This is a genomic window from Ramlibacter sp. (genome assembly GCF_035554825.1).
Lineage (GTDB): Bacteria > Pseudomonadota > Gammaproteobacteria > Burkholderiales > Burkholderiaceae_C > Ramlibacter.
The window spans coordinates 1-55,783 of sequence record NZ_DATMHS010000011.1 but is presented as its reverse complement, the minus strand read 5'-3'; the positions used below and the strand labels follow the sequence as shown (position 1 = coordinate 55,783).

The following is a 55,783-nucleotide window of genomic DNA, read 5'->3' as shown; positions in this document are numbered from 1 at the left end:
CCGGCGACGGCCTGATCAGCGCGCTGCAGGTGCTGATGGCCACCGTGCGCAGCGGGCGCAGCCTGGCGCAGTTGCTCGAAGGGGTGCAGCTGTTCCCGCAGACGCTGATCAACGTGCGGCTGAAGGCCGGGCAGGACTGGAAGAAGAGCCGGTCGCTGGCCAGCGAAACCGAACGCGCGCAGGCGCAGCTCGACGGCCACGGCCGGGTCCTGATCCGCGCCAGCGGCACCGAGCCCGTGTTGCGGGTGATGGTGGAGGCGCGCGACGAGGCGGTGGCGCGCAGCACCGCGGAGCGGCTCGCGCAGGCGGTGCAGGCCGGGTGAGCCGCGTTCTCGCGGTGCACCGCAGTGCCAGCCACAGCTTCAGCAAGTTCGCCGAAGAGGCGATCGTGCTGGTGGCCGGGCTTGGAGTGGAGGGCGACGCCCATGCCGGCACGACGGTGCGGCACCGGTCCCGCGTCGCCCGCGATCCGTCGCAACCCAACCTGCGGCAAGTGCATCTGCTGCACTCGGAGCTGTTCGCCGAGCTGATGGCGTTGGACTTTCCGGTCTGGCCGGGCGAACTCGGCGAGAACGTCACCACGGCCGGCATCGACCTGCTCGCGCTGCCGGCCGGCACGCGCCTGCACCTGGGCGCCAGCGCGGTGGTCGAGCTCACCGGGCTGCGCAATCCCTGTTCGCAGATCGACCGCTTCCAGCGCGGGCTGATGGCCGCGGTGCTGGACCGCGACGCGGGCGGCAACCTGGTGCGCAAGGCCGGCGTGATGGCGGCCGTGATCGCCGGCGGCGCGGTGCGCCCGCAGGACACGATCGGGGTCGAGCGGCCGGCGCCGCCGCATGTGCCGCTGGCGCCGGTCTGAGGTTTCAGGCGCGTTCGTACCAGCCGCGGCTGTTGTTGACGACGCGCACGACCAGCAGCATCACCGGCACTTCGATCAGCACGCCGACCACCGTCGCCAGGGCCGCGCCGGATTCGAAGCCGAACAGGCTGATCGCCGCGGCCACCGCCAGTTCGAAGAAGTTGCTGGCGCCGATCAAGGCGGAGGGGCAGGCAACGTCGTGCGCCTCGCCGAGCCGGCGGTTGAGCCAGTACGCCAGCCCCGCGTTGAAGAACACCTGGATCAGGATCGGCACGGCCAGCATCGCGATCACCAGCGGCTGCTGCAGGATGGCCCGGCCCTGGAACGCGAACAGCAGCACCAGCGTCGTCAGCAGCGCCGCGATCGACCATGGCCCGATGCGCGCCAGGGTCTCGTCGAAGGCGCGCCGCCCGCGCGCCAGCAGCGCGCGGCGCCACCACTGCGCGAGCACCACCGGGATCACGATGTAGAGCACGACCGACGTGATCAAGGTCGCCCAGGGCACCACGATCGAAGACAGGCCGAGCAGCAACGCCACGATCGGGGCGAAGGCGAACACCATGATGGTGTCGTTGAGCGCCACCTGCGAGAGCGTGAACAGCGGGTGGCCCCCGGTCAGGCGGCTCCAGACGAACACCATCGCCGTGCAGGGCGCGGCCGCCAGCAGGATCAGGCCCGCGATGTAGCTGTCGGTCTGGCCGGCCGGCAGCAAGGGCGCGAAGACATGGCGCACGAAGATCCAGGCCAGCAGCGCCATCGAGAACGGCTTGACCGCCCAGTTCACGAACAACGTCACGCCGATGCCGCGCCAGTGCTCGCGCACCTGGTGCAGCGCGCCGAAGTCAACCTTCAGCAGCATCGGAACGATCATCACCCAGATCAGCAGGCCGACCGGCAGATTCACCTGCGCCACCTCCATCCGGCCGATCGCCTGGAAGACGCCGGGGGCCGCCTGTCCCAGGGCGATGCCGGCCACGATGCAGAGGAAGACCCACACCGTGAGGTAGCGTTCGAACACGCTCATCGGAGCGGGCAGGCTGCTCGGCGCGGCGACTGCGGTGGTCATGCGGTGGCCTCCTCGCGCGCCGGCTCGGGCGCGCAGCAATGGCGGTCGGGCCGCGGCGGCGCGGGCAACACCACGACGGGCGAGAACCCGCCGCCGGCGGTGCGGAAATTGGTGGTCTGGCCGATCCAGGTGCGCGCCGCCAGCAACTGCACCTGGCCGCGATAGGCATAGGCGCGGATGTCCACTTTCAGTCGCACGGCCTGGCCGCCGACATCGACCGCCCGTTCGCTGGGGGGCACCAGCGCCTGCGCCACGTAGCCGCCGGCCACGATGTCGCTCCAGACGCGGCGGGTGAGCTTGTCGCCGCGGTAGGCGCCGCGCGAACCGAAGCCGGCGGCCGGCTTGAAGAACAGCTGGCGCCGCTGGGCCCACAGGCGCTCGGCGCCGGCGGCCGTCACGGCCTCGGTGCGCGGCACGACCGCCCGCACCACCGCGCGGTCCTGCGGCGCGGCGCCCCAGGCGGCGAGTCGGGCGTCATCGCTCAAGATGACGAGGTTGCGCTTGTCGGCGTGCAAGGCGTGGGCGCGCGGATGCGGCGTGACCACGGCGGCGCCGGCCTGGTACGCGGCCCGCAGGCCCGCGTGGGCCGGCTGCTCGAAATAGAAATCCGTGAGCCGGTTGTAGACGAGATCCACCGGCATGCCGGCCGGCAGTCGCGGGTGCCACAAGCGGCCGTCGCGCCACGCCAGCTCGCCCGGATCGGCAACGACGGCGTCGATGCCGTGGGCGACGAACAGCCGCTGCGCCATCTCGAACTCGGGCGCCAGGTACTGGCCGGCCGGATCGTCGTCGACGATCGCCACCGTGCGCAGCGGCCGGTCGCCGCGCTGCGCCCGCCATTCGTCCTGGAACATCGCCAGCACCGTGCGCTCGAAGGCCGCCGGGTCGGGCGGCACGCCGAACCAGTCCGGCGGCGAGCAGCAGGCGCGGTGCGCGCTGGCGGCGGCCGCGTGGATCAGCGCGCCGCCGGCATTGGTGTTGATCTCGATGAGCCGCGGTCCGTCGGCGGACAGGTGGAAGTCGTAGCCCATGAAGGCGCCTTGCGGCCCGAACACCAGCGACGCGATCTCCGGCGTCTGTGCCAGGGCGAGGTCGCGATAACCGGGCAGAGCCGTGATGCGATGCAGCGCGGCGACGGCGGCGCGGATGGCCGCCGCATCGCGCGCGCCGACGAAGACCGGCGTCGCCGATAGCAGGTGCGGGCGGCTGCTCGCGAGGTGCCCGGCGCCTTGCTCGGTGCGATCGCTGAGGTGCTGGTGCAGGACATCCGCCTGCAGCGTGCTGCACAGGCAGGCGAGGTTCAGCGATTCGGCCATGTTCATCGTGACGGTCTCCTTCAGCAGCTGCACGCGGCGCTGGGCGCCGTTTCGCACATCGGGCCCTGGCAGCAGTGCCGGGTCAGGTAGGCGAGCAGCTGGTCCATGCGGGCGTAGTCGGCGCGATAGATGAGGTAGCGGCCGCGCGGCTCGCTCGCCACCAGGCCGGCGCCGGCCAGCTCCTTCAGATGGAATGACAGCCCGCTCGGCGAGAGCCCCAGCTCCTCGGCCAGCGCGCCGGCGCTCAGGCCATCCCGGCCGGCGACCACCAGCGCCCGGAAGGCGCGCAGGCGCTGCACCTGGCCAAGCGCAGCCAGCGCCCGCAGCGTGGCTTCTTCGGTGCGATCGTCGAGCAGAGCCGTTTCCATGGTTCAATATTACAAGAAATATTGAAATGATGAAAGGCCGGCCCGCTTCCCCTGGGGCTCAGGCTCGATAGCTTCTCGCCGCGCGCCAGAGGATCGCCGGCAGGACCAGCGCCAGCAAGGCCAGGGCCACCGTGCCGCCGGCCCAGAAGGCCGCCGGTGTGTGCTGGGCGGCAATGGGACCGATGCCGTGGTAGGCCAGCGCGTAGCCGCCGAACAGGCCCACGCCCCACAGCAGGATGCAGTAGGCCACCATCGGCGCCAGCGCCACGCGGTAGCAGCGCAGCACGAACACGCACAGTCCCTGGGTCGCATCTCCGAGGTGGAACAGCGCCACCCAGCCGAGCAAACCGGCCGCGAGCGCCGCCACTTGCGGATTGCCGGTGTAGAGGCCGGCGATGCGCCAGCGGCCGAGCGCGACCAGGGCGCTCAACCCGAGCGCCATCAGCAGCCCCAGCTTGAAACCGGTCCGGATCGCGAGCCGAGCCCGTTTCGGGTCGTGCGCGCCCAGCCAGAAGCTCACCCGCGCGCTGGTGGCGATGCCGATCGACAAGGGCGTCATGTACAGCACCGCCGCGACGTTGGCGGCCACCTGGTGCGCCGCCGTGGCGACGACGCCCTGCCGGGCGATGAACAGCGCCATCAGGGTGAAGGACGTGACTTCCACCAGCACGGAGAAGCCGCCGGGAATGCCCAGGCGCGCGAACTGGCCGATGGTGGGCCAGTGCGGCCGCTCCATCGGGCGCCAGATCGCGTACGGCTGGTACAGCGGCTGGGTCCGCAGGAGCCACACGGCGCTGGCGAGCAGCACGTAGTTCACCGTGACGGTGGCCCAGGCGCAGCCCACGGCCCCCATCGCCGGCACGCCGAGGCCACCGAAAGCGAACCAGATCGACAGCGGCACCTTCAGCACCAGCGAGAAAGCCTGCAGCCAGGTGACCAGCACCGGCCGCCCCAGGCTCTGGTTCAGCGTGCTGAACATGCGAAAGAGCAGGGCGGCCGGCAGCGCCAGCGTCAGCACCGACAGGTAGCCGCGCACCTCCCGCTGCAATGCCGGCGGCACGTCGGTCCAGCGCAGGATCGCCTCGGGAAATAGCAGCACCCATCCGCCCACCACCAGCGCCATGCCGGCCAGATAGAGCGCCTGCCGTACCGAGCGGCCGAGGTCCTCATGGCGGCTGCCGCCATGCAAGTGGGCCCACGTGGGCAGCAGGGCCTGCAGCACCCCCATCAGCGCCACGAACACGCTGGCGTAGACGGCCGAGCCGACCGACAGCGCCGCCAGGGCCTGCTCGGAATAGCGGCCCGCCACGACGGTGTCGGCGACGCCGAATGCCATGACGGCAAGCTGGCCGACCAGCACCGTTCCGGCATGCTGGGTGATCGTGCGCAGCTCGCTCACCGGGACCCGGCTTTCCGGTAGAGCAGGACGTCCTCGGTCGGGTCGACCGGACGCCGCACGCGGGCGACCAGTTGCCAGCCGTGCATGTCCATGGCCACCGGCGCCGCTGCCGCGGCCTGCAGCGCCACCAGTCGCCAGGGGCAGTCGCCGTTGCGATTGGCCAGCCGCACGTCCAGGTTGCCGTGGTAGCGCAGCGCGGCGATCTGGCCGCGGCCCAGGCCGAACACGTCGATGCAGCCCGGCTGGTCCAGCTGGCGCACGACGCCGCGCACCACCGTGGCGTAGCTGCGCGCGTAATCGAGGACGGGCAGCCAGAGCGTCATCAGCAGCAGCCAGCAGAGCGCGGCGCCACCGGCCGGCAGCACCAGCGACTTCCAGATCACCAGCCGATGCCGCCCGGTGCGCCAGCGCACCAGCCAGGCCCAGGCCAGCGTCGCCAGCAGCGCGGCCGCGAAGGCCGTGATCGAAAAGGAAGGCTCGAAGCCGGGTGCCAGGCGCGCCACGTTGGCGGCCGGCTTGGGCGGCACGCCGGTCTGGATCGCGAACCACACGACCCAGATCACCAGCGCGCAGCCGGTGAAGAAGAGCAGGGTGAACCAGTCGATCAGCGCCGCGGCGTTGCGGCTGAACGTTGGCAAGGCGAATGCCGCCAGCGCCGCCAGCGCCGGCAGCGACAACAACAGCGAGCGGTCGGACGAAGGGGTGGCCAGGGTGGTGCCGACCGCGACGAGCGCGAACCACAGCGGCAGGGCCACGTGCCGGCTGCCCAGCTGGCGGCGCCAGCGCCACAGCGTCCACATGGCCAGCGGCCAGGCAGGCCAGGTGAACCACAGCAGCAGTCGCCCGTGGGAGCGCCAGTCCCGGGTCAGCGCGTCGGGCGTGATCCGCCAGCGCCACAGGTCCATCGCCGTGGCAAGCCCGATGGTGATCAACAGCGCCGCGGCCACGATCGTTGCCTGCGCAGCGCGGCTCGTCGGCGCCGCCTCTGCCGGGGGCGGCCGTTCGATCCAGACCAGCACCAGGGCGCCCGCGCCAAACAGGACGGCCATGCTCACCGCGCCGCTGAGCGCCAGGGCGGGCAGGCCCAGCAGCAGGCACGCGGCAGCCACCGGGGCGCGCCAGGGCAGGGCCGCCAGGCCCAGGAAGCTCAAGGTGGTGAAGGCCAGCTGGGCCAGGGCCGGCGTGGTCTCGTGGGAGAGCTGGGCCAGCCCCAGCGACGCGATCAGCGCCAGCAGCCCGCCGTCGGCGATGGCGCGGGCGTAGTCCCTCGGCTGGGCTTCGCCGCCGAAGGCGAACGGCACCGGCTGGGCCTGCGGACTGCGGGCCAGCGAGTAGACCGCGTACCAGGTGGCGGCCAGCGCCAGCGCCAGCAGCAGGGCAAACGGGATGCGTACGGCAAAGTCGGCCGGGATCCAGGCCGGCGCGATTTGGATCGCCCAGGCGCCGATCCAGTACGGCAGCAGCGCGTCGAATTCCGGCGGTTGGCCGGCCAGCGTGGGCGCGAGCCACGAGGCGGCGCCACGGGCGAGTTCGAACATGTGGCCGAAGGCCGCGATGTCGGCGTTCTTCCAGGGTTCGCGGCCGATGAAGCCGGGCACCACATAGGCGATGCAAAAAAGCAGCAGCGCCGCGCGCGGCAGCCGCCGGACCGCATCCTGGGCAACGATGGCGGGGGTGGTCTGGTTCAAGCGGTCGAGTTTGTCACAGTCGCGTGCCCCGGCCGCAGCCGTGGCCGCCTGCCGCCGCCGGCGTGCCCGCGCCGCTCATGGGATCCGGCAGCGCTCCACCTTCTCGGCGTCCCAGGCGAGTCCCACCCCGGGGCCCGGCGGGATCGGCCAGCAGCCGTCGACGATTTTCACCGGCTCGGCGGCGATGGCATCGGTCCAGTCGACGTATTCCAGCCAGTCGGCGGTCGGCGTGGCGGCCAGCAGATGCGCGCTGACTTCGGGCATGAGATGCGAGCTGATGGGGATGCCGTGCGCCTGGGCGATCCCGGCGGCGTGCAGCCACCCGCTGACGCCGCCGATGCGCGCGACGTCGGGCATCGCCAGGTCGCAGGCGCCTGCCTGCAGTGCCCGCAACAGGTCCTTGGGGCCGTCGAAGTTCTCCCCCAACTGCAGCGGCAGGTCGAGCGTGCGGGCGATCTCGGCGTTGCCGTCCAGGTCGTCGTGGCGGATCGGCTCCTCGAGCCAGGCAACGCCTTCCGACTGCAAGGCGCGGCCGCGGGCCAGCGCGTCGGCACGCGACAACGCCTGGTTGTAGTCGACCAGCAGCGCCACCTGGTCGGGCAGCCGCGAGCGCACCGCGCGCGTGACGGCGAGGTCTTCGGCCAGCGTCGGATGGCCGAGCCGCAGCTTCACCGCCTGCAGACCGCCCTCGAGCAGCGCCTGCGCCTCATCGGATGCGGCCGGCGGGCTCATGAGCCCGAGGCCGCAGGAGTTGTAGGCGCGAACCGGGCGAGGCCGGCCGCCCAGCAGGCAGCACAGCGGCGAGCCGGCGGCGAGCGCCAGCGCGTCCCACAGCGCCATGTCGAGCGCCGACAGCGCCATGCGCGCGGCGCCAGTGACGCCCAGCAGGGCGAACCGGCGCTGCAGCTTGGCGGCGATCTCGAGCGGCGCCACCGCATCGCCGGCGACCAGCTCCACCGCGTCCTGCAGCAGCAGGGCGATCGCCTTGGCTGCGCTGCGGCGGTACGCGAAGACGTAGGACCGGCCGGTGATGCCTTCCTCGGTGAGCAGGTCGACCAGCAACAGCGGAGCGGCGCGCACGGTGGCCGCGCTGGTGCCCAGCACGTAGCGCAGCGGCACTTCGACCGGGGTGCAGGTGACGCCGCGCACCCGCAGCGGCGCGGCCGGCGGCGGCCGCATCACGAGCCGCTCCCGTCCGCGTACAGCGCCAGGATGTCGGCGATGGCGCGATTCAGGGGGGTCGGAACGCCCCGCGCCGCGCCGAGCTCGACCACGCCGCCGGACAGCCACCGTACCTCGAGGCGGTTGCCGCGCTGCAGGTCGTGGTGCATCGACGAGGTCATCTCGGGCGACACGTCGTCGGCAAGCTGCAGCCGCACCTGGGCATAGTCTTCCGGCAGGTTCACGCCGTGGGCCCGGCCGACCGCCACCACCTCGCGCATGACGTCCAGCAGGAAGGCGCGGGTCTGCGGGTTCGAGCGGATCGGGCCGATGGTCTGGCGGATGGTGGTGGTCGTGCCCGACAGGCCGACCAGGAAGACGTACTTCTGCCAGATCTCGCGCACGATCTCGGTGGAGAGTTCCGCCTTGATGCCGCCGGCCAGGCAGGCCGCCAACAGGGCCTGGCCGCGGGCCGAGCGCGAGCCGTCGAACTCGCCGAACAGCAAACGCTGCATCGGGCCGGTCTGGCGGATCACGCCGGGCGCCGCGATCGTGGTCGCGACATAGCCGACGCCGCCCATCAGCTGGCGCTCGTCGAAGGCGGCGCGCAGGGACCGGTCCTTCAGCACGCCGTTCTGGAAGGAGATGACGGCGGTCTGCGGGCCGACCATGGGCCGGATCTGTTCGATCGCGCTGTCCGTATCCCAGAGCTTGACGCACAGCATCACGACATCGGCGACGCCGACCTGCCGGGGATCGTCGGTGACGCTGGGGGAGCGCACGTGGAGCGGCTCGGGGCCTTCGATGCGCAGTCCGTCGCGGCGCATCGCCTCGAGGTGCTGCCCGCGGGCGATGAAGTGGACGTCGGCGCTGCCGCCTTGCACCAGCCGGGCGCCGAAGTAGCCGCCGAGTCCGCCGGAACCCATGATCGCGATCCGCATGCCTGTCTCCCTGGTTGGAGGGCGGGAGTGTGGCACAGGCCGGCTTGCAGGGCCCTGAAACGAAAAACGCGCCCGAGGGCGCGTTGCTGTGCGAGAAGGGCGCGGGGGCTTACTTGGCGCCCGGCTTGCCGAACTTCTTGAAGAACTTGTCGACGCGGCCGCCCATGTCGTTCACCGACTTCTGGGTGCCCGTGTAGAACGGGTGCGATTCGCTCGACGTGTCGAGCTTGTACAGGGGCAGCTCGCGGCCGTCGTCGGTCTTGCCCGTCTCCTTGGTGGCCACGCAGGAGCGCGTGACGAACTTGAAGCCGTTGGACAGGTCGACGAAGAGGACTTCGCGATAGCCGGGGTGGATGCCTTCTTTCATGGTGTACCTCAGGTGCGGGAGCCGCGCCGAACCATTCGGCGTACTTTCCGGAAAGCTTTCGATTATATCGGAACCGGGGCCCGCGGCGCCGCTGCGCGGGGAAGACTCAGCCGCCGCGCCGCATCATGTCGAAGAACTCGACGTTGGTCTTGGTGGCCTTCATCGACTTGAGCACCATCTCCATCGCCTCGATCTCGTCCATGTTGTACATGAACTGGCGCAGGATGCGGGTCTTCTGCAGGATCTCCGGGGCCAGCAGCAGTTCCTCGCGGCGGGTGCCCGAGCGATTGAGCTGGATCGACGGGAAGACGCGCTTTTCGTACAGGCGGCGGTCCAGGTGGATTTCGCTGTTGCCGGTGCCCTTGAACTCCTCGAAGATCACTTCGTCCATCCGGCTGCCGGTGTCGATCAGCGCGGTGCCGATGATGGTCAGCGAGCCGCCTTCCTCGACGTTGCGGGCCGCGCCAAGGAAGCGCTTCGGGCGCTGCAGCGCGTTGGCGTCGACGCCGCCGGTCAGCACCTTGCCCGACGAGGGCACCACGTTGTTGTAGGCGCGGGCCAGGCGGGTGATCGAATCCAGCAGGATCACCACGTCCTTCTTCAGTTCCACCAGGCGCTTGGCGCGCTCGATCACCATCTCGGCCACGTGCACGTGGCGGGCGGCCGGTTCGTCGAAGGTCGACGCGATCACCTCGCCCTTGACCGAACGCTGCATCTCGGTCACTTCCTCTGGCCGCTCGTCGACGAGCAGGACCATCAGGTAGCTGTCCGGGTAGTTGGCAGCGATGGCGTGCGCCATGTGCTGCATCATCACGGTCTTGCCGCTCTTGGGCGGCGCCACCAGCAGCGCGCGCTGGCCCTTGCCGATCGGGGCGATGATGTCGATGACGCGGCCGGTGATGTTCTCCTCGCCCTTGAAGTTCTCGCGCTCGAGTTTCATCTGCTCCTTGGGGAACAGCGGCGTGAGGTTCTCGAACATCACCTTGTGCTTGTTGTTCTCCGGCGGGCCGCCGTTGACCTTGTCGAGCTTGGTCAGCGCGAAGTAGCGCTCGCCGTCCTTGGGCGTCCTGACCTCGCCCTCGATCATGTCGCCGGTGTGCAGGTTGAAGCGGCGCACCTGGCTGGGCGAGATGTAGATGTCGTCGGTGCTCGCCGTGTAGCTGGTGTCGGGGCTGCGCAGGAAACCGAAGCCGTCCGGCAGGATTTCGAGCACGCCGTCGGCAAAGACCTGTTCGCCGGCGCGGGCGCGCTTCTTGATGATGGCGAACATCAGCTCCTGCTTGCGCATCCGGCCGGTGTTCTCGATTTCAAGCTCCTCGGCTTGCCTGAGGACTTCCGACACGTGCAGTGCCTTGAGTTCGTTGAGGTGCATGGCTGAAACCCTGCGGAGGTAGACCCCTTGCGGAGTTCTTGTGGATTGTCTGGGGGAGGTGTGCTGCGGGGCGAGGGCCCCGCACCGTGAATTCGAACTGGGCCGCCGGGAGGCCGGCGGTCAGCGAACAGGAGGGATTATGACAGGAAAAAAAGCCGCGCTGTCGCCCGGCGGCCGGGGCTCGGGCGAACCGGTCAGCCCAGCTGCTGGTCGATGAAGGCGGTGAGCTGGGCCTTGCTCATGGCGCCGACCTTGGTGGCGGCGAGCTGGCCGTCCTTGAACAGCATGAGCGTCGGGATGCCGCGGATGCCGAACTTGGCCGGGATCTGCTGGTTCTCGTCGACGTTCATCTTGGCGATCTGCAGCTTGTCCTGGTAGGCCGAAGACACTTCGTCCAGGATCGGGGCGATCATCTTGCACGGGCCGCACCATTCGGCCCAGTAGTCGACCAGCACCGGCTTGTCGGCCTTGAGGACGTCGGCTTCGAAGGAGGCGTCGGTGATGTGCTTGATCAGGTCGCTGGCCATGGGATGTTCCTTTGCTTGTGTGTCGAACCCGGTGGGGGCGTGGGAAAATTGTGACAGAAACCGAGCCCCCACGTCCGCCGTGGCCGAAGGGCGGCGCCATGGCCGCGATAGCGCGCCAACAGCACCCCGAGCATCCGTGTGGGTGCTGCCGCCAGACACAATACAAGGTCCAATGTCTTCCTCCGTGCCTGCGGTGCGAACCGCCCTCGAATCCTGCGTCCGCAAGGAGTGCGGATGACGTTCGCCGTGATCGGAGCCGGTCCGGCGGGGCTCATGGCCGCCGAGGTGCTGGCCGAGGCGGGCCTGCCGGTGGACGTGTTCGACGGCATGCCGTCGGCTGGCCGCAAGTTCCTGCTGGCCGGACGCGGCGGCCTGAACCTGACGCACTCGGAACCCCTGGTCGACTTCGTCACGCGCTACGGCGCACGGCGCCCGCAGGTCGAACGCTGGCTGCGCGCGTTCGGCCCCGACGCGGTGCGCGCGTGGGCCCAGGGGCTGGGCACCGAGACCTTCGTCGGCAGCTCCGGCCGCGTCTTTCCGGTCGGGATGAAAGCCGCGCCGTTGCTGCGCGCCTGGCTCCATCGGCTGCGCGGGCTCGGCGTGCAGTTCCACATGCGGCATCGTTTTCTCGGCTGGACCGGGGACGGCGCGCTGCGGCTGCACACGCCCGCCGGCGAGCGGCCGGTGCGCGCCGACGCCGTGGTGCTGGCCTTGGGCGGCGCCAGCTGGAGCCGGCTCGGCTCCGACGGCGCCTGGGTCCCGCTGCTGCGCGCGCGCGGGGTCGAGATCGCCGACCTGCGGCCGGCCAACAGCGGTTTCGACGTGCGCGGCGGCTGGAGCGAATACTTCGCCTCGCGCTTCGCGGGGCAGCCGTTCAAGTCGGTGGCGATCCGCTTCGGCGGGTTCCAGCGCCAGGGCGAGTTCGTCGCGACGGCCACCGGTGTCGAAGGCAGCCTGGTCTACGCCGTCTCGGCGGCGCTGCGCGACGAGATCGCCGCGCGCGGCGAGGCCCGCCTCGAGATCGACCTGCTGCCCGGCCGGTCGCCGGAGCAGGTGCTGCGCGAAGCGGCGTACCCGCGCGGTTCGCGCTCGCTGGCCTCGCACCTGAAGAGCCGGCTTGGGCTCGACGGCATCAAGCTGGCGTTGCTGCATGAAGTGCTCTCGCGCGAGCAGCTGCACGACCCGGTGCGGCTCGCCGCAGCGATCAAGGGCGCGCCTTTGGTGCTCGCCGCGCCGCGGCCGATCGACGAGGCGATCAGCACCGCCGGGGGCGTGCGCATCGAGGCGCTGGACGAGCGGCTGATGGTCAAGGCGCTGCCGGGCGTGTTCTGCGCCGGCGAGATGCTGGACTGGGAAGCTCCGACCGGTGGCTACCTGCTGACGGCCTGCCTGGCCAGCGGGCGGGTCGCGGGCGAGGGCGCCCGCACGTTCGTGGGCGCCGCTCAGAACTTGGTGCGGTAGTAGAACATCGGCCGGCCGCCGCTGCGGCGCACCGTGATGCGCGCGCCGCTTTCCAGTTGCAGGCCGAGAAAGCCGCGCTCGGCCACCAGGCCGCGGCTCGGCAGCGACTTCATCTGCATCTCCAGCCGCGCGCCGTACCCGGGCTGCTGCGTCTGAGCCAGCGTCGCCGCATCGCCGGGCGTCATCCGGCGCCAGCCGGTGACGTCGATGCGGTACTGGCCGTCCAGGGTGTAGCGCCAGTGAAAGCCCAGGTCCACGGCGGTGCCGGCGGCACCGGGCACCCGCATCATGCCGCCGCCTTGCATGTTGGTGAGGCCGAGCGCGAGGCCGAGGCTCGGCTGGCGCGGCGGCAGCAAGATCATGTTCAGGCGCGTCGCGCCATCGCTGGGTTCGAAGCGCGGCAGGGACGTGGTGGAAAGCTCGAGCCGGGGCGGCGCCTTGCCGCCGGGAACGTTGGCGTCGAGCGCCAGCAGGGCCAGCTCCGGCGCGGCGCCGGGCAGCGGCGCGCCGCCGGTGAGCTCCTGGGCCGCCGCGACGGTGGCGAACGCGGCCAGCAGCGCAAGCATGGAGCAACGGGATCGCCATCGCGTAACGCGTGAGAACCGCTGCACGCCCCGCGCTGCAATGAACTCCATGGCAACCTCCCGACGATGACGCCCAGTGTCATCGCGGGCAGGCGGGAAGTTTGTCGGACGCGGCCGAGCCCGAAGGTCAGCCACTGGCATGTCGCGCCGCCGGACGGCGGGCGTTGCGAGAAAGAGGGTTGACGAGCCTTACCCCCGGCACTGACTCCGCAGTTAGGGCTGCTTGGTTCCCCACCTGACCCGGTTGGCTGCTTTGCCATGCGGGGAGGCCCGCCAGCCGCCATTGTAGTGGCGACTGGCGCAGCCGTGCCGGGCGCAGGGCCGAAACGGGCCACCTCGTAGAATCGAGCGCATGTCCTACCTCGTGCTCGCCCGCAAGTACCGGCCGAAGACCTTCGGCGAAATGGTCGGCCAGGAGCACGTGGTGCGGGCGCTCGGCAATGCGCTGACGCAGCAACGGCTGCACCACGCCTACCTGTTCACCGGCACGCGCGGCGTGGGCAAGACCACCGTGTCGCGGATCCTGGCGAAGTCGCTGAACTGCCAGGGGCCCGACGGCCAGGGGGGCATCACGGCCACGCCCTGCGGCGTGTGCGACGCCTGCCGCGACATCGACGGTGGCCGGTTTCCGGATTACGTGGAACTCGACGCGGCATCGAACCGCGGCGTCGACGAGGTGCAGTCGCTGTTGGAGCAAGCGGTCTACAAGCCGGTGCAGGGGCGCTTCAAGGTCTTCATGATCGACGAGGTGCACATGCTCACCGGGCATGCGTTCAACGCCATGCTCAAGACGCTGGAAGAGCCGCCCGATTACCTCAAGTTCGTGCTGGCCACCACCGATCCGCAGAAGGTGCCGGTGACGGTGCTCTCGCGCTGCCTGCAGTTCAACCTGCGGCCGATGGCGCCGGAGACGGTGCAGGAGCATCTGGCGCACGTGCTGCAGGCGGAGGGCGTGGCGGCGAACGAAGGCGCGCTGCGCCTGCTCGCGCGCGCGGCCCGCGGCTCGATGCGCGACGCGCTGTCGCTCACCGACCAGGCCATCGCCTTCGGCAACGGCGCGCTGGAGGAAGCGGCCGTGCGCCAGATGCTCGGCAGCGCCGACATGGGCCACGTGCTGCGCCTGATCGAGGCCCTGGCGAGCGGCGACGGCAAGAGCGTGGTCGAGATCTCCGACACGCTGCGCGCCAATGCGCTGAACGCCGCGGCGACGCTGGAGGAAATGTGTTCGGTGCTGCAGCGCATGGCGGTGATGCAGGCGGTCCCGGGCGCCGCCGCGGCAGCCGATCCCGACGCCGCCGCCATCGCGCGGCTGGCCACGCTGATGCCGGCCGACGAGACCCAGCTGCTGTACAGCCTGTGCCTGCACGGGCGGGCCGAGCTGGGCCTGGCCCCGGACGAGTACGCCGCGCTCACGATGGTGCTGCTGCGGCTGCTGGCGTTCCAGGCGCCGCGCGAGACCGCCGAAGCATCCGCGGAAAAAAAAACTCTGATTGAAGCGCCGGCCGCGCCACCGGCGGTCGCCCCGACGGCGAGCGCGCCGCTGCGCCAGCCGGCGCCGCCGGTCGCCGCCGTCCCCGTGGTGCGGCCGGCGGACCCGGGCCCGACGCCGGCCGGAACGGCGCCCCCGGGACGCGTGCTGCCGGTGGTCGAGCCGCAGCCGGATCGCATCGCCCAGCGCACCTCAGCCAACGGTCAGCCGGCCGGCGAAGTGGTGGGGGTGCCGCTGCATGTGCCGCCGGAATCGGCTCGCGATGCGGCGGTCGCCGCCGGGCGCGTCGTGCCCACCGAGGACGGCGATTTCTGGCAGGCCACCGTGGCCGATCTCGTGGCGCGCGAGGCCGTGACGGCGCTGGTGCGCGAACTCGCGCTGCAGTCGCAGCTGGTCGCCCGCGACGAGGGCCACTGGATGCTGCGGGTCGAGCGCGAGTCGCTCAACCAGCCGGGCGCGCGGGAGCGCCTCAAGCAGGCGTTGCATGGCGCGGGCCATGCGGTGACGCTGAGCGTCGAGGTGGGGCCGGTGACCGACAGCCCGGCGCGCCGGCTGGCGGCGGCCCAGGCCGAGCGCCAGCGCGCGGCCGAGGAAATCATCCACGGCGACCCGTTCGTGCAGGCGATGATGCGGGACTTCGGCGCGAGAATCGTGCCTGGAAGCATCAAGCCAGCGGCCAATTCGTAAATCTGGGGGCGCGCCACGCGCCGCCCCCGCCAGACAAGGAATCAACATGTTCAACAAGGGACAACTCGCCGGCCTCATGAAGCAGGCCCAGGCCATGCAGGACAACCTGAAGAAAGCGCAGGAGGAACTCGCCCACATCGAGGTCGAGGGCGAGTCCGGCGCCGGCCTGGTGAAGGTCCTCATGACCTGCAAGCACGACGTGAAGCGGGTCACCATCGACCCGAGCCTGCTGGCCGACGACAAGGACATGCTGGAGGATCTCGTGGCCGCCGCGTTCAACGCCGCGGTGCGCAAGGCCGAGGAAACCTCGCAGGAAAAGATGGGCAAGCTCACCGCCGGCATGCCGGGCCTGCCCGGCGGCATGAAATTTCCCTTTTGAGCGCCAACGCCCTCAACGCATTGATCGAGGCGCTGCGCCGGCTGCCAGGCGTGGGCGTCAAGTCGGCCTCGCGCATGGCGTTCCACCTGCTGCAGCACGACCGCGCCGGCGCGCAAGTGCTGGCGCAGGCCCTGCAGAGCGCGGCGACCCAGGTGCGCCACTGCAGCCTCTGCCATACGTTCACCGAGGACGAGATCTGCGCCACCTGCCTGGACGCGCACCGTGACCGCACCAAGCTGTGCGTGGTCGAGACGCCGGCGGACCAGGCGGCCGTGGAGCGGACGGCGGCGTTCAAGGGCTTGTACTTCGTGCTGATGGGAAAGCTCAGTCCGCTCGACGGCATCGGCCCCAAGGACATCGGCCTGTCCAAGCTGTTCGAGCGCGCCACCGACGGCGTGGTGCAGGAAGTGATCCTGGCCACCAACTTCACGGCCGAGGGCGAGGCCACCGCGCACGTGATCGCGGAGGCGCTCAAGGCGCGCGGGCTGAAGGTGACGCGGCTGGCGCGCGGGGTGCCCGCCGGCAGCGAGCTCGAGTACGTGGACCTGGGCACGATCGCGCACGCGCTGGTCGACCGGCGCTGACGGTCAACGACGGGAGGGGAGCGGGAATGACGATGCAGATGGCGCGATTCACCGTCGCCTACTGGTGCGTGCTGCTGGCGGCGCTGCTGCCGTACGTGTGCGCGATGCTGGCGAAGTCGGGCGGCTTTCGCCGGCCGCGCTCGCAGGGCGGCTACGACAACAACGATCCGCGCGGCTGGCTGGCGCGCCAGACCGACTGGCATGCGCGCGCCAACGGGGCGCAGGCCAACAGCTTCGAGGCGCTGCCGCTGTTCATCGGCGCGGTGATCATCGCGCACCAGCTGGGCGCCGCGCAGACCACGCTCGACATCCTGGCGGTGCTGTTCGTCACGCTGCGCGTCATCTACATCGCCATGTATGTCGCCGGCCTGCCCACGGTGCGCTCGGCGGTGTGGGGCGTCGCCTTTCTCGTCAACGTCTTCATCCTGTTTCTCGGCTACCGCTGACCGCGCGAGCGCCGCGCCGGCGAAGCACTTCCAGCTTACGTGAAAACCCTCAGGGGATGTTCCCGATGCGGGTGTACGGACCCGCCCGTAAGCTCCGGCGCAAGCAACGGGGCATCTCAGAAGAGACCAGAAATCATGAATCGCATCATCCTGAACCGCAGAACATTCACCTCCGCCGCGGCCCTGGCGGCGGCCGCTGTCGCCGCACCGAGCCTGCGCGCGCAGGGCAAGCTCGAGAAGACCAAGGTCGCGATCGCCGTCGGCGGCAAGGCCGCCTTCTACTACCTGCCCCTGACGATCTCCGAACAACTCGGCTACTTCAAGGCCGAAGGGCTGGACGTCGAGATCTCCGATTTCGCCGGCGGCGCCAAGGCGCTGCAGGCGCTGATCGGCGGCTCGGCCGACGTGGTGAGCGGTGCTTACGAGCACACCATCAACATGCAGGCGAAGAACCAGTTCATCCAGTCGATCGTGCTGATGGGGCGGGCGCCGCAGATCGCCGTCGGCGTGTCGACCAAGAACGTCCCGCACTACAAGGGCCTGCCCGATCTCAAGGGCAAGAAGATCGGCGTGTCCGCGCCGGGCTCCTCGACCAACATGGTCGCCAACCTGGTGCTCTCGCGCGCCGGGATCCGGGCCAACGACGTCAGCTATGTCGGCGTCGGCACGTCGGCGGGGGCGCTGTCGGCGTTGCGCTCGGGCCAGATCGACGCGATGAGCAACACCGATCCGGTGATGACGATGCTGGAGCAGAAGGGCGACGTGAAGATCATCAGCGACACCCGCACGCTCAAGGGCACCCAGGAGGTGTTCGGCGGGCCGATGCCGGCGGCATGCTTCTACACCCACGCGGAGTTCGTGCAGAAGAACCCCAACACCTGCCAGGCGCTCGCCAACGCCATCGTGCATGGCCTGAAGTGGCTGCAGACGGCGGGTCCCAGCGACATCATCAAGACCGTGCCGGAGTCGTACCTGCTGGGCGACCGGGCGCTGTACCTCGCCTCGTTCAACAAGGTGCGCGAGGCGATCGCGCTGGACGGCATCCTGCCGGACGACGGCGCCCGCACGGCGCTGCGCGCGCTGGCCAGCTTCGACCCGCAGATCAAGCCGGAGAAGATCAACCTGGCCAAGACCTACACCAACGAGTTCGCGCGCAAGGCGAAGGACAAGTTCAAGGCCTGACGCCGGGACCTGCTTGCGCCGGCCCGCCGCCGGCGCCGCGCCGGGGCGAAGCGCCCCCGCTCAAGCCACAATGGCGCCGCCGCCGACCGCCGGCACGGCTCACGCCTTTCGGGAGCTCCATGTCCGACTACGCGCTCGAACTCGACCAGATCACCGTCACCTTCACGTCGCCCGATGTCCCCGGCCAGCGCTATACGGCCGTGGCCGACACGACGCTGCGCATCCGGGCCGGCGAATTCGTCTCCGTGGTCGGCCCCACCGGCTGCGGCAAGTCCACGCTGCTGAACATCGGCGCCGGCCTGCTGGCGCCCTCGGCCGGCACGGTGCGCGTCTTCGGCGAGCCGCTGGTGGGCATCAACCGGCGCGCCGGCTACATGTTCCAGTCCGAGGCGCTGATGCCGTGGCGCAGCTGCATCGACAACGTGATGGTGGGACTGCAGTACCGCGGCGTGCCGGACGCCGACGCCCGCGCGCAGGCGCAGCGCTGGCTCGAACGGGTGGGCCTGGCCGAGTTCGGCGACCGCTACCCGCACCAGCTCTCGGGCGGCATGCGCAAGCGCACGGCCCTGGCGCAGACGCTCGCGCTCGACCCCGACATCATCCTGATGGACGAGCCGTTCAGCGCGCTCGACGTCCAGACCCGCCAGCTGATGGAAAACGAGGTGCTGGAGCTGTGGGGCGCGGACAGCGGGGAGCGCCGGGCCGGCCCCGGCCCGCAGCCGTCGGCCCCCGCAGGGAGCGGTCGCGCAGCGCCCGCAAGCCAACGCGGGCGCAAGGCGGTGCTCTTCATCACGCACGATCTCGACGAGGCGATCGCGATGAGCGACCGCGTCGTCGTGCTGTCAGCCGGGCCGGCGACGCGGCCGATGGGCGAGTTCGAGATCGACCTGCCGCGACCGCGCGACGTGGCCGAGGTCCGCACCGACCCGCGCTTCGTCGAGCTGCATTCCCGCATCTGGGCCGTGCTGCGCGACGAGGTCCTCAAGGGCTACGCCCAGCAACTGAAAAAGGCGGCCTGACATGCTGGCGGCACTCAAGCCTTCGGGGCGCAACATGCGCGCGTGGCAGGTCGGCGTGCTGATCGTGTTCCTGGCGCTGTGGCATGTGATCACGCGCAACGAGCAGTACGCGTTCTTCCTGGGCGAGCCGGTCAAGGTGGCCGGGCGCGTCTGGTCGTGGTTCCTGCCGTGGGAGGTGGCGCCCAATGCGCTGTTCCCGGATGGCCTTGCGGGCCGCGCCGACGTCTACCTGCACCTGGGCGTCACCCTGCTCGAGACGGTGCTGGCGTTCGCGATCGGCACCATGCTGGGGCTGGTGTTCGGCCTGTGGCTGGCGCTGGCGCCCACCGCCAGCGCCATCCTCGACCCCTACATCAAGGCCGCCAACTCGATGCCGCGCGTGATCCTGGCGCCGATCTTCGCGATGTGGTTCGGCCTGGGCATCTGGAGCAAGGTGGCGCTCGCCGTCACGCTGGTCTTCTTCATCGTGTTCTTCAACGTCTACCAGGGCGTCAAGGAAGTGAGCCCCGTGGTGCTGGCCAACGCGCGCATGCTGGGGGCCAGCCAGAAGCAGCTGCTGCGCACGGTGTACCTGCCCAGCGCGACGAGCTGGGTGTTCTCCAGCCTGCACACGTCCGTGGGGCTGGCGTTCGTCGGCGCCGTGGTGGGCGAGTACCTGGGCTCGGCCCGCGGCGTCGGCTACCTGATCCTGCAGGCCGAGGGCACGTTCGACGTGAACACGGTGTTCGCCGGGATCGTGGTGCTCACGGCGTTCGCGCTGATGCTCGACGGGCTGGTCGGCCGCATCGAGAAGGGGCTGATGAAGTGGCAGCCCCGCCAGGGCGAGACCGAGAAACTCTGAGCCGCGCGCTCAGGCCGGCGCCAGCGTGCGGTTCGCCGCGCCGGGCAGGGTCCGCAGGTTGGCGCCCGGGAACACCCGATAGTTGTTCTCCAGCACGCCGTCCACGAAGATCCAGTTCGCCGTCGCGGCGGCCGGCGTGAGGGTGACGATCACGTAGCCGCGATGGCTGGTCTCCGCGTACTTCAGGTCGGGGATCAGCCGCATCAGCGCGTTGGCCAGGAACGGCGGGGAGATGGCGCGGTGCTCCTGCTCCAGGCCGGTGGAGGTGACCGACGGCGCCGCGAATTCGACGCCGACGCTCTTGCCGGCGCCGTCCTTCAGCTCGCTGGCCCAGGCGTTGTGGCTGTCGCCCGACAGCACCACCAGGTTCTTGTCCAGCGTGCGCGCCGACGTGAACAGCTTCTCGCGCGCGGCGGCGAAGGCGTCCCAGTATTCGAGATCGAGGGAAATGCGCGGCTGCGCGATCAGCGCCTTCTGGCGGTCGGTGCGCCCCGCTTCCGGCGCGTCGAGCGCCTCCAGGTACTCGTTGATCGCGCCTTCGCTGAAGTTGTCGTAGATGCTCAGCGGAACCAGCATGCGCCCCATCAGCACCTGCTGGCCGAGCACCTGCCAGGTGGCCGTCGACGCCTGCAGGCGCGCGTCGAGCCAGGCGGCCTGCTCCTGGCCGAGGATCTGGCGGGTGGGTTCGGCGCCGGCGCCGGCGAGGTACTGGTCGCGCGAGATCGGCGCGTCGCGCCCGATCACCCGCGCGTCCAGCATGTGCAGCGAGGCGAGGTTGCCGAAGTCGAACGAGCGGTAGATCTTCAGCGGGTCGGCTCCGGTGCGGGTGGGCAGCCACTCGTGGAAGGCCTGCACCGCAGCCGCCCGCCTGGCCTCGAAAGCCGGCCCCGTCTCGCCGCCGCCGCCGCCGCGCCAGGTGCCGTTCGCGATCTCGTGGTCGTCCCACACGGCGATGATCGGCATCAGCGCCCGCACCGCGCGCAGGTCCGAGTCGGTGTGGTACCACGCGTAGCGGTGCCGGTAGTCCGCCAGGCCGCGCAGCTCGCCCTGGGGGTCCAGCTTGCGCCCGAGCGCTTTCGCGGCGGCCTGCTCGGCGTCGCTCAGGCCGGTCTCGTAGATGTAGTCGCCCAGGAACAGCCCCGCGTCGAAGTCGCCCCGGGTTGCCGCATCGGCATAGACATGGAACTGGCCGAGCGGATAGGCCGCGCAGGAGAACACGGCCAGTCGCACCTGCTGCACGCTGCCGACCGGCAGCGTCTTGGTGCGCCCGGTGCGCGACACCTCGCCGCCCTGTCGGAAGCGGTAGTGATAGACGGTGCCGGGCTGCAGGCCGGTGGCATCGACCTTGACCGTGTAGTCGCGGCTGGCGTCGGTGGTGGCCGTGCCGGAGCGCACGATGCTGGCGAAACGGTCGTCGCTGGCCACGTCCCACTGGACGTCGACCGGCCCGGTCATGCCGTTGACGCGGGTCCACAGGATCACGCGGTCCGACAGCGGATCGCCGCTGGCCACGCCATAGCCGAAACGATCCTCGTCGGCGTGGCCGTCGCCGCCGCCGCAGCCTGCGAGGCCCGTCCCCAGGGTCAGGGCCGCACCGGCGGCGCCCAGCACGAAGCGGCGGCGCCCGCCGTCCGGCGGCCGACGGGGATCGAAGACGGGCTGGTCGTGCGGTGCGGTCATGCGGACTCCTGTTGGGGCGGTGGGCCCGCAGGATAACGGCCGAGGCGCGCCCGCCGTGTAGGGTTCGGCCGACAACGTGTAAGCGCGCCGTCCGGCGCCGGCAGCGGCGAGGCGAAAAAAAGCCCGGCGGCAGCCGGGCTTTCACTCGCAGTCGGCGGCCGCGCCAGGGCGGGCCGGCCATGGCGCTTACCAGCGCTCCGGATCGTTCGGGAAGCGGTCGTCGCGGTTGCGCACCCCGTCGCCGTCGCGGTCGCGGTCGTCGGCGTTGGCGATGCCGTCACCGTCCAGGTCGCCGTTCGGCCCGTAGCGGTGGCCGCGGCCGCGCTCGAAGTCGCGGTCGCTGTAGCGGCCGCTGTCGGCATACCGGTCGTGGCGCGGGACCCAGTCGCCGCCCACCAGCACCCAGTCGCCGTTGCCGCGCTGCACCCAGTGCGGCTCGCGGTATTCATAGCCCGAGCGGGCCGTCAGCCAGTGGCCGCGCACCCAGACGTACTGGTTGCCGCGCCACTCGTAGTGGCCCGGGGCCCAGACATAGCCCGGGCGGTCGGCTGGCATGGCCTCGTCGAGCGGCGCCGGCGGCGCCGTGCGCACGATGGCGGTGTACTGCGCATGCGCGGCGGTCGGCAGCAGGCTCATCAGGGAGCTGGCGGCCACGACCGCGCCGAGGAAAGTCTTCTTGAACATGGTCAATCTCCTTTCGGAAGCGATGCGACCACTGTGCAATGACTGCGAGCCCGACCGTATCGGACCGGGGAGGAAAAAGCCGTCGGAGCAGTCCTGCGCGACCGTCGCGGCCGGGCCGGACGGCCCTGGCGCCTCAGCGGCGGGATTTCCTGGCCTTGCCGGCGTGGCGCTGCTGGGGACCGTGCGCCGCCTTGCGTGCGGGCGCCCCGGCGCCAGTGCGGTGCACCATCCGGCCCGGCACGCGCGTGGCGGCGCGCACCGGCAGGTACAGCACGACGCGCTGGCCGGCTTTCAGCGCAGCCGTCGCGCTGACGTCGTTCCAGTCAGCCACCTGGGCCGGCGCCAAGTGGTAACGGCGGGCAAGGCTGGCCACGGTCTCGCGCTTGCCGGCCTTGACCGTCGTGCGGCGAGTGACGATCTCGGGCGCCAGGCTCAGCTGTCCGTTGTCGGCGATGTGGTCCGAGACGTCGTGGTCCATCTTCGCCGTGCGCGGCACGATCAGCACCGAACCGGCCTTGATCAGCATGCGCGGCGGAATGGCGTTGACGGTGCGCAGGTCGGCCTCCGACATGCCGGTGCGGCGCGCCGCTTCGGCGGCGCTCATGGTGGACGGCGCGCTCCACGCGGTCCAGCTGGCGTACTGGCCGGCGTTGTAGGCGTCGAAGTTGCGCTTGAAGACGGTGGCGTTGTCCCACGGCAGCAGCACCTGGGGCGTGCCGGCCGCCAGCACCACCGGGCGCTTCATCGACGGATTGAGGGCCTTGAAATCGTCGATCGACACGTCGGCCAGCCGCGCGATCAGTTCGACGTCCATGTCGCGGGTCAGCGTCACCGACTGGAAGTAGGGATGGTTGCCGATCAGCGGCAGTTCGGCGCGCAAACCGTCCGGATTGGCGACGATGTTCTTCACCGCCTGCAGCTTCGGCACGTAGTTGCGCGTCTCGTTGGGCATGTTCAGGTCGGCGTACGAGGTGCCCAGGCCGGCCCGCTGGTTGCGCGCGATCGCCCGGCCCACGCTGCCCTCGCCCCAGTTGTAGGCGGCCAGCGCCAGGTGCCAGTCGCCGAACATGGTGTGCAGCTTCTGCAGGTAGTCGAGCGCGGCGCGGGTCGAGGCCAGCACGTCGCGGCGGTCGTCGCGAAAGACGTTCTGTTTGAGCTCGAAGTCCTTGCCGGTGGCGGGCATGAACTGCCACATGCCGGCGGCGCGCGCGCTGGACACCGCCTGCGGGTTGAACGCACTTTCGATGAAGGGCAGCAGCGCCAGCTCGGTGGGCATGTTGCGGCGTTCGAGTTCCTCGACGATGTGGAACAGGTACTTGCGCGAGCGCTCCGTCATGCGCTGGATGTAGTCGGGCCGCGAGACGTACCACTGCTCCTGCTGGCGCACCAGGTCGCCTTCGAGGTTGGGCATCGCGAAGCCGCGGCGGATGCGGTCCCACAGGTCCGCCGGCGGCTGCAGCGCGGCGACGGCCTGCGACGACAGGTCGGCCTTTGCGATCGGGCTGAGCGGGCCGCCGGGAATGACGGAAGGACCCCCGGGCTTGGCGGCCGCGGTTGCAGCCGCCGGATCGGCGGTCTTGGCATCGGCGGGGGCGGGACTGGATGAAGGCGGGGTGGCGCAGGCGGCGAGCCAGAGCGAGGCAGACAGGACCGCGGCGTGGAGCAGCTTCATTTGTATTGGTTCTTCCAGTTCCGGATGGTGGCAAACACACCAACTTCATCCGGCGGGGTGGCGGCGTCGTGCGCGCGGGCGGCCTGCGCCACGGCCGGCAGCCGGGTGCGCAGGAACGGGTTGATCCGCTTTTCTTGCTCGATGGTCGAGGGCAGGGTCGGCAGATCGCGGGCGCGCAGTTCTTCGCAGCGCTGCGTGTAGCTGATCAATTCTGCATTGCCGGGTTCCACGGCGCGGGCGAACTTCAGGTTCGAAAGCGTGTATTCGTGCGTACAGCACACCCGCGTCGCCCCGGGCAGGGCCGCCAGCCGGTCCAGCGAGGCCAGCATCTGCGCCGGCGTGCCCTCGAAGAGCCGGCCGCAGCCGCCGGAAAACAGCGTGTCGCCGCAGAACAGCAGCGGCGTGCCGTCCACGTCGGGGCAGTAATAGGCCACGTGCCCCGCCGTATGACCGGGCACGTCCAGCACCTCGAACCGCAGGCCCAGCGCGTCGACGCCGTCGCCGCCGGCGACCCGCGTGAGCGGCTCGGGAATGCGCTCGCGCGCCGGGCCGAACACGGCGGCGCCGGTCGCATCGCGCAGCGCCTCCAGGCCGCCGATGTGATCCGGGTGATGGTGCGTGACTAGAATCGCTTCCAGTTGCAGTCGATCACGCTGCAAGCAGGCGAGTACGGGCTGCGCGTCACCCGGGTCCACGACAAGGGCCCGGCGCCCGTTGTGCAGCACCCACAGGTAATTGTCTTGGAAAGCCGGCAGCGGTATCAGCTTCATGAGCGAGCAGATTATAGGAATGCGGCAGTGGTTCGAAACGCCGCCCGGCCGTTACCTGCTGGCCTGGGAGCGGGCCGAATTCGACCGCGCCGTCGGCGACATCTTCGGCTTCCATGCGCTGCAGCTGGGCCTGCCCGAGCTGGACACCTTGCGGGCCAACCGCATGCCGCACCGCTGGCTGGCGGTGCGCGAGCCGGTCCCGCAGGAAGGCAGCGCGGTGCGGCCGGCGTTCCATTGCGACTTCGCCGCCCTGCCGTTCGAGGAGAACAGCATCGACCTGGTGGTGCTGCCGCACTCGCTGGAACTCAATACCGATCCGCACGCGACGCTGCGCGAGGTGGAGCGGGTGCTGGTGCCCGAGGGCAAGGTGGTGATCTGCTGCCTCAACCCGGCGAGCCTGTGGGGCCTGCGGCAGCGCCGGGCGCACCTGTACCGGCGCCTGGGCTTCGGCGAGCTGTACCTGCCCGACGCCGGCGACTTCATCGGCTATTGGCGGCTGCGCGACTGGCTCCGGCTTCTGAGCTTCGAGGTGGAGTCGGGCAGCTTCGGCTGCTATCGGCCGGCGCTCAGGACCGAGCAGTGGCTCGATCGCTACGACTGGATGGACGCGGCGGGAGAGCGCTGGTGGCCGATCTTCGGCGCCGCCTACTTCCTGGTGGCGGTGAAGCGGGTGCGCGGCATGAAGCTGATCGGGCTGCCGTGGAAGAAGGTGAAGAAACGCGCGACGGCGCCGGTGGCGGTCGCCAACCGGCAGCCGACGTACCAGGAATATCAGGAATACCAGGAAGAGCATTCGTGAACGGTGTGCATATTTATACGGACGGTGCCTGCAAGGGCAACCCGGGCCCGGGGGGATGGGGCGTGCTGCTCAAGTCGGGCAGCACCGAGAAGGAGCTGTTCGGCGGCGAGTCGCAGACGACCAACAACCGGATGGAGCTGCTGGCGGTGATCCGGGCGCTCGAGGCGCTCAAGCGGCCCTGCGCCGTGACGCTGCACGTCGACAGCCAGTACGTGCTCAAGGGCATGACCGAATGGCTGGCCGGCTGGAAGGCCAAGGGCTGGCGCACCTCGACCAAGCAGCCGGTGAAGAACGTCGAGCTCTGGCAGGAACTCGACGAACTGGTCAATCGCAGCGGCCATGCCATCGAGTGGCGCTGGGTGCGCGGACACAACGGCGACCCCGGCAACGAGCGCGCGGACGAGCTCGCCAACCTCGGCGTCGAAGTCGCGTTGGGGCGGCGCGCGCCCAGCGTGTAAAGAGCCGGTAAATCCTTCGCCACGCAGGCGGCGGGCCGTGCCATTCGGGTCCATGCGAATACGCGCTTGCGTAGCTGCTGATACATTGATGGGTTGGTTGCGGGACCTGTCCCGATCGCATTACCAGACCTTCCCTTCATGGCATCCAAAGCAATCTACGGCGCGGTCGCCGCTGCCGGCATCGCGGTCGCCTCCGGCGCGGCCTGGTGGTATCAACGCCAGCCGGCGAGCGTGACCGGTGCCGAGGCCGCCGCGCCGGCGGCCAGGGGCGCCTCCTCGGGCGCGGCACGGGCGCCCGCCGTCGAAGCGGCGCGGGTGGAGGTGACGACGCTCGTCGACGAGGCGCAGGCGGTCGGCAGCCTGCGTTCGCGCCAGAGCGTGGTGTTGCGGCCGGAGGTCAGCGGGCGCATCACGAAACTGAATTTCCGCGATGGCGAACGGGTGCGGCGCGGCCAGCTGCTGGTGCAGCTGGACGACCAGCTGCCGCTGGCGCAGGTGCAGCAGGCGCAGGCCGAGCTCTCGATCGCCGAGGCCAATCACAAGCGCAACCAGGAGCTGGTGGCGCAGAAGTTCGTCAGCCAGCGCTCCCTGGACGAGAGCGCCGCCAACCTGAAAGTCGCGCAGGCCAAGCTGGCCCTGGCGCAGGCCACCGCCGCCCGGCTGCGCATCGTGGCGCCGTTCGACGGCATCGCGGGCATCCGCAACATCAGCCTGGGCGACTACCTCAAGGACGGCGCCGACATCGTGAACATCGAGGACCTCGACGCGATGTACGTCGACTTCCGGCTGCCGGAGCGCTACCAGACCAAGCTGCGGCGCGGCCAGTCGGCGCTGGTCGACCTCGACGCGCTGCCGGGCCGTCATTTCACGGCGGTGGTGCAGGCCATCGACCCGCTGGTGGATGCCAACGGCCGGTCGATCGGCGTGCGCGGCTGCATCGACAACCGCCAGCTGCAGCTGCGCCCAGGCATGTTCGCCCGCGTCACCGCCGTGTTCGGCGAGCGCGAGCAGGCCCGCGTGATCCCCGAGGAAGCCGTGGTGCCGCAATCGGGCCGCCAGTACGTGATCAAGCTGGTGGACGGCCCCGACCAGGACACCCGGATCGCGCAGCGCGTGGAGGTCAAGACCGGCATCCGGCGGCCGGGCCGGGTCGAGATCGTGCAAGGGCTGCAGCCGGGCGACATGGTGGTCACCGCCGGCCAGCAGCGCGTGCAGCGGGACGGCATGCCGGTGCGCGTGCTGGACCTCGGCCGCGCCGGCCAGGCCGGCGCCGGCGGCGAAACGCCGGCGGCCAACGCCGTGGCCATGGGCAGCGGCCCGGCCCAGCCCGCGCCGGCGCCCGAGGCCGCCGGCGCCTCCCGGGCCGCCGCGGCGTTGCCGCAGACCCTGACCGCCGCGCGGGTGAGCGGCCCCAATCCGTGCGCCACGGTCGCCGCGGCGGGCAGCGGCGCCCGCCGCGGCGGCACGGTGCGCTGATCGCGGGCCCGGAGGAGCGCCATGCAGTTGCCCGAGATTTCCATCCGCCGGCCGGTCTTCGCCACCGTCCTGTCGCTGCTCGTGCTGCTGATCGGCGCGGTGAGCTTCACGCGGCTGGCAGTGCGCGAATATCCCAAGATCGACGAGCCGGTGGTCACCGTCAGCGTCCGCTACCCCGGCGCGTCCGCCGAGGTGATCGAGACGCAGGTCACCAAGCCACTGGAGGATTCGATCGCCGGCATCGACGCGGTGGACGTGCTGACCTCGATCAGCCGCGCCGAGCAGAGCCAGATCTCGGTGCGCTTTCGCCTGGAAAAGGACGCCGACGCCGCGGCCGCCGAGGTGCGGGACCGCACTTCGCGCGTGCGCAACAAGCTGCCGCAGGCCATCGACGAGCCGGTGATCGCGAAAGTGGAGGCCGACGCCTTCCCGGTGATCTGGCTCGCGTTCACCAGCGACACGTTGACGCCGCTGCAGATCAACGACCTCGTCAACCGCATCGTCAAGTCGCGCCTGCAGACCGTGACCGGCGTGGCCGACGTGCGCATCTACGGCGAGCGCAAGTACGCGATGCGGGTGTGGCTCGACCCGGCGCGGCTGGCCGGCTACCGCCTGACCACGCAGGACGTCGAGGACGCGATCCGGCGCAGCAACCTCGAGCTGCCGGCCGGCCGCATCGAGTCGCAGCAGCGGGAATTCAGCGTGACCTCGCAGACCGACCTGGTGCGGCCGGCGCAGTTCGCCGAGATCGTGATCAAGAACGTCAACGGCTTCCCGGTGAAGATCCGCGACGTGGCGCAGGTCGAGGAGGGCGCGGCCGACGAGCGCAGCTCGGTGCGGCTGAACGGCCGCACGGCGATTTCGGCCGGCGTGATCCGGCAGGCGACGGCCAATCCGCTGACGCTGGCCGAGGGCGTGCGCGACATGATCCCCAAGCTGAAGCAGGACCTGCCGCCCGACGTCAGCATCGACATCGCCAACGACAACTCGCTGTTCATCGACCGCTCGGTCAAGAACGTCTACCGCACCATCGGCGAGGCGATCCTGCTGGTGGCGCTGGTGATCTTCGTCTTCCTGCGCACGGTGCGGGCCTCGGTCATCCCGATCGTGACCATTCCCGTCAGCCTGATCGGCACCTTCGGGCTGATGGCGCTGTTCGGCTTCACCATCAACACGCTGACGCTGCTGGCGCTGGTGCTGGCGATCGGGCTGGTGGTGGACGACGCCATCGTCATGCTGGAGAACATCTTCCGCCACATCGAGGAGGGCATGGATCCCTTCTCGGCCGGCATCCGCGGCGCGCGCGAGATCGGCTTCGCGGTGGTCACCATGACGCTCACGCTGGTGGCCGTGTACGCGCCGCTGGCGTTCACCCCGGGCCGCACCGGGCGCCTGTTCGTCGAATTCGCGCTGGCGCTGGCCGGCGCGGTGTGCGTCTCCGGCTTCGTCGCGCTGACGCTGACGCCGATGCTGTGCACCAAGCTGCTGCGGCACAACCCCAAGCCCAACTGGTTCGACCGCGGGATGGAGCGGGCGCTCGACCGGCTGCAGGAGCGCTATGCCCGGGTGTTGCGCTGGGTGCTGCTGGCGCGCTGGCAGCCGGGCACCGCGGCCGGCGGCGGCGGGCTGCTGCGCGCCGTGCTGCAGGCGCGCTGGATCGTGATCGGCATCATGCTGGCCAGCGCGCTGGCCATCGCCGCCGTCTGGCCGACAATGAAGCAGGAGCTGTCGCCGCTGGAGGACCGCGGGACCATCCTGGCCAACGTCAACGCCCCCGACGGCTCCACGCTCGACTACACCAACCGCTACGCTCAGGCGCTGGAGAAGCTGGGTGCGGCCTATCCCGAGTTCGACCGCATCTTCGCCAACGTCGGCAACCCCACGGTGTCGCAGGCGAGCGTCGTCTACCGCACCGTCGACTGGGAAAAGCGCCAGCGCACCACGCTGGAACTGGCGCGCGAGATGGCGCCCAAGTTCAATGCGCTGCCGGGCGTCAACGCGTTCCCGATCACGCCACCGTCGCTGGGGCAGGGCTTCCGCGAGCGCCCGCTCAACTTCGTGATCCAGACCTCGGACAGCTACGAGAACCTGAACCGGGTCACCCGCCAGTTCCTCGACGAGATCGCCAAGAACCCCGGCATCGTCTCGGCGGACGTCGACCTGCGCCTGAACAAGCCGGAGCTGCGGGTGGAGGTCGATCGCGCCAAGGCCGCCGACATGGGGGTCAGCGTGGAAGTGGTGGCCAAGGCGCTCGAGACCATGCTCGGCGGCCGCCAGGTGACCCGCTACAAGCGCGACGCCGAGCAGTACGACGTGATCGTGCAGACGCGACCCAGCGGGCGCTCGACGCCGGAGGACATCGACGGCATCAACGTGCGCGGCCGCGGCGACACCATGATCCCGCTGTCCGCGCTGGTGAAGGCGCGCGAGAGCGTGAGTCCGCGCGAGCTGAACCATTTCGGCCAGCGCCGCAGCGTCTCGATCACGGCCAACCTCTCGCCCGAGTATTCGCTGGGACAGGCGCTGACGTTCATGAACGAGACGGCGGCCAAGGTGCTCAAGCCCGGCTACACCACCGAGCTGAACGGCACCTCGCGCGAGTTCAAGAGCTCGCAGGGCGCGCTGGCGATCGTGTTCGTGCTGGCGCTGTTCTTCATCTTCCTGGTGCTGGCGGCGCAGTTCGAGAGCTTCGTCGATCCGCTGGTGATCATGCTGTCGGTGCCGCTGTCGATGATCGGGGCGCTGCTCGCGTTGAAATGGTCGGGCGGGTCGCTCAACGTGTATTCGCAGATCGGCCTCATCACCCTGGTCGGCCTGATCACCAAGCACGGCATCCTGATCGTCGAATTCGCCAACCAGTTGCGCCAGCAGGGGCTGGAGACGGTGGACGCGGTCGTGAAGGCGGCCTCGCAGCGGCTGCGCCCGATCATGATGACGACCGGCGCCATGGTGCTCGGCGCGGTGCCGCTGGCGCTGGCGCACGGCGCCGGCGCCGAGAGCCGGGTCCAGATCGGCTGGGTGATCGTGGGCGGCATGTCGCTGGGCACCGTGCTCACGGTGTTCGTCGTGCCGACCATGTACCTGCTGTTCTCGCGCAAGAAGGTGCCGGGCGCCAACAAGGCGCGCCCGGCGGACGAGGTGCTTCCGCGCCACGAGGGCGAGTTCGTCGCCAAGTGACCTGGCGCGCCTCGTGCGCCCGCGAAACTCGGCTTTGTCCGACAGGACCATGGCTCAGCTTCTGCAATGATGCCGGCGAGGCAGCCGCAACTGGCGCATCGACCAGCGGCCGGAGATTCACCAGACGGGCGACGAGGGAGTGCGGTGTGGGAACATCCATAGCGGGCGTGGCGCGCTCCGGCGCCATGGTGGCCATCTTGCTCAGCGGGCCGGCCTGGGCCGCGGAAACCGCGGCGCTGCTTGCCGGCCCGACCGCAGGGCCGGCGCCGACCGCGTCGATGGCCGCGGCGCCGGTCGAGGCCCCGGCGGGCGCTGCGGCAGCACCGGCAGCACCGGCTGACGCGGCCGCGCAGCGCCAGCGCTCGCCCTACTGGGTGCCGGCCCTGGAGATCTTCGGCTTCGACTTCCTGCTGAACCGCGTGAACCGCCGCTTCAGCTCGACCCCGGAGGACTATCGCGTCAGCACCGGGACGATCCGGCGCAACCTGCACAGCAGCTGGACGGTCGACAGCGACCCGTTCCGCACCAACCAGCTCGGCCACCCGTATCAGGGCGCGATGTACCACCAGTTCGGCCGCTCGGCCGGCCTGGACTACTGGCAGTCGCTGGGGCTCGCCTTCCTGGGCAGCGCGGGCTGGGAAATCGCCGGCGAGAGCACCAGGCCGTCGCGCAACGACCAGATCGCCTCGGGCATCGGCGGCACCTTCCTCGGCGAGCCGCTCTATCGCATGGCCAACCTGCTGCTGGAGCACGGCGGCGAGACGCCGGCGCGCTGGCGCGAGCTGGGCGCCGCCGTCATCTCGCCGGCCAACGCCTTCAACCGCCATGTCTACGGCCATGGCATGGGCCTGGTGTTCGACAGCCGCCGTCCGGCCTATTACAGCCGGCTGCAGGTCGGCGTGATGGGCGCGACCCAGAACGAGCCGGGACTGGCCACCGCGCCGCGCCGCAACGAGGCGCAGGTCGACTTCCTCCTGGACTACGGCCTGCCGGGCAAGGAAGGCTACGTCTACCGCCGGCCCTTCGATTACTTCGCCTTCCGCACCACGCTCTCCAGCGCCAACGGCTTCTCCAACGTGATGAGCCGCGGCATGCTGGCCGGCCGCGACTACGAGCTCGGCAAGAACTACCGGGGCATCTGGGGCCTGTATGGCACCTACGACTACGTCGCGCCGCAGACCTTCCGCATCTCGACCAGCGCGCTCTCGCTCGGCACCACGGGGCAGTGGCGCGCCGGCGACGGCATCGTCATCCAGGGCAGCGCGCTCGCCGGCCTCGGCTACGCCGCGGTGGGCTCGGTCAACGGGGCCGCGGACCGCGATTACCACTACGGCGTGGCGCCGCAGGCGCTGCTGGCGCTGCGCCTGATCAAGGGCGACCGCGCCTCGCTCGACTTCACCGGCCGCGAGTATTTCGTCAGCAAGGTGGGTGCCAATCCGGGCGGACCGGGTGGCCACGACAGCATCACCCGCGCCGACGTGGCGCTCACGTTCCGGCTCACGGGACTGCATGCCGTCACCTTCAAGTACCTGTGGAACCGGCGCAGCGCCACCTCGCAGGCGCTGGGCGACCGCAGCCAGACCCGCGGCACCGTCGGCATCTTCTACACCTTGCTCGGCCAGGACCGGTTCGGCGCCGTGGACTGGCGCTGACGCTCGGGAGGCGGCCCCGGCGCCGCGTAGCCGCGTCGCGGGCAGGGTCAAGGGCCGTCGGCAGAATGCCGTGATGCCAACGGTGGAATTCGCGCCGGCGCTGACGCGCCATGTGGCCTGCCGGCCGCAGCGGGTGGACGGCTCGACCCTGCGCCAGGCGCTGGCGCGGGCCTTCGACGCCGCGCCGGCGATGAAGGACTACGTCCTCGACGAGCAGGGCTGCGTGCGCAAGCACGTGGCCGTGTTCGTCAACGCGCGCATGATCGCCGACCGCGCGCGACTCGACATTTCGATCCAGCCGGACGACCGCATCATGGTCATCCAGGCATTGACGGGAGGTTAGCCATGGCCGCCGCAGCGCAGACGCTTTGGGTCGCGAGCCGCAAGGGCTTGTTCGCCGTGCGCCGGGCCGGTGGCCTGTGGCGCATCGACCGGCCGCACTTTGCCGGCGAGCCGGTCACGCAGGTCGCGCTGCAGGGCGACGCCGCCTACGCCGCGCTGCGGCTCGGGCACTTCGGCATCAAGCTGTGGCGCAGCGCGGACGCGGGCGGCCACTGGGAGCCGGCCGGCGCGCCGGCGTTCCCGCTCAAGCCCACCGAGGGACCGTGGCGGGACGACCCCACGCCCTGGACCGTGGACCAAGTGTGGGCGCTGGAGGCGGCGCCCGACGGCCGCCTGTGGGCCGGCTGCCTGCCGGCGGGCCTGTTCACTTCGGACGACCATGGGGCGAGCTGGCAGCTGGTCGAGTCGCTGTGGGAGCGGCCCGAGCGGCGCGAATGGCTGGGCGGTGGCTACGACCATGCCGGCATCCACTCGATCCTGATCGATCCGCGCGACGCCGCGCACGTCACGGTGGCGATTTCGTGCGGCGGCATCTGGCAGACGCGGGACCGCGGCGCCACCTGGCGCAATACCTCCGCCGGCATGTTCGCCGACTTCATGCCGCCGGAGCGGCGCGAGGACCCCAACATCCAGGACCCCCACCGCATCGCACAGTGCCGCGCCGAACCCGACGTGCTGTGGTGCCAGCATCACGGTGGCATCTTCCGCTCGGTCGACGGCGGCCTGCGCTGGACGTCGGTCGCATCGCCGCGACCGAGCGGCTTCGGCTTCGCAGTGGCGGCGCATCCGCACGATCCCCGGCGCGCCTGGTTCGTGCCGGCGCATTCGGACGCGCAGCGCATGGCGCCGGAGGGCTGCATGGTGGTGACGCAAACGCGCGATGGCGGCGCCACCTTCTCGGTGCATGGCAGCGGGCTGCCCGACCGGCATGCCTACCATCTCGTGTACCGCCACGCCCTGGTGGCCGGCGACGACGGCGAGACGCTGGCGATGGGATCGACCACCGGCGGCCTGTGGGTCAGCACGAGCGGCGGCGAGCACTGGGACTGCATCTCGCGCGACCTGCCGCCGATCGCGGCGCTGCGCCTGGCCTGAGTGCCAGTGCTTACAGGACGCCGTCGAACATCATCACGTCCACTTCGTCGCCGGCGGCGACGTTGCCCTGGCCGTGGTGAAGGACGATCAGCCCGTTGGCGTGCACCATCGAGCTGAGCACGCCCGAACCCTGGTTGCCGGTGGTGCGCACCTGCAATGCGCCGTCCGCCGCCGTGCTGACGAAGCCGCGCTGGTATTCGGTGCGGCCCGGCTTCTTGCGCATCGCTTCCTGGCTGCGCGCCTTCAGCAGCGGCGGCGGCGGCGCCGTTGCCCCCATCAGGCGCAGCAGGGCAGGGCGGACGAAGGCGAGGAAGGTCACCATCACCGCGACCGGATTGCCCGGCAGGCCGAACAGCACCGAGCCGCCGATGCGCCCCACGGCCATCGGCCGGCCGGGGCGCATCGCGATCTTCCAGAACGCCACGTCGCCCAGCTGCTTCATCATCGCCTTGGTGAAATCGGCCTCGCCGACGCTCACGCCGCCGCTGGTGACGATTGCGTCGGCACGCGCCGCGGCGTCGCGGAAGGCGGCTTCGAGCCGTTCCGGGCGGTCCGGCACGACGCCGAGGTCGATCAGCTCGCAGCCCAGGCGCTTGAGCATGCCGAACACGGTGTAGCGGTTGCTGTCGTACACCGCGCCCTCGCGCCGGGCGTCGCCCAGGCTCAGGATCTCGTCGCCGGTGGAGAAGAAGGCCACGCGCGGCCGGCGCACCACGGGCACGGTGGCCAGGCCCAGGCTGGCGAGCAGCCCGCACGCCGCCGGCCCCAGCCGCTGGCCCGCGCGCAGGGCCGGCTCGCCGGCGCGCAGGTCCTCGCCGGCCAGCCGCCGGTTGTCGCCGCGACGCAGCGCGCGCGGCGGGATCCGGATGCGATCGCCGTCGAGGAGCTGCGTGAATTCCTGCGGCACGACGGTGTCGAGCCCGGCCGGCATGATCGCGCCGGTCATGATCTTCACGCACTGGCCGGCAGCGGCCGTGCCGCGCCAGGCGGCGCCCGCCAGTGCCGTGCCGGCCACCTCCAGCTCCAGCGGCTGGCCGGGCTGCAGCTGCGCGCCGTCGAAGGCATAGCCGTCCATCGCGGAGTTGTCGTGCGGCGGCACGCTGATGGGCGAGACGACGTCCCGGGCCAGCACGCGGTCCAGCGCGTCGAAGATCGCGACCTGCTCCGTCTCGCGCAGCGGCTCGACCAGCTGGGCGAGGAATTCGCCCACCTGGGTGGCGCTGAGCGCCTGCGGGTCGTACCCCTGCAGGCGGGCCGCGATCTCGGCGATGGTGCTCATGGACGTTCGAGCTGCTTCAGTTCCGCCAGCGTATTGGCATTGCAGAAGGCGCGCGGGTCGTCGCCGGCGGCATCGAACGGCACCGTCACCGTCTTGTGCTGGCCGGTCCAGGCGTCGATCTTGCGGCCGCCGCCCTGCGTGAACCGCACCAGGCTCTCGAGCAGGTCGACCCGCAGCAGGCAGAACACCGGCTGCGTGCGGCACTGGCCGTCTTCCTCGCGGCCGGCCGCCATGGCGATCTCGGCGTCCTGCCGCTCGGCGGCCGCCGCCAGCCGCGCCACCAGGTCGGCGGGAAAGAGCGGCGTGTCGCAGGGCACCGTCGCCAGCCAGGGGGTCTCGCAGCGCTCCAGCCCGGTGAGAAAGCCGGCCAGCGGGCCGGCGAAGTCCGGCAGCACGTCGGGCCACACCGGCGCGCCGAAGGATTCGTAGGCCGCGAGATTGCGGTTGGCGTTGATCATCAGTTCGCCCACCTGCGGCTGCAGCCGCAGCAGCGTGTGCAGCGCCAGCGGCATGCCGTTGAAGTTCTGCAGGCCCTTGTCCACGCCGCCCATGCGCGAGCCGCGGCCGCCGGCGAGGATCAGGCCCGTGATGTCGGCGATCGGGATCGGCAAGTCGCTAGCCTCCGATGTAGCTCATCTCGACCCGGCGCACACCCTTGCCCTCGTCGGGCGCCATGGTGGCGCGCAGCTGCGAATAGCGATCGGAGCGGCCCTGCCAGATCTGGCCGATGGCCGAGGCCAGCTGCTCCTCGGTCGCCGGCTCGATGCCGCGGCTCGCATCGCCGCGGATCAAGGCGCGCAGGTCGTGGCCCCGGCTCGCGAACAAGCACAGGTAGACCTGGCCCTCGGTCGACAGGCGCGCCCGGTTGCAGTCGCCGCAGAAGGCCTGCGTGACGCTGCTGATGACGCCGATCTCGCCGCTGCCGTCGGCATAGCCCCAACGCTCGGCGGTCTCGCCCGGGGCGCTCGGCTCCAGCTGAACCAGCGGCAGTTCGCGGTCGACCAGTTGCACGACCCCGGCGGACGGCAGCACCTCGTCCATGCGCCAGCCATTGGTGGCGCCCACGTCCATGTATTCGATGAAACGCAGCACCAGGCCGGTGCCCTTGAAGTGGCGCGCCATCGGCAGGATCTCGTGGTCGTTGGTGCCCTTCTTGACCACCATGTTGATCTTGACGGGGCCCAGGCCGGCGTCGCGCGCGGCGTCGATCCCCTTGAGCACGTCGGCGACCGGGAAGTCGACGTCGTTCATGCGGCGGAACACGGCATCGTCCAGGCCGTCCAGGCTCACGGTCACACGCTGCAGCCCCGCGGCTTTCAGCGCCTTGGCCTTGCGTGCCAGCAGCGAGCCGTTGGTCGTCAGCGTCAGGTCCAGCGGCTGGCCGTCGACCGTGCGCAGGACCGCCAGCTGCTCGATCAGCGACTCGATGTTCTTGCGCAGCAGCGGCTCGCCGCCGGTCAGCCGGATCTTGCGCACGCCGTGCGCCACGAACTGCCTGGTGACCCGGGCGATTTCCTCGAAGGTGAGGAGCGCGGCGTGCGGCAGGTAGGGGTAGTCCGTGCCGAACACCTCTTTCGGCATGCAGTAGTTGCAGCGGAAATTGCAGCGGTCGGTGACGCTGATGCGCAGGTCGCGCAGCGGGCGGCCGAGCTGGTCCCGCAGCGTGCCGGTGGCCGGGATCGGCCGGGCGGGCACGGCCGCGGCGAGCGCCCGCACGCGCTGGTCCACCAGGGGGATCACTCGTTCAGCCATGGCCTATTCTCGCCGCGCGGCGGCACCGGTTCGGCCGAGCCCACAGAGACCCCACGGGCTTGAGTGGGCCGGCACCGGCTGCCCTGCCGGCCTCAGGCGCAGCGCGCGCCGTCCACCTCGATGCACACGCCCGAAATGAAGGCCGCTTCGTCGCTGGCGAGGTAGAGCGCGGCATTCGCCACGTCCAGCGCGGTGGAGAACCGGCCGAGCGGGATGGTCGCCAGGAACTTGGCCCGGCGCGCCTCGTCGACCGGACCGCCGGCGAACTCGGCGGACAGGCCGGTGTCGGGATTGAAGACGGGGTTGATGCAGTTGACGCGGATGTTGTCGGGGCCGAACTCGGCGGCCAGCGACTTGCTGGTGGTGATCACGGCGCCCTTGGAGCCGTTGTACCAGGTCAGGCCCGGGCGGGGGCGAATGCCGGCCGTCGACGCGATGTTGATGAAGCTGCCGCCCTTGTTGGCGCGAAACGCCGGCACGGCGTGGATCGTCGCGAGGTAGATGCTCTTCATGTTGATGGCATAGACCTTGTCGAACTCCTCCTCGCTCACCTCCAGCGCCGGGCGGTTGCGGTGGGTCCAGCCGGCGTTGTTCACCATCGCGTCCAGCTTGCCGTGGCGCTGCACCGCGGCCGCCACCAGCGCCTTCATGTCGGCGGACTTGGTGACGTCGGCCTGGAAGAACGACGCCTGGCCGCCGGCGGCGGTGATGGCCGCCACCACCTTCTCGCCGAGCGCCGCATTGATGTCGTTGACGATCACCTTGGCCCCTTCCTCGGCCAGCCGCTTGGCGATGCCTTCGCCGATGCCCTGGCCGGCCCCGGTGACGATGATGGACTTGTCCTGGACGCGCATTTCGATGACTCCTGTTGCTCTCGACGACATGGATGCTTGCCCGCCGGCGCGGGCCGGCGGCAGTCGGGCCAAACGCACGGCCACGTGAAATCCGGCGCCCGCTGCCGGCGTTACATGGGGCAGGCGCGTGACCCGGCGAACTCGGCCCGTGCGGCTTGGCTCAAGCAGGCAATTGTTGCCGATTTCGATGCGGGTTTTGCCGGGGCTGGTGGCTCGCCGCTCCCGCGAGAATGATTGCCGAGGCTGCAGTTCATGCCGATCCTGTTCCGAAGCACCGTCGTCGCCGCCGTCGTCTTGTGGGCCGCCGCCGCCGGCGCCCAGGAGGCCGACCCGCGCCATCTCGCGCCCGGCTTCCACGGCCGTGCCGCCGGCTCGACGCTGCTGGTGGTGCCCGCCGACATGGAGCTGTTCTCCATCAGCGCCGGCGGCGTCGAGGAGCCTCGCGCCGACTGGACCGAGGCCGCCCAGCGGAACTTCCGGGCCGAACTGGCCGCCCGCCGATCGCAGCTGGGCAGCAAGGTGGTGGAACTGACCGAAGCCGACCTCGACCGGTTCGGGGAACTGCACGCGCTGCATCGGGCGGTCGCCGAAGCGGTGTTCATGCACCACAGCCGCAGCGGCCGCAAACTGCCGACCAAGAACGATCGCCTGGACTGGTCCCTGGGCGACGCGGTGCGGCCGCTCCAGGCACACACCGGCGCCCGCTACGCCCTGTTCACGTGGATCCGCGACAGCTACGCCAGCGGCGAGCGCAAGGCGACGATGTTCGCGCTGGCCCTGCTCGGCGCGTTCAGCCTGGGCGGCACGCAGACCGGCTACGCCTCGCTGGTGGACCTGGACACGGGGCGCATCGTCTGGTTCAACGACCTCGACCGCTGGTCGGGGGACTTGCGCGAGCGCGCTTCGGCGAGCGAAACGGTGGATGCCCTGCTCAAGGGTTTCCCGGCCCTGCAATGACCGCCGCCTCGCCGCCCCGCCGCGGATTCCTGCGCTCGGCCTGCCGCCACTGCGTCGGCCTGGGGGCGCTGGTGTCGGGCCTGCCCGCGGTCGGGCAGGGCGTCGCCGCGCCCAAGCCGTTCCGAATCCCGGACCGGTTCAGCCGGCCGGCCGCCGACACCGACGAAGGCGGCCTGTGGAGCCTGATGGACCGCGAGGAGTCACGGCTGCGGCGCAGCCCGCTCGCGATCCACGACGCGGCGCTCGAGCGCTACCTGGGCGACCTGACCTGCCGCCTGACGGCGGGCCACTGTCCGGACATCCGCATCCACGTGATGCGCACGCCGGTGTTCAACGCCAGCATGGCGCCCAACGGCATGATGCAGGTGTGGAGCGGCCTGCTGCTGCGGGTGGAGAACGAGGCGCAGCTCGCGGCCATCGTGGGCCACGAGCTCGGGCACTACCTGGAGCGGCATCAGCTGGAGCAGTTGCGCGACGCCAAGGACAAGGCCGTGCTGGCCCAGCTGGTGGGCCTGGTCGGCGGCGTCGCCGGTGCGGTCGGGCGCATCGGCATCCTGGCGTCGGCGTTCGCATTCTCGCGCGAGCACGAGGAGCGCGCCGACCGCCTGGGCATGCGACTGATGCAGCAGGCCGGCTACGACGGCACGCAGGCGCCGCAGGTCTGGGAGAACCTGCTGGCGGAGCTGAAGATCACCGGCGGGGAGGACGTGGGCAGCCGCAGCGCGCTCTTTGCCACCCACCCGCCGGCCGGCAACCGCCGCGACGTGCTGCTGCAACTGGCCGCCGCCGGCAACGGCGGGGTGACCGGCGCCAGCGAATACCAGCGCGTGATCGCACCCTTGCGGTTCGACTGGCTGCTCGACGAGCTCAAGCGTGGCCAGTTCGAGGAGAGCCTGGTGCTGTTCGACCGCCTGGCGGCGCGGTCGCCGGGCGACGCGCAGCTGCTGTTCGCCCGCGGCGAGGTGCGCCGGCTGCGTGGCGAGCGCGATGACCTGCAGCTGGCGCTGGACGATCTGACCGCGGCCGTCCGCGCCGCGCAGCCGCCGGCGCAGGCCTTCCGTTCGCTCGGGCTGGTGCTGCAGCAGCGCGCCGACCAGCCGGGCGCGGCGCGCGCCTTCGAGCAATACCTGGCGCTCGCGCCCGATGCGCCCGACGCTGCGATGATCCGGGCGTCGCTGTCCGAACCGAGGCCATGAAATTCCTGCTGCCGCTCGTGCCGGCCCTGCTGCTGGCCGCCTGCACCACCATCGCCAGGGTCGACGGCGAGCAGCTGGTCGGCGGCAAGCTGGCCGTCACGCTGCCGGCCGCGTGGAACAAGGTCACCGACCCGTGGGACGGCGGTCCGTACGACATGTGGACCCAGGAAGGCATCCCGCTGGACCACCTGCGCCTGTGGGCCGGCGTGCGGCCGGGGCAGGCGCTGGTGGCCAAGCCGACGGTGCTGTTCCGCGCGCCGGGCGAGAAGGACGCGCGCTATCCCACGTTCAGCGCCGGCCTGACGCCGGACCGGCTGGTCAATCTGTTCGAGACGCTCTACGCCAACGAAGGCGCGGTCCAGGTGACCCGCATGGAGCCGACGGTGTTCGCCGGGCAGCGTGGCGTGCGCTTCGAGTTCACGCTCGCGCGGCGGGCGGACGACCTGACGCTGCGTGGCGTCGGCTGGGTCGCGGTGCACCGCAACGAGCTCTATGCGGCGACCTTCGCCGCGCCGCGCCTCGCGTTCTACGCCCGCCTGCTGCCGCTGGCCGAGGCCGTGGTGCGCAGCGCCCGGATCAAGGGCTGACCGGCGCATGCAACCGGGTTCCCGGCGCCCGCTGCGCGCGCTTGTCCCACTCGTCCTGCTGCTGTTCCAGCTGCTCTGGCCGGCGGCGGCCGCGCAGAAGGTCCGGGTGGGCATCTACCAGAACCCGCCCAAGCTCGGCTACAGCGCGGCGGGCCAGCCGCAAGGCATCTTCGTCGACGTCATCGCGGCGGTGGCGGCGCGCGAAGGCTGGACCATCGAGTATGTGCCCGGCACCTTCGCCGAGGGCCTGGCGCGCCTGCGAAGCGGCGAGATCGACCTGATGCCGGACGTGGCGCGCACGGCGGCGCGCGAGCGGCTCTTCGATTTTGCCCAGGAGCCCGTGCTGCACAGCTGGAGCCAGGTCTACGCCAGACCCGGCAGCGGCATCCGGACGATCCTGGACCTGTCCAACAAGCGCGTCGCGGTGCTGGAAGGCTCGGTGCAGCAGGATTTCTTCCTGCAGATGGCCAGCAGTTTCGGCGTGCGCGCGGTGCTGGAAAGCTGGCCCGACTACGACAGCGCGCTGCGCGCCGTGGCGGAACAGCGCGCCGACGCCGTCGTGACCAACAATTTCCACGGCCGCGTGAGCGCGCCCGCGGCCGGGCTGGTCGACACGGCGATCATCTTCGCGCCGGCCAGCCTGTTCTTCGCCGGCCGCCATGGCGTCGACCCGGCGTTGCTGCAGGCGATCGATCGCACGCTGCGGGCGCTGAAGGCCGATCCGCGGTCGGCCTACTACCAGTCCCTGGAGCGCTGGACCAGCGCGGCGCGGGCGCCTTCGCTGCCGCCCTGGTTCAAGTGGGCGGCGCTGGCGGCCCTGGTGCTGCTGGCGGTCTGCGTCGCCTGGGCGCTGACCTTGCGCCAGGCGGCGGCGCGACTGCGCGACAGCGAGCGGCGGCAGCGGCAGCTGGCGGAAGGCCTGGCGCGCATCTTCGACCGCTCGCTGGACGTGATCTGCGTCCTCGATGCCGACCTGAACTTCGTCCGTGTGAGCCAGGCCTCGCGCACGCTGTGGGGCTACCAGCCCGAGGAGCTGCGCGGGCGTTCCTGCCTGGAGGTGGTGCCGCCGACGGACCACCAGGTGACGGTCGGCGCGCTGATGCGGATCATGGGCGGGATGCCGGCGCAGTCGCTGCCCGCGCGCGCCATCCGCAAGGACGGCTCGATGCGGCACGTGCTCTGGTCGGCGGTCTGGTCGGAGGCTCAGGGCGAGATGTACTGCGTGGCGCGCGACGACACCGAGCGGCGCCAGCTGATCACCAGCTTGAAGACGCGCACGGCCGAACTGCAGCGGGCCAACGAGGACCTGCAGGCCTTCGGCCAGTCGGTCTCGCACGACCTGCGGGCGCCGCTGGCCGCGATCGCCGGATTCGTCGGCAAGGTGGCGCGCGACAACCGCGAGCGGCTGCCGGCGCCCTCGATGGCGCTGCTCGATCGGGTCCTGGCGGCCGCGCGGCGCATGGAGCAGCTGATCGAAGACCTGCTGCGGCTCGCGCGCCTGGCCGAGCAGGGCGTGCACCGCCGCCCCTGCGACCTGAGCGCCCTGGCCGCCGACATCGGCGACGGGCTGCGCCAGGCGAAGTCGCCGTCGCAGGTGCGGCTGTCGATCGACCCCGGGATGGAGGTCGAGGCCGATCCGCGGCTGCTGCGCATCGCCCTGGAAAACCTGATGGAGAACGCGTGGAAATTCACCTCGCGCACCGCGGACGCGGCGGTGGCCGTGGGCCGCGAGCGCCTCGGCGGCGAGGAGGTCTTCTACGTGCGCGACAACGGGGCCGGGTTCGCCATGGAGCATGCGGCCAGGCTGTTCACGCCGTTCCAGCGGCTGCACGGCCGCGACGAATTCGACGGCACCGGCATCGGCCTGAGCATCGTGCATCGCATCGTCACGCGCCACGGCGGGCGGATCTGGGCCGACGCGGCGCCGGGGCAGGGCGCGACGTTCCGGTTCACGCTGGCCTGACGCCCGCCGGCTTCGAGCGGCGCGCGGCCAGGCCAGGCCGGCGCGGCGGCCCTAGCCGTGGCGGATCGCGACGGTCTTGAGGGTGGTGAAGCCGTACAGCGCCTCGAAACCCTTCTCGCGGCCGTAGCCCGACGATTTCACGCCGCCGAACGGCAGTTCGACGCCGCCCCCGGCGCCGTAGTTGTTGATGAACACCTGGCCGCTGCGCACGCGCTTGGCCATGCGCAGCTGCCGGCCGCCGTCGCGCGTCCAGATGCCGGCGACCAGGCCGAAGTGGGTGGCGTTGGCGAGCGCGGCCGCCTGGTCTTCGTCGGCGAAGCTCATGGCGGCGAGCACCGGCCCGAACACTTCCTCCTGCGCCAGCCGGTGCTCCACCGGCACGTCGCGCAGCAGCGTCGGCGCCTGGTAATAGCCGGTCTCGGGCGCCTGCTCCACCACCTGGCCCTGGGCCACGGTGGGAATGCCGGCGACATGGGCATCGGAGAGGAAGTCCCACACGCGCTGCTGCTGGCTGGCGCGGATCAGCGGCCCGACGTCGAGGTCCATCGCGGCCGGACCGACGCGCAGCTTCCCGAACGCCTGGCCCAGGCGCTCCAGCAGCGGCTCGTAGATCGACTGCTCGATCAGCACGCGCGAGCCGGCGGAGCAGGTCTGCCCCGCGTTCTGCACGATGGCGTTGATCAGCACCGGCAGCGCGGCGTCGAGGTCGGCGTCGGCGAACACGATCTGCGGGCTCTTGCCGCCGAGCTCCAGCGTGACCGGGCAGTGGCGCTCGGCCGCCACCTGCTGGATCAGGGTGCCCACCCGCGGGCTGCCGGTGAAGCTGATGTGGTCGATGCCGGGGTGGCGGGCCAGCGAGTCGCCGACCTCGTGGCCGTAGCCGGTGACGATGTTGATGGCGCCGGGCGGGAAGCCCACGTCGGCGGCCAGTTGCGCGACCCGCAGCAGCGACAGGCAGGCGTCCTCGGAAGGCTTGACCACGCAGACGTTGCCGGCCGCCAGCGCGCCGCCCACGCTGCGCCCGAAGATCTGCATCGGGTAGTTCCACGGAATGATGTGGCCGGTGACGCCGTGCGGCTCGCGCCACGTGAACACGGTGTAGCCGTCCTGGTACGGCAGCGTGTCGCCGGTGAGCTTGTCGCACGCCCCGGCGTAGAACTCGAAGTAGCGCACCAGCGCCAGCGCGTCGGCCTTGGCCTGCTTGGTCGGCTTGCCGCAATCGCGCTGCTCCAGCGCCGCCAGTTCCTCGGCGTGCTCGGCCACCTTGTTCGACAGGCGCATCAGCAGGCGGCCGCGCTCGGCCGCGCTCAGTTTCGACCAGACCCGGTCGTAGCACTCGCGCGCCGCCCGCACGGCGGCCGCGATGTCCTCGGCGGTGCCGCGCTGCAGTTCGTCGAAGGGCTGGCCGTCGGACGGATCGATGACAGGAATGGTGCGGCCCGACGACGACGGCTGGCCGCTGTTGGCGATGTAGTGGAGTTGCATCCCGCCATTGTGCGACAACCACCGGCGCTGCCCGGCGGCCGATCGGGGCTGCTGCCCTGGCCCCGGGCCCCCCGGGCGACGGCTACCCGGCGCTGCCCACCACCGCGAACCGGTCGCGGTGCTCGGCCAGCCAGCGCTCCGACTGGCTGCTGTCCTGCTGGCGCGGGTGGAAATCGACGCGCAGGTAGTCGCGCCACGGCCGGTACGTCATGCGCACCAGGCCGCGCCGCCCGAACAGGAAGCTCGCGCCGCTGCGCCAGGTGCGCCAGGTCCACAAGCTGCGGTCGCGCCGGAGGTTGTCGAGCGTCTGGCGCGTGACGTCGATGAGGAAGGTGGCGGTGATGCGGCGAAACCAGGTGATCCGCCACTCGTGGTTGCCGCCCAATGCCTGGTACAGATCGAACGCGGTCGACTTGTGCTCGGACTCCTCGGCGCTGTGCCACAGCCAGAGCGTGGCCAGGCGCGGGTCCTGCGAGCCCAGCACGTCGGGATGCCGCAGCAGCCAGTCCGCGAGGATCGCCGTGAAGTGCTCGAAGGCGGCGGTGATGGCCAGCAGGTGGCGCGCGTCCTGACCCCGCAGCAGCTTCTGCCGCTCCATCGAGCGCGGCCCCCAGGCGTTCACCAGTCCGTGCGCCTCGAGCTGCTCGTTGTAGAGGCCGTGCAGGCGGCGATGGGTCGCTTCCTGCCCGACGAAGCCCTGCACCTCGCCCCGGAAACGGGCCTGCTGGTCGTCGGGCAGCGCCTCCAGGCCGGCCCGCACGCTGTCGATGAAGAATTGTTCGCCCACCGGAAAGCTCATCGAGAGGGCGTTGAACAGCGCGGTGCGGAAGGCATCGCCGGCGCACCAATGCCGCGGCATCGGTGCCTGCATGTCGACGAGAAGGCGGCGGACGACGAGCTCGGTCATCTGGTCTGGGCGGCGGGGGAGACGCCGGCGTTCCTGCGCGGGCCGCCATTTTCGGACAAAAAAAGGCCCGCCGGTGGCGGGCCCCTTGGGTGCGGGCGAGCCTTACTTGGCCGGGGTGCCCACGGCGCCGGAAGCAACGGCTGGGGCCGTCACGGCGGCCGGCGTCTCCGCGCGGTTGGTCGGCACCTCGCCGCCGTGGAACTTCACCACCAGCGGCACGATGAGCAGCGCCACGATGTTGATGATCTTGATCAGCGGGTTGACGGCCGGGCCGGCCGTGTCCTTGTAGGGGTCGCCCACGGTGTCGCCGGTGACGGCGGCCTTGTGCGCTTCGGAGCCCTTGCCGCCGTAGTTGCCGTCCTCGATGTACTTTTTGGCGTTGTCCCAGGCACCGCCGCCGGTGCACATGGAGATCGCCACGAACAGGCCGGTCACGATCGTGCCCATCAGCAGGCCGCCGAGCGCTTTCGGGCCGAGCGCCAGGCCGACCACGATCGGCACCACCACCGGCAGCAGCGAAGGAATCACCATCTCCTTGATGGCGGCGGCCGTCAGCATGTCCACGGCGCGGCCGTACTCGGGCTTGGCGGTGCCTTCCATGATGCCCACGATCTCGCGGAACTGGCGGCGCACTTCCACGACCACCGAGCCGGCGGCGCGGCCGACCGCTTCCATCGCCATCGCGCCGAACAGGTAGGGAATCAGTCCGCCGATGAACAGGCCGACGATCACCATCGGATCCGACAGGTCGAAGCTGATGCTGCGGCCGTAGCTCTCCAGCTTGTGCGTGTAGTCGGCGAAGAGCACCAGCGCGGCCAGCCCGGCCGAGCCGATGGCGTAGCCCTTGGTCACGGCCTTGGTCGTGTTGCCGACGGCGTCCAGCGGGTCGGTGATGTCGCGGACGCTGGCCGGCAGGTCCGACATTTCGGCGATGCCGCCGGCGTTGTCGGTGATCGGGCCGTAGGCGTCGAGCGCGACGACGATGCCGGCCATGCTCAGCATGGACGTGGCGGCGACCGCGATGCCGAACAGACCGGCCAGGTAATACGACGCGACGATGGCCACGCAGACGAACAGCACGGGCCAGGCGGTGGAACGCATCGACACGCCCAGGCCGGCGATGATGTTGGTGCCGTGGCCGGTGGTCGAGGCCTGGGCGATGTGGCGCACGGGCGAGTACTGGGTGCCGGTGTAGAACTCGGTGATCCAGACCAGCAGGCCGGTCAGGGCCAGGCCGATCACGCAGGCGCCGAACAGGCGCATCTGGCTGCCGGTGGCGGTGATCGCGTTGTCGGGGATCAGCCACTGGGTCACGAAGTAGAACGCGATCAGCGACAGCACCCCGGCGATCGCCAGGCCGCGGTACAGCGCCGGCATCACGTTCTTCATGCCGGGCGAGGCCTTCACGAAGAAGGTGCCGATGATCGACGCGATGATCGACACGCCGCCGAGGGCCAGCGGGTACATCACGGCATTGACCGGCGCGCTGGTCACCAGCAGGGCGCCCAGCACCATGGTCGCGATCAGCGTCACGGCGTAGGTCTCGAACAGGTCGGCGGCCATGCCGGCGCAGTCGCCGACGTTGTCGCCCACGTTGTCGGCGATCACGGCCGGGTTGCGCGGATCGTCCTCTGGGATGCCCGCTTCGACCTTGCCCACCAGGTCGGCGCCGACGTCGGCGCCCTTGGTGAAGATGCCGCCGCCCAGACGCGCGAAGATCGAGATCAGCGAGGCGCCGAAGGCAAAGCCGATCAGCGGGTTCAGCAGCGTCGCCAGCTTGCGGTCCGGCGTCATCGCGCCGTTGCCGGCGAGGAACCAGTAGAAGGCGGTCACGCCCAGCAGGCCGAGTCCGACCACCAGCATGCCGGTGATGGCGCCGCCGCGGAAGGCGACGTCCAGCGCCGGGCCGATGCCGCGGGTGGCCGCCTGCGCGGTGCGCACGTTGGCCCGGACCGAGACGTTCATGCCGATGAAGCCGCAGGCGCCCGAGAGCACGGCGCCGACCACGAAGCCGACGGCGGTGGTCGGATCCAGGAAGACGGCGATCAGGATCGCCAGCACGACGCCGGCGATGGCAATGGTCTTGTACTGCCGCGCGAGGTAGGCGGCCGCGCCCGCCTGGATGGCGGCCGAGATCTCCTGCATGCGGGGGTTGCCGGCGTCCTGCGAAAGGATCCAGCCTCGGGCCCAGAACCCGTACACGACGGCCGCGAGGCCGCAGACGAGCGCCAGGATCAGCGCTGAGTTGCCTGTCATTTCTTCATTTCTCCTACGTTCTGTGTGAGTAACGTGCCTGAGGTGCCCCGCAAGCGGGGTCCCTCCGCTGCGTTGCTTCCTCGTGGCCCCCAGCAGGCGGGGCGGAGACGATTGGCCAACCGCGCAAATATAAGCGCAAACATGTGACAGATTCCGCGCCGTCGGGCCGATGCGGCGTGCACCTGATTAAAATCAGGGTTATCACTGAGCCGGTGTGTGCCGGCTTCCCCACGCCGCCCGCGGCGTTCTCCCTTTTTCCCCGAACACGAATGTCCCTGGACCAAGTCACTCCCGGCAAGCACGCCCCCGACGAATTCAACGTGATCATCGAGATCCCGATGAACGCCGACCCGATCAAGTACGAGGTCGACAAGGAAACGGGGGCGATCTTCGTCGACCGGTTCATGAGCACGGCCATGCACTACCCGACCAACTACGGTTACGTGCCGCACACGATCAGCGGCGACGGCGACCCGGTCGACGTGCTGGTGATCACGCCGGTGCCGCTGATTCCAGGCGTGGTGGTGACCTGCCGGCCGATCGGCCTGCTGCGCATGGAGGACGAGGCGGGGCAGGACGGGAAGGTGCTCGCCGTGCCGACGCAGAAGATCCTGGGCCTGTACAGCCAGTGGGAAAAGCCGGACGACCTCAACCCGCTGCGGCTGAAGACCATCGCCCACTTCTTCGAGCACTACAAGGACCTGGAGGCCGGCAAGTGGGTCAAGGTGCTCGGGTGGGAAGGGCCGGACGCCGCGCGCCAGGAAGTGCTCGACGGCATCGAGAACTACCGCCGCCAGCAGCCCCAGGGCTGAGCGCGCCGCGCGCCCCTGTCAGGAGGACTGCTTGAACGGACTGCGCCGCTCCAACTGGGCCAGGTAGTGCTCGACGCCCTGGCCCTCGCGCGCCAGGAACCGCTCCACGGCATCGGCGAACGCGGGGTGCGCCAGCCAGTGGGCGCTGGTGGTCTTCACCGGCATCAGCGCCCGCGCCATCTTGTGCTCGCCCTGCGCGCCGCCTTCGAAGCGGTCCAGGCCGTGCTCGATGCACCATTGCAGCGGCTGGTAGTAGCAGGCGTCGAAGTGCAGGCAGTCGACCCGCTCCAGCGCGCCCCAGTAGCGGCCGTAGGCGACCCGCGGCCGGCCATCCGCTGACGACGGGCCGGCGGCCGCCGCGGCCCCGGTCACCGCGATCAGGCTGGATGCGATCGGCCGGCCCCCGCGCTCGGCGATGAACAGCACCCAGTGCCGCGGCATCGTGGCGGCCATGCGCCGGAAGAAGTCGCGCGTGAGGTAGGGCGCATTGCCGTGTTCGAGGTAGGTGCGCTCGTAGCAGCGGTAGAAGAAGTTCCAGTCGGCCGCGCTGATGCCGGAGCCGGCACTCCAGCGGAAGGTCACGCCGGCCTCGGCCACCTTGCGCTGCTCCTGCCGGATCTTCTTGCGCTTTTCCTGCGCCAGGCTGGCCAGGAACTGGTCGAAGCCGTCGTAGCGGCGCGGCCCGGCGGTGGCGGCGGCGGCGGAGGATGCGGGCGCCTCGTTCGTCCAGTGGAACTGCACGGTGTGCCTCAGCATGAGTCCGGCTTCGGCGCAGGCCGCCACGTCCTCGTCCGCGCCGAACAGCAGATGCAGCGACGAGAGCTTGCGCTTGCGGCACCACGCGAGCAGCGCCTGCAGCAGCGCCAGCCGCGCCCCGGCGTCGCGCGCGAGCAGGCGGCTGCCGGGCACGGGCGTGAACGGCACGGCGACCAGCGCCTTCGGGTAATACGCGAGTCCGTGCTGCTGGTACGCGTTGGCCCAGGCCCAGTCGAACACGTACTCGCCGTACGAATGGTCCTTCAGGTACAGGGCGCACGCGGCCTGCAGTTCGCCGCCGCGCGTGAGCGTCACGAACCGCGGTGTCCAGCCGGCGGCGGGCGTGGCGCTGGCGCTGCGCTCGAGCGCGGCGAGGTATTCATGCCGCATGAAAGGCGTCGGCTGCGCTTGCAGAGCCAGCAGCGAGTTCCACTGCCCGGCGTCGATCTCCAGCGCTGAGTCGACGACCTTGCTGACATAATCGTCCGGGTTGTTCTTCACTGGCTGCCCATGGCTTTCAAACTCGCAATCGCCCAGCTCAACTTCGTGGTCGGCGATACCGCCGGCAACGCGCAGAAGATCATCGCCGCGGCGCGCACCGCCTACGTCCAGGGCGCCCGGCTCCTGCTCACGCCCGAGCTGTCGATCTGCGGCTATCCCGCGGAGGACCTGCTGCTGCGGCCGGCCTTCGTGGCGGCCTGTGATGATGCCGTGAAAACGGTGGCCCGCGAACTGGCCGGGTTAAAGGACATGCACGTCGTCGTCGGCCATCCCATGGGCGGCGACCTGCGCACGAAATCCGTGCAGGTGCAGCGGCGCTTCAACGCCGCCAGCGTGGTGAGCGAGGGCCGGGTGCTCGAGACCTATGCCAAGCGCGAACTGCCCAACTACCAGGTGTTCGACGAGCGCCGCTACTTCACGCCCGGCCAGGGCACCTGCGTGTTCCACATCGATGGCGTGAACATCGGGCTGCTGATCTGCGAGGACGCCTGGTTCGAGGAGCCGGCGCTGCTGGCCAAGGAAACCGGCGCCGAGATGCTGGTGGTGATCAACGCCTCGCCGTTCCATGTGGGCAAGGGCGGCGAGCGCGTGGCGCGCATGGCGCAGCGGGCGCAGGCCGTCGGGCTGCCGCTGGTATACGCGCACATGGTGGGCGGCCAGGACGAGGTCGTGTTCGACGGCGCGTCGTTCGCGGTGGACGCCGCCGGCGCGCTCGTGGCGCGGGCGCCCGGCTTCCACGAAACCATTTTCGCGGTGCAGGTGGACCGCCCGGCGGCCGGCGGGCCGCTGCAGCTGAGCGGTGCCGTCGCTCACGAGCGCAGCCCCGAGGCGGACCTGTGGGATGCGCTGGTGATGGGGGTGCGCGACTACATCGGCAAGAACGGCTTCCCCGGCGTGCTGCTGGGGCTGTCGGGCGGCATCGACTCGGCGCTGGTGCTGGCGATCGCGGTCGACGCGCTGGGCCGCGACAAGGTGCGCGCGATCATGATGCCGTCGCCGTACACGGCCGACATCTCCACGACCGACGCCCGCGACATGGCGGCGCGCCTGGGCGTGCGCTACGACGAGATCTCGATCGTGCCGGAGTTCGACGCCTTCCGCGCCTCGCTCGCCAACGAGTTCAAGGGCCTGCCGGAAGACACGACCGAGGAGAACATCCAGGCCCGCATCCGCGGCGTGTTCCTGATGGCGCTGTCCAACAAGTTCGGCAGCATCGTGCTGACCACCGGCAACAAGAGCGAGATGGCGACCGGCTATTGCACGCTGTACGGCGACATGGCCGGCGGCTTCGCCGTGATCAAGGACCTGCTCAAGACCACCGTGTTCCGGCTCGCCAGGTGGCGCAACATCCACGACCCGTACGGCACCGGGATCAATCCGATCCCCGAGCGGATCATCACCCGGCCCCCGAGCGCCGAGCTGCGCCCGGACCAGACCGACCAGGACAGCCTGCCGCCGTACGAGATCCTCGACGCCATCCTCGAGCGCTACATGGAGAATGACCAGGGCATCGAGGAGATCATCGGCGCCGGCTTCGACCGGGCCGTGGTGGAGCGCGTGGCGCGCCTGATCCGGATCAACGAGTACAAGCGCCGGCAGGCGCCGGTCGGGATTCGCGTGACGCACCGCAGCTTCGGCAAGGATTGGCGCTATCCTATTACCGGCAAGTTCAGCGCCTGAAGCAACCTCTCCTGGAATCCCTCATGAAACAGATCACCGCCGTCGTCAAGCCCTTCAAGCTCGAGGAAGTCCGCGAGGCGCTGGCCGAGTGCGGCGTGACCGGGCTGACCGTCACCGAGGTCAAGGGCTTCGGCCGCCAGAAGGGCCACACCGAGCTGTACCGCGGCGCCGAGTACGTGGTCGACTTCCTGCCGAAGGTGAAGGTGGAAGTGGTGGTGAAGGACGACGACGTGGAGCGCTGCGTCGACGCGATCGTCAAGGCCGCGCGCACCGGCAAGATCGGCGACGGCAAGATCTTCATCACCAGCATCGAGCGCGTGGTGCGCATCCGCACCGGCGAAACCGACGAATCGGCGATCTGAGTCAGATTTCCGACAGGTGGGCCACGCCGGTGCGCGTGGTCGCGCTGCGCGCCAGCTCGTCGAGCAGCTGCTCGTGGTCGGTGCCGACCCGCACCAGGTCCATCTGCCAGTCGTTCATGAACCCGTGCTGCACGCTCGAGTCCAGGAAGGCGAGCAGCGGGTCGTAGTAGCCGCCGGCATTGAGGATGCCCACCGGCTTGTCGTGGTAGCCGAGCTGGCGCCAGGTCCAGACCTCGAACAGTTCCTCGAACGTGCCGATCCCGCCCGGCAGGGCGAGGAAGGCGTCGGCCCGCTCGGCCATCATCCGCTTGCGGTCGTGCATCGTGTCGACCACGTGCAGTTCGGTGCAATCGCGCTTGGCGAACTCGCGGTTCACCAGCGCGTGCGGGATGACGCCCACCACGCGCCCGCCGGCGGCCAGCGTCGCGTCGGCCATCACGCCCATGAGGCCGTTGTTGCCGCCGCCATAGACGAGTTGCCCGCGATGCGCGCCGATCCAGCGGCCGACCGCCGCGGCGAGCTCGACGAACGCCGGCACCGTGCGGGAGCCGCAATACACACACAAGGAAAAGCCCGGGTTCATGCGAGAAACCTTTGGTACAACGCGGCCACCCAGATGCCGCAACACAGGATCAGGGCGAGCAGGACGGCGGCGCTGCCCATGTCCTTCGCCCGCTTGGAAAGCGCGTGCCACTCGGGGCCGATGCGATCGATCGCGGCCTCGATGGCCGTGTTGAGCAGTTCCACGATCATCAGCAGCAGCACCGAGCCGGCCAGCAGCGCGGTCTCGACCCAGCCGCGCCCCAGCCAGAAGGCAAGCGGCAGCAGCACGACGGCGGCCACCGCCTCCTGCCGGAACGCGGTTTCGCCCCAGCCGGCGCGCAGCCCGGCCAGCGAAAAGCCGGTGGCGTGCCACAGGCGGCTGAGGCCGGAGCGCTGTTTGTGCCGGTCGGCGGGAGAGAGCAGGTGGATCTGCGGCGGCATGGCGCCAATTGTCTCCGACGCGCCCGGCCTCAGGTGCCGGCGCGGATGAGGCGGGTGCCGGCCAGCGCGTCGTGCCAGAACTGCCGCTGCGGATGCAGGCGGCTCGCCAGCGCCCACAGCGCCACCCAACCGGTCAGCACCAGGCCCGTCTGCGCCGGCGTTGCATGCCACGCGGCCAGCAGCGCCAGCGGCGGCAGGAACCACAGCCAGCTGCACACGTAGCGCAGCAGCGCGCGCGGCTGGCCGAGCCGCCGCCCGGCCGTGTCGACGATGCGGATCTTCCAGGTCTTCATCGCCAGCGTCTGCCCCTTGGTCCAGAACCAGGTGAAGTAGATGCCGAACACGACGAACAGGAAAGCCTGCAGCAGCGGGCGCCGGGCGTCCATGGCGTCACGCACCTGGCCCAAGGCGCTGAACAGCCAGCCGGCGATGAACACCACGGCGAACAGCAGCACGCCTTCGTAGCACCAGCACGCCATGCGGCGTGCCAGCGGCGGGGCCGTCAGGTCGGCCGGAACAGGGTCAGCGGCCGACGCCGCGCCGGCTGCGCGTTGGGAGGCCATGCCGGAGATCAGCCCGCTTTCGGGGCCGAGGCCGCCGGGGCAATGGGGGCCGAGGCGGGACGCGTGGCCGCCGCGGGGCCGGCGGCCGGCGCGGCCGGCGCGCGCGGCAGCAAGGTGTTGCGGTCCAGGCGGCCGGGCGGGACGATGGCGCGCGGCGCGACCGCGGACGCGGCCGGCTTGGCGCCCCGGGGCACGGTGGCCAGCTTGTCCGCCGGTACCGGATGGATGGCCGCCGCGGTGACCGGCGGCTTGGGCGCCGAGGCGGCGAGCTTGCGCTTTTCTTCCGGCGCGAGCGCCTGGTAGGCCTCCCACTTGGCCTTCTTCTCGTCGGGCGAGAGCTGCTTGCTGACGCCGAAATTGAGACGGGCCAGCGTGCGCTGCTGCGGGCTCAGCGCCACCCACTCCGTCATGCGGCTGTGCAGCTTGGCCTGCTCGTCGGGCGAGAGCTTGGAGAAATTCTGCGACAGCGCCAGCCACTTGCGCTTCTGCGCCAGGCTGAGCGTGTCCCAGCTGCCGGCCAGCGGCGCCAGTGCCTGTTGCTCGGCGGGCTTCAGTTCGCGCCAAAGCGGCGTCGTGACCTGCTTGCCGTTGGGCTTGCCGGCCGAGGCGGTCTTGGCCGGGGCCCGCGTGACGGCGGAGGCCGCGCTGGCGGCAGGGGCGGGCTGGACGGCCGGCGACGCAGGCGCCGCGGCCGGTCCGCCGGCGGCGGGGCTCTCGGCCACGACCGCCGTGGCGCAGGCAAGGAGGATGGCGGCGAGCGCCGCTGCGCCCAGCCGGCGCGACTGCTCAACCTGGGCTGGAGCGGCAGGGGCGCGCATCGCCAGGCGTCAGCGGCCGGATTTCAGGAACTGCGCGAAGCCGGGGTCGGCATAGGCCGCCGGCGGCAGGTCGTCGGTGAGCAGCTGGGCGTCGACTTCCGCCACTTCGCTGGCACGGCGCTCGTTCTGGATGCTGTGGATCAGCACCAGGCCGCCGACCAGCACCACCAGCGGCAACGCCGACGCGATGCGCCACAGGCTGAAGCCGCGTTTGCCGAGTGCGGCCGAATGGCCGGTGCTCACGACGGCGGGGGCGGTGGCTTCGAGTTTGCGGGCGGCCAGCGCCTGGACCCGGGCGGCACGCAGCCGCTCGGTGACGTGATAGGGGAGCTCGGCTGTGCCGGCCGACAAGCGTCTGCCGACAGCGCGCCCGAACCGCTCCTGGAGCTGTTCGGACCCGGTCAATTGCATGTTCGTCATAGTTGTATACCCTTCGCCTTCAGCGCCTTGCTGAGGGCCGCGACCGCACGCGAGCAATGCGTTTTGACACTGCCTTCCGAGCAGCCCATGGCCGCCGCCGTTTCGGCCACGTCCATGTCCTCCCAGTAACGCATCAGGAAGGCTTCGCGTTGACGCGCCGGCAGCTCCTGGACCTGCGCCTCGATCTGCCTGAACACCTGGGCCCGCCGGGTGGCGTCTTCCGCACTCTCCGCCTGCTGGGAGCCCTCGGCGAAGGCAAAAGTTTCCAGCAGGTCGAATTCGCCGTCGTCGGTGGCGGCCTCGAAGTCGCTCATGTTGGAAAACAGGGCGTTGCGCGTCTTCTGGCGCCGGAACCAGTCCAAGGTGCAGTTGGACAGGATGCGCTGGAACAGCATCGGCAGCTCCGCCGCCGGCTTGTCACCGTAGTGCTCCGCCAGCTTCATCATCGCGTCCTGCACGATGTCGAGCGCCGCCTCCTCGTCGCGCACGTGGTAGATCGAGCGCTTGAACGCTCGCTTCTCGACGCTCTTGAGGAACTCGGACAGTTCTTGTTCGGTGGCCAAGGAACTCGGGTCTGGACGGGGGCGGAACGCCTGCCGGCGGGCCCTGCGGGGCGCTGCTCGGCGGCCGGTAACCGGAAATTATGGCATCCGCGGGGCCGGCCCCCTTGTCGGACGGCCGTGTTGCAGTGCGATAATACGGTTTGCACATCACAGGCAAACGAGCCCGGATCCGGCGGTGCGAACCGTCCGCCCATGGTCCGGTGTTCTAAGTCCCGAGGCGGCTTCACGAGAGCGCGCTGCAGGGGCACCCAAGGTTTTTCGTCAGAGAAAATCGCAAAGGTTGATCATGGAAATCTCCAAGGCTGAAATCAAGTCGGCGGCGGCCGCCGGCGATCGCACGCCCGAGCTGCGCGGCGCGGAAATCCTCGTCAAGACCCTGCAGGCCGAGAACGTCAGGTTCGTCTGGGGCTATCCCGGCGGGGCGGTCCTGCACATCTACGACGCGCTCTACAAGCAGGACACCATCCAGCACGTGCTGGTGCGCCACGAGCAGGCGGCGGTGCACGCGGCCGACGGCTACGCCCGCGCGACCGGCGACGTCGGCGTGGCGCTGGTGACGTCGGGCCCCGGCGTGACGAACGCCGTGACCGGCATCGCCACCGCGTACATGGACAGTATCCCGATGGTGATCATCACGGGACAGGTCCCGACCGCTGCGATCGGCCTGGACGCGTTCCAGGAATGCGACGCCGTCGGCATCACGCGCCCGATCGTCAAGCACAACTTCCTGGTGAAGGACGTGAAGGACCTGGCTTCGGTGATGCGCCGCGCCTTCCACATCGCCCGCAGCGGCCGGCCCGGACCGGTGGTGGTGGACATTCCCAAGGACGTTTCCTTCAACCGCACCGCCTACATCCCGCAGCCCGAGAAGGTGGAGATGCGCTCGTACAACCCGGTGCGCAAGGGCCACGGCGGGCAGATCCGCAAGGCGCTGCAACTGCTGCTGGCGGCCAAGCGGCCGTACATCTACACCGGCGGCGGCGTGATCCTGTCCAACGCCTCGGCCGAGTTGCGCGAGCTGATCGACCTGCTCGGCTACCCGATCACCAACACCCTGATGGGCCTGGGCGCCTATCCCGGGACCGACCCCAAGTTCCTGGGCATGCTCGGCATGCACGGCACGCTCGAAGCCAACAACGCGATGCAGAACTGCGACGTGCTGCTGGCGGTGGGCGCGCGCTTCGACGACCGCGTGATCGGCAACCCGAAGCACTTCGGCCAGAACGAGCGCAAGATCATCCACATCGACGTGGACCCGTCGAGCATCTCCAAGCGGGTGCGCGTGGACATCCCGATCGTCGGCGACGTGAAGGAAGTGCTGGGCGACCTGATCGCGATGATCAAGGAGAGCAACGCCAGGCCGGACGCGGGCGCGCTGGCGGCATGGTGGGAAACGATCGACGGCTGGCGCAAGCGCGACTGCCTGCGCTACGACCGCGGCAACAAGGACGTGATCAAGCCGCAGTACGTCGTCGAGACGCTGTGGAACATGACCCGCGACGCCGATGCCTACATCACGTCCGACGTCGGCCAGCACCAGATGTGGG

54 protein-coding genes and 1 other RNA gene (1 of these 55 cut by a window edge) are annotated in these 55,783 nt (G+C 70.5%); 25 read left to right on the top strand and 30 right to left on the bottom strand.

The annotated features are described in order from the left end of the window. On the top strand, positions 1-323 hold the 3' portion of the coding sequence (gene glmM / locus VNT59_RS00950; protein WP_325495711.1) for a phosphoglucosamine mutase. 1,015 nt of this gene lie to the left of the window's left edge; 323 of the gene's 1,338 nt are visible here — the last part of the coding sequence; the start codon falls outside the window, past its left edge; it ends in the stop codon at positions 321-323. Then, positions 320-859, top strand: coding sequence for an MOSC domain-containing protein (locus tag VNT59_RS00945; protein ID WP_325495709.1), 540 nt, complete (start codon positions 320-322; stop codon positions 857-859). Before glmM ends, VNT59_RS00945 begins: the two co-directional genes overlap by 4 nt. 4 nt (positions 860-863) lie before the next feature. On the opposite strand, the gene arsB is transcribed toward VNT59_RS00945, so the two are convergent. From arsB to trxA, 10 genes are all read right to left on the bottom strand, one after another. Then, a complete protein-coding gene (gene arsB / locus VNT59_RS00940; protein WP_325495706.1) occupies positions 864-1,925 on the bottom strand; it encodes an ACR3 family arsenite efflux transporter in 1,062 nt (353 codons plus the stop codon). Then, on the bottom strand, positions 1,922-3,274 hold the full coding sequence (locus VNT59_RS00935; RefSeq protein WP_325495704.1) for a hypothetical protein: 1,353 nt from the start codon (positions 3,272-3,274) through the stop codon (positions 1,922-1,924). The genes arsB and VNT59_RS00935 overlap by 4 nt, the downstream gene beginning before the upstream one ends. Further along, on the bottom strand, positions 3,262-3,609 hold the full coding sequence (locus tag VNT59_RS00930; RefSeq protein ID WP_325495702.1) for a metalloregulator ArsR/SmtB family transcription factor: 348 nt from the start codon (positions 3,607-3,609) through the stop codon (positions 3,262-3,264). The genes VNT59_RS00935 and VNT59_RS00930 overlap by 13 nt, the downstream gene beginning before the upstream one ends. A gap of 58 nt (positions 3,610-3,667) precedes the next feature. Continuing rightward, the gene (locus VNT59_RS00925; RefSeq protein WP_325495700.1) at positions 3,668-5,008 is read right to left on the bottom strand and encodes an MATE family efflux transporter; all 1,341 of its coding nucleotides are present in this window, start codon (positions 5,006-5,008) and stop codon (positions 3,668-3,670) included. Then, the gene (locus VNT59_RS00920) at positions 5,005-6,696 is read right to left on the bottom strand and encodes a hypothetical protein (RefSeq protein WP_325495698.1); all 1,692 of its coding nucleotides are present in this window, start codon (positions 6,694-6,696) and stop codon (positions 5,005-5,007) included. Before VNT59_RS00920 ends, VNT59_RS00925 begins: the two co-directional genes overlap by 4 nt. Before the next feature lie 75 nt (positions 6,697-6,771). Then, positions 6,772-7,875 (bottom strand): enolase C-terminal domain-like protein, encoded by a 1,104-nt coding sequence (locus VNT59_RS00915; RefSeq protein ID WP_325495721.1) that lies wholly within the window; start codon positions 7,873-7,875, stop codon positions 6,772-6,774. Further along, positions 7,875-8,798 carry a 2-dehydropantoate 2-reductase gene (locus VNT59_RS00910; RefSeq protein WP_325495696.1) on the bottom strand — a complete coding sequence of 308 codons (924 nt, stop codon included), beginning with the start codon at positions 8,796-8,798 and terminating at the stop codon, positions 7,875-7,877. The genes VNT59_RS00915 and VNT59_RS00910 overlap by 1 nt, the downstream gene beginning before the upstream one ends. A 109-nt stretch (positions 8,799-8,907) precedes the next feature. Next, the gene (locus VNT59_RS00905) at positions 8,908-9,165 is read right to left on the bottom strand and encodes a type B 50S ribosomal protein L31 (protein WP_325495694.1); all 258 of its coding nucleotides are present in this window, start codon (positions 9,163-9,165) and stop codon (positions 8,908-8,910) included. Between the two features lie 106 nt (positions 9,166-9,271). Then, the gene (gene rho / locus VNT59_RS00900) at positions 9,272-10,537 is read right to left on the bottom strand and encodes a transcription termination factor Rho (protein ID WP_325495692.1); all 1,266 of its coding nucleotides are present in this window, start codon (positions 10,535-10,537) and stop codon (positions 9,272-9,274) included. Between the two features lie 194 nt (positions 10,538-10,731). Beyond that, a complete protein-coding gene (trxA, locus tag VNT59_RS00895; RefSeq protein ID WP_325495690.1) occupies positions 10,732-11,064 on the bottom strand; it encodes a thioredoxin TrxA in 333 nt (110 codons plus the stop codon). Positions 11,065-11,298: 234 nt separating this feature from the next. On the opposite strand from trxA, the gene VNT59_RS00890 reads away from it, so the two are divergent. After that, positions 11,299-12,525, top strand: coding sequence for a TIGR03862 family flavoprotein (locus VNT59_RS00890; RefSeq protein WP_325495688.1), 1,227 nt, complete (start codon positions 11,299-11,301; stop codon positions 12,523-12,525). Here the strand turns inward: VNT59_RS00890 and VNT59_RS00885 are convergent. Next, a complete protein-coding gene (locus tag VNT59_RS00885; RefSeq protein WP_325495686.1) occupies positions 12,507-13,091 on the bottom strand; it encodes a hypothetical protein in 585 nt (194 codons plus the stop codon). The two genes, VNT59_RS00890 and VNT59_RS00885, sit on opposite strands and share 19 nt — an antisense overlap. 196 nt (positions 13,092-13,287) lie before the next feature. Further along, positions 13,288-13,384: signal recognition particle sRNA small type (gene ffs / locus VNT59_RS00880), an RNA gene on the bottom strand. 77 nt (positions 13,385-13,461) lie between these two features. Here ffs and dnaX point away from each other — a divergent pair. The 7 genes from dnaX (at position 13,462) to VNT59_RS00845 (ending at position 19,736) form a co-directional block, all read left to right on the top strand. Beyond that, positions 13,462-15,285: a DNA polymerase III subunit gamma/tau gene (gene dnaX, locus VNT59_RS00875; protein WP_325495684.1), complete on the top strand. Its 1,824-nt coding sequence runs from the start codon at positions 13,462-13,464 to the stop codon at positions 15,283-15,285. 46 nt (positions 15,286-15,331) lie between these two features. Beyond that, entirely contained in the window at positions 15,332-15,664 is a 333-nt protein-coding gene (locus VNT59_RS00870; protein ID WP_325495682.1) for a YbaB/EbfC family nucleoid-associated protein, read from the top strand. Next, on the top strand, positions 15,661-16,248 hold the full coding sequence (recR, locus tag VNT59_RS00865) for a recombination mediator RecR (RefSeq protein ID WP_414708324.1): 588 nt from the start codon (positions 15,661-15,663) through the stop codon (positions 16,246-16,248). The genes VNT59_RS00870 and recR overlap by 4 nt, the downstream gene beginning before the upstream one ends. Before the next feature lie 32 nt (positions 16,249-16,280). Next, positions 16,281-16,694, top strand: a complete 414-nt coding sequence (locus VNT59_RS00860; protein WP_325495717.1) for an MAPEG family protein — start codon at positions 16,281-16,283, stop codon at positions 16,692-16,694. A gap of 135 nt (positions 16,695-16,829) precedes the next feature. After that, a complete protein-coding gene (locus VNT59_RS00855) occupies positions 16,830-17,876 on the top strand; it encodes an ABC transporter substrate-binding protein (RefSeq protein ID WP_325495681.1) in 1,047 nt (348 codons plus the stop codon). Between the two features lie 119 nt (positions 17,877-17,995). After that, positions 17,996-18,895 carry an ABC transporter ATP-binding protein gene (locus VNT59_RS00850; RefSeq protein WP_325495679.1) on the top strand — a complete coding sequence of 300 codons (900 nt, stop codon included), beginning with the start codon at positions 17,996-17,998 and terminating at the stop codon, positions 18,893-18,895. Between the two features lies 1 nt (position 18,896). Beyond that, a complete protein-coding gene (locus tag VNT59_RS00845; protein WP_325495677.1) occupies positions 18,897-19,736 on the top strand; it encodes an ABC transporter permease in 840 nt (279 codons plus the stop codon). Between the two features lie 9 nt (positions 19,737-19,745). On the opposite strand, the gene VNT59_RS00840 is transcribed toward VNT59_RS00845, so the two are convergent. The 4 genes from VNT59_RS00840 to gloB all read right to left on the bottom strand — a co-directional run bounded on the left by VNT59_RS00840 (position 19,746) and on the right by gloB (position 24,542). Then, the gene (locus tag VNT59_RS00840; RefSeq protein ID WP_325495675.1) at positions 19,746-21,416 is read right to left on the bottom strand and encodes an alkaline phosphatase D family protein; all 1,671 of its coding nucleotides are present in this window, start codon (positions 21,414-21,416) and stop codon (positions 19,746-19,748) included. 186 nt (positions 21,417-21,602) lie between these two features. Further along, a complete protein-coding gene (locus tag VNT59_RS00835) occupies positions 21,603-22,100 on the bottom strand; it encodes a YXWGXW repeat-containing protein (protein ID WP_325495673.1) in 498 nt (165 codons plus the stop codon). 133 nt (positions 22,101-22,233) lie between these two features. Continuing rightward, positions 22,234-23,772, bottom strand: coding sequence for a transglycosylase SLT domain-containing protein (locus tag VNT59_RS00830; RefSeq protein WP_325495671.1), 1,539 nt, complete (start codon positions 23,770-23,772; stop codon positions 22,234-22,236). Further along, positions 23,769-24,542, bottom strand: a complete 774-nt coding sequence (gene gloB / locus VNT59_RS00825; RefSeq protein WP_325495669.1) for a hydroxyacylglutathione hydrolase — start codon at positions 24,540-24,542, stop codon at positions 23,769-23,771. The genes VNT59_RS00830 and gloB overlap by 4 nt, the downstream gene beginning before the upstream one ends. Between gloB and VNT59_RS00820 the strand changes: the two genes are divergently transcribed. From VNT59_RS00820 to VNT59_RS00790, 7 genes are all read left to right on the top strand, one after another. Further along, positions 24,541-25,341 carry a class I SAM-dependent methyltransferase gene (locus VNT59_RS00820; RefSeq protein ID WP_325495667.1) on the top strand — a complete coding sequence of 267 codons (801 nt, stop codon included), beginning with the start codon at positions 24,541-24,543 and terminating at the stop codon, positions 25,339-25,341. The genes gloB and VNT59_RS00820 overlap by 2 nt on opposite strands. Beyond that, positions 25,338-25,799: a ribonuclease HI gene (rnhA, locus tag VNT59_RS00815; RefSeq protein WP_325495665.1), complete on the top strand. Its 462-nt coding sequence runs from the start codon at positions 25,338-25,340 to the stop codon at positions 25,797-25,799. Before VNT59_RS00820 ends, rnhA begins: the two co-directional genes overlap by 4 nt. A gap of 138 nt (positions 25,800-25,937) precedes the next feature. Continuing rightward, positions 25,938-27,275, top strand: coding sequence for an efflux RND transporter periplasmic adaptor subunit (locus tag VNT59_RS00810; protein WP_325495663.1), 1,338 nt, complete (start codon positions 25,938-25,940; stop codon positions 27,273-27,275). A 21-nt stretch (positions 27,276-27,296) separates the two neighbouring features. Beyond that, positions 27,297-30,452 (top strand): efflux RND transporter permease subunit, encoded by a 3,156-nt coding sequence (locus VNT59_RS00805; protein WP_325495661.1) that lies wholly within the window; start codon positions 27,297-27,299, stop codon positions 30,450-30,452. 146 nt (positions 30,453-30,598) lie between these two features. Beyond that, positions 30,599-32,104, top strand: a complete 1,506-nt coding sequence (locus VNT59_RS00800) for a DUF3943 domain-containing protein (RefSeq protein WP_325495659.1) — start codon at positions 30,599-30,601, stop codon at positions 32,102-32,104. 73 nt (positions 32,105-32,177) lie between these two features. Beyond that, a complete protein-coding gene (locus VNT59_RS00795; protein WP_325495657.1) occupies positions 32,178-32,447 on the top strand; it encodes a MoaD/ThiS family protein in 270 nt (89 codons plus the stop codon). Between the two features lie 2 nt (positions 32,448-32,449). Beyond that, positions 32,450-33,541, top strand: coding sequence for an exo-alpha-sialidase (locus VNT59_RS00790; RefSeq protein WP_325495655.1), 1,092 nt, complete (start codon positions 32,450-32,452; stop codon positions 33,539-33,541). Positions 33,542-33,551: 10 nt separating this feature from the next. On the opposite strand, the gene glp is transcribed toward VNT59_RS00790, so the two are convergent. The 4 genes from glp to VNT59_RS00770 all read right to left on the bottom strand — a co-directional run bounded on the left by glp (position 33,552) and on the right by VNT59_RS00770 (position 37,426). Beyond that, entirely contained in the window at positions 33,552-34,820 is a 1,269-nt protein-coding gene (glp, locus tag VNT59_RS00785) for a gephyrin-like molybdotransferase Glp (protein WP_325495653.1), read from the bottom strand. Next, positions 34,817-35,431 carry a molybdenum cofactor guanylyltransferase MobA gene (gene mobA / locus VNT59_RS00780; protein ID WP_414708323.1) on the bottom strand — a complete coding sequence of 205 codons (615 nt, stop codon included), beginning with the start codon at positions 35,429-35,431 and terminating at the stop codon, positions 34,817-34,819. The genes glp and mobA overlap by 4 nt, the downstream gene beginning before the upstream one ends. 4 nt (positions 35,432-35,435) lie before the next feature. After that, positions 35,436-36,572 carry a GTP 3',8-cyclase MoaA gene (gene moaA / locus VNT59_RS00775; protein ID WP_325495651.1) on the bottom strand — a complete coding sequence of 379 codons (1,137 nt, stop codon included), beginning with the start codon at positions 36,570-36,572 and terminating at the stop codon, positions 35,436-35,438. 92 nt (positions 36,573-36,664) lie between these two features. Next, entirely contained in the window at positions 36,665-37,426 is a 762-nt protein-coding gene (locus VNT59_RS00770) for an SDR family oxidoreductase (protein ID WP_325495650.1), read from the bottom strand. 252 nt (positions 37,427-37,678) lie between these two features. Here VNT59_RS00770 and VNT59_RS00765 point away from each other — a divergent pair, with 252 nt between their 5' ends. Genes VNT59_RS00765 through VNT59_RS00750 form a run of 4 tightly spaced genes read left to right on the top strand, consistent with a single transcriptional unit; the run spans position 37,679 to position 42,129 of the window. After that, entirely contained in the window at positions 37,679-38,383 is a 705-nt protein-coding gene (locus VNT59_RS00765; protein WP_325495648.1) for a hypothetical protein, read from the top strand. After that, positions 38,380-39,579: a M48 family metallopeptidase gene (locus tag VNT59_RS00760; protein ID WP_325495646.1), complete on the top strand. Its 1,200-nt coding sequence runs from the start codon at positions 38,380-38,382 to the stop codon at positions 39,577-39,579. The genes VNT59_RS00765 and VNT59_RS00760 overlap by 4 nt, the downstream gene beginning before the upstream one ends. Beyond that, a complete protein-coding gene (locus VNT59_RS00755) occupies positions 39,576-40,166 on the top strand; it encodes a hypothetical protein (protein ID WP_325495644.1) in 591 nt (196 codons plus the stop codon). The genes VNT59_RS00760 and VNT59_RS00755 overlap by 4 nt, the downstream gene beginning before the upstream one ends. Before the next feature lie 7 nt (positions 40,167-40,173). After that, entirely contained in the window at positions 40,174-42,129 is a 1,956-nt protein-coding gene (locus VNT59_RS00750; protein WP_325495642.1) for an ATP-binding protein, read from the top strand. A gap of 51 nt (positions 42,130-42,180) precedes the next feature. Here the strand turns inward: VNT59_RS00750 and VNT59_RS00745 are convergent, their stop codons facing one another. The 3 genes from VNT59_RS00745 to VNT59_RS00735 all read right to left on the bottom strand — a co-directional run bounded on the left by VNT59_RS00745 (position 42,181) and on the right by VNT59_RS00735 (position 46,777). Further along, a complete protein-coding gene (locus VNT59_RS00745; RefSeq protein ID WP_325495640.1) occupies positions 42,181-43,614 on the bottom strand; it encodes an aldehyde dehydrogenase family protein in 1,434 nt (477 codons plus the stop codon). 82 nt (positions 43,615-43,696) lie between these two features. Next, positions 43,697-44,521 carry a metal-dependent hydrolase gene (locus tag VNT59_RS00740; protein ID WP_325495638.1) on the bottom strand — a complete coding sequence of 275 codons (825 nt, stop codon included), beginning with the start codon at positions 44,519-44,521 and terminating at the stop codon, positions 43,697-43,699. A gap of 102 nt (positions 44,522-44,623) precedes the next feature. Then, positions 44,624-46,777 carry a sodium-translocating pyrophosphatase gene (locus VNT59_RS00735; protein ID WP_325495636.1) on the bottom strand — a complete coding sequence of 718 codons (2,154 nt, stop codon included), beginning with the start codon at positions 46,775-46,777 and terminating at the stop codon, positions 44,624-44,626. A gap of 269 nt (positions 46,778-47,046) precedes the next feature. Here VNT59_RS00735 and ppa point away from each other — a divergent pair, with 269 nt between their 5' ends. Next, a complete protein-coding gene (gene ppa, locus VNT59_RS00730; RefSeq protein WP_325495634.1) occupies positions 47,047-47,589 on the top strand; it encodes an inorganic diphosphatase in 543 nt (180 codons plus the stop codon). 18 nt (positions 47,590-47,607) lie between these two features. Here the strand turns inward: ppa and VNT59_RS00725 are convergent, their stop codons facing one another. Then, positions 47,608-48,846 (bottom strand): GNAT family N-acetyltransferase, encoded by a 1,239-nt coding sequence (locus tag VNT59_RS00725; RefSeq protein WP_325495632.1) that lies wholly within the window; start codon positions 48,844-48,846, stop codon positions 47,608-47,610. A 9-nt stretch (positions 48,847-48,855) separates the two neighbouring features. Here VNT59_RS00725 and VNT59_RS00720 point away from each other — a divergent pair, with 9 nt between their 5' ends. Together VNT59_RS00720 and VNT59_RS00715 are read left to right on the top strand one after the other, a co-directional pair. Beyond that, positions 48,856-50,526, top strand: a complete 1,671-nt coding sequence (locus VNT59_RS00720) for an NAD+ synthase (RefSeq protein ID WP_325495630.1) — start codon at positions 48,856-48,858, stop codon at positions 50,524-50,526. A 23-nt stretch (positions 50,527-50,549) separates the two neighbouring features. Next, positions 50,550-50,888, top strand: a complete 339-nt coding sequence (locus tag VNT59_RS00715) for a P-II family nitrogen regulator (RefSeq protein ID WP_168105913.1) — start codon at positions 50,550-50,552, stop codon at positions 50,886-50,888. A gap of 1 nt (position 50,889) precedes the next feature. Here the strand turns inward: VNT59_RS00715 and VNT59_RS00710 are convergent, their stop codons facing one another. Genes VNT59_RS00710 through VNT59_RS00685 form a run of 6 tightly spaced genes read right to left on the bottom strand, consistent with a single transcriptional unit; the run spans position 50,890 to position 54,236 of the window. Then, the gene (locus VNT59_RS00710) at positions 50,890-51,471 is read right to left on the bottom strand and encodes a TIGR00730 family Rossman fold protein (RefSeq protein ID WP_325495628.1); all 582 of its coding nucleotides are present in this window, start codon (positions 51,469-51,471) and stop codon (positions 50,890-50,892) included. Beyond that, positions 51,468-51,872: a diacylglycerol kinase gene (locus tag VNT59_RS00705; protein WP_325495626.1), complete on the bottom strand. Its 405-nt coding sequence runs from the start codon at positions 51,870-51,872 to the stop codon at positions 51,468-51,470. The genes VNT59_RS00710 and VNT59_RS00705 overlap by 4 nt, the downstream gene beginning before the upstream one ends. A 29-nt stretch (positions 51,873-51,901) precedes the next feature. Further along, a complete protein-coding gene (locus VNT59_RS00700; protein ID WP_325495625.1) occupies positions 51,902-52,435 on the bottom strand; it encodes an RDD family protein in 534 nt (177 codons plus the stop codon). Between the two features lie 8 nt (positions 52,436-52,443). Continuing rightward, entirely contained in the window at positions 52,444-53,253 is an 810-nt protein-coding gene (locus VNT59_RS00695; RefSeq protein ID WP_325495623.1) for a DUF3106 domain-containing protein, read from the bottom strand. A gap of 9 nt (positions 53,254-53,262) precedes the next feature. Next, on the bottom strand, positions 53,263-53,673 hold the full coding sequence (locus VNT59_RS00690) for a DUF3619 family protein (protein WP_325495622.1): 411 nt from the start codon (positions 53,671-53,673) through the stop codon (positions 53,263-53,265). Next, complete coding sequence (locus tag VNT59_RS00685) at positions 53,670-54,236, bottom strand: RNA polymerase sigma factor (protein WP_325495620.1); 567 nt, start codon at positions 54,234-54,236, stop codon at positions 53,670-53,672. The genes VNT59_RS00690 and VNT59_RS00685 overlap by 4 nt, the downstream gene beginning before the upstream one ends. 286 nt (positions 54,237-54,522) lie before the next feature. Here VNT59_RS00685 and ilvB point away from each other — a divergent pair. Continuing rightward, a partial coding sequence (gene ilvB, locus VNT59_RS00680) for a biosynthetic-type acetolactate synthase large subunit (RefSeq protein WP_325495619.1) occupies positions 54,523-55,783 on the top strand: 1,261 nt, incomplete at its 3' end.

Bases quoted from the DNA above. Each gene is read 5' to 3' on its own strand.
- VNT59_RS00740 (WP_325495638.1), bottom strand. From the start codon at position 44,521: ATGACCGAGCTCGTCGTCCGCCGCCTTCTCGTCGACATGCAGGCACCG.
- VNT59_RS00820 (WP_325495667.1), top strand. From the start codon at position 24,541: ATGAGCGAGCAGATTATAGGAATGCGGCAGTGGTTCGAAACGCCGCCC.
- moaA (WP_325495651.1), bottom strand. From the start codon at position 36,572: ATGGCTGAACGAGTGATCCCCCTGGTGGACCAGCGCGTGCGGGCGCTC.
- dnaX (WP_325495684.1), top strand. From the start codon at position 13,462: ATGTCCTACCTCGTGCTCGCCCGCAAGTACCGGCCGAAGACCTTCGGC.
- VNT59_RS00840 (WP_325495675.1), bottom strand. From the start codon at position 21,416: ATGACCGCACCGCACGACCAGCCCGTCTTCGATCCCCGTCGGCCGCCG.
- VNT59_RS00710 (WP_325495628.1), bottom strand. From the start codon at position 51,471: ATGAACCCGGGCTTTTCCTTGTGTGTGTATTGCGGCTCCCGCACGGTG.
- VNT59_RS00760 (WP_325495646.1), top strand. From the start codon at position 38,380: ATGACCGCCGCCTCGCCGCCCCGCCGCGGATTCCTGCGCTCGGCCTGC.
- VNT59_RS00890 (WP_325495688.1), top strand. From the start codon at position 11,299: ATGACGTTCGCCGTGATCGGAGCCGGTCCGGCGGGGCTCATGGCCGCC.
- VNT59_RS00830 (WP_325495671.1), bottom strand. From the start codon at position 23,772: ATGAAGCTGCTCCACGCCGCGGTCCTGTCTGCCTCGCTCTGGCTCGCC.
- glp (WP_325495653.1), bottom strand. From the start codon at position 34,820: ATGAGCACCATCGCCGAGATCGCGGCCCGCCTGCAGGGGTACGACCCG.
- arsB (WP_325495706.1), bottom strand. From the start codon at position 1,925: ATGACCACCGCAGTCGCCGCGCCGAGCAGCCTGCCCGCTCCGATGAGC.
- VNT59_RS00690 (WP_325495622.1), bottom strand. From the start codon at position 53,673: ATGACGAACATGCAATTGACCGGGTCCGAACAGCTCCAGGAGCGGTTC.
- VNT59_RS00750 (WP_325495642.1), top strand. From the start codon at position 40,174: ATGCAACCGGGTTCCCGGCGCCCGCTGCGCGCGCTTGTCCCACTCGTC.
- VNT59_RS00870 (WP_325495682.1), top strand. From the start codon at position 15,332: ATGTTCAACAAGGGACAACTCGCCGGCCTCATGAAGCAGGCCCAGGCC.
- VNT59_RS00805 (WP_325495661.1), top strand. From the start codon at position 27,297: ATGCAGTTGCCCGAGATTTCCATCCGCCGGCCGGTCTTCGCCACCGTC.
- VNT59_RS00705 (WP_325495626.1), bottom strand. From the start codon at position 51,872: ATGCCGCCGCAGATCCACCTGCTCTCTCCCGCCGACCGGCACAAACAG.
- VNT59_RS00745 (WP_325495640.1), bottom strand. From the start codon at position 43,614: ATGCAACTCCACTACATCGCCAACAGCGGCCAGCCGTCGTCGTCGGGC.
- rho (WP_325495692.1), bottom strand. From the start codon at position 10,537: ATGCACCTCAACGAACTCAAGGCACTGCACGTGTCGGAAGTCCTCAGG.
- VNT59_RS00715 (WP_168105913.1), top strand. From the start codon at position 50,550: ATGAAACAGATCACCGCCGTCGTCAAGCCCTTCAAGCTCGAGGAAGTC.
- VNT59_RS00765 (WP_325495648.1), top strand. From the start codon at position 37,679: ATGCCGATCCTGTTCCGAAGCACCGTCGTCGCCGCCGTCGTCTTGTGG.
- VNT59_RS00770 (WP_325495650.1), bottom strand. From the start codon at position 37,426: ATGCGCGTCCAGGACAAGTCCATCATCGTCACCGGGGCCGGCCAGGGC.
- VNT59_RS00720 (WP_325495630.1), top strand. From the start codon at position 48,856: ATGGCTTTCAAACTCGCAATCGCCCAGCTCAACTTCGTGGTCGGCGAT.
- VNT59_RS00790 (WP_325495655.1), top strand. From the start codon at position 32,450: ATGGCCGCCGCAGCGCAGACGCTTTGGGTCGCGAGCCGCAAGGGCTTG.
- VNT59_RS00700 (WP_325495625.1), bottom strand. From the start codon at position 52,435: ATGGCCTCCCAACGCGCAGCCGGCGCGGCGTCGGCCGCTGACCCTGTT.
- VNT59_RS00835 (WP_325495673.1), bottom strand. From the start codon at position 22,100: ATGTTCAAGAAGACTTTCCTCGGCGCGGTCGTGGCCGCCAGCTCCCTG.
- VNT59_RS00885 (WP_325495686.1), bottom strand. From the start codon at position 13,091: ATGCTTGCGCTGCTGGCCGCGTTCGCCACCGTCGCGGCGGCCCAGGAG.
- VNT59_RS00810 (WP_325495663.1), top strand. From the start codon at position 25,938: ATGGCATCCAAAGCAATCTACGGCGCGGTCGCCGCTGCCGGCATCGCG.
- VNT59_RS00905 (WP_325495694.1), bottom strand. From the start codon at position 9,165: ATGAAAGAAGGCATCCACCCCGGCTATCGCGAAGTCCTCTTCGTCGAC.
- VNT59_RS00795 (WP_325495657.1), top strand. From the start codon at position 32,178: ATGCCAACGGTGGAATTCGCGCCGGCGCTGACGCGCCATGTGGCCTGC.
- VNT59_RS00930 (WP_325495702.1), bottom strand. From the start codon at position 3,609: ATGGAAACGGCTCTGCTCGACGATCGCACCGAAGAAGCCACGCTGCGG.
- VNT59_RS00910 (WP_325495696.1), bottom strand. From the start codon at position 8,798: ATGCGGATCGCGATCATGGGTTCCGGCGGACTCGGCGGCTACTTCGGC.
- VNT59_RS00860 (WP_325495717.1), top strand. From the start codon at position 16,281: ATGCAGATGGCGCGATTCACCGTCGCCTACTGGTGCGTGCTGCTGGCG.
- VNT59_RS00915 (WP_325495721.1), bottom strand. From the start codon at position 7,875: ATGCGGCCGCCGCCGGCCGCGCCGCTGCGGGTGCGCGGCGTCACCTGC.
- ppa (WP_325495634.1), top strand. From the start codon at position 47,047: ATGTCCCTGGACCAAGTCACTCCCGGCAAGCACGCCCCCGACGAATTC.
- VNT59_RS00755 (WP_325495644.1), top strand. From the start codon at position 39,576: ATGAAATTCCTGCTGCCGCTCGTGCCGGCCCTGCTGCTGGCCGCCTGC.
- VNT59_RS00855 (WP_325495681.1), top strand. From the start codon at position 16,830: ATGAATCGCATCATCCTGAACCGCAGAACATTCACCTCCGCCGCGGCC.
- trxA (WP_325495690.1), bottom strand. From the start codon at position 11,064: ATGGCCAGCGACCTGATCAAGCACATCACCGACGCCTCCTTCGAAGCC.
- gloB (WP_325495669.1), bottom strand. From the start codon at position 24,542: ATGAAGCTGATACCGCTGCCGGCTTTCCAAGACAATTACCTGTGGGTG.
- VNT59_RS00695 (WP_325495623.1), bottom strand. From the start codon at position 53,253: ATGCGCGCCCCTGCCGCTCCAGCCCAGGTTGAGCAGTCGCGCCGGCTG.
- VNT59_RS00845 (WP_325495677.1), top strand. From the start codon at position 18,897: ATGCTGGCGGCACTCAAGCCTTCGGGGCGCAACATGCGCGCGTGGCAG.
- VNT59_RS00735 (WP_325495636.1), bottom strand. From the start codon at position 46,777: ATGACAGGCAACTCAGCGCTGATCCTGGCGCTCGTCTGCGGCCTCGCG.
- VNT59_RS00850 (WP_325495679.1), top strand. From the start codon at position 17,996: ATGTCCGACTACGCGCTCGAACTCGACCAGATCACCGTCACCTTCACG.